Here is a 57,340-nt window from a genome sequence, read left to right on the forward strand (position 1 = left end):
GAACGAATTTGCAGACCTGGTATACTCTATCAATCCTGAGCCATTCACCCCAGATGCGATAATCACTCAGTACAATGAATTTCTTGACAAGCAAAGCTTCAGGAGCATGCAGCTCGGGCATGCGCCAGTGACTCGCAGCAGGAGAAGTCCCGCCGACGTAATAAGCTACCATTTTGCCCATACTATGCCATTCAACCCGCTTTTTGACTGGCCTACCGAAATTTCCAGATTACAATCGACCGAGCTTAGCTCAATCTTGTGGTCTGCACTACAGTCCCGGGTTAAAACCTTGCCTTGGGTTGACCAAGCAGATTTTATAACAACAGCAGGACTACGAAACTCTCCCGGCGCACAAGCGAGGCTCAGGGAAATGACGGTGCAGATTCGCTTAAGAGGATCTTCCAATTCACGGAAAAAAGATTTTACCGAAATTCTGGTTAGATGCGCAGGTGACCGAAATAAGAAAAAAGCACTCGCGGATCTATGCACAAGTGTAGGCTGGTCGGAAGTAGCCCAATCCTTAAGCAAGAAAGAAACCAAGTCTTCCAACCCCACCCGACTTCAAGAAACTAGGGGTATCAACACATTATCAGGGAGCATACCTCAAACTAAGGTAGTATCCTCGGGGTCCCGTCCTTGTGCAGTCGTACTGGTAGGCGAATCTGTTGCAAAAGAGATACTGCGACAGTTTCAATCACTTAAGGATGTCCGTCTCGACCAAGCATCCCGTTTCCTCGCTGAAGAACTGACAATTCACAAGCACTGGAGACTTTACCTGAGTGAGAAAATCCCAGTTAAATGGCGAGGCGGGTCTGGGAATGTCTCCATTATTGACATATCTGTCATCGGAGCAAGCCGCCTCTATGTACAGTTCTTCCAGGCCAACGGAATTGTGCAACTTTCTTCCGGGTCCACTATTGATCAGCTAGGACTTTCCTCGTATAACGATACTGGCGACAGATCCAACAGCAGATTGCGCCTCTTGACAAATATCGCAATACTATATGTTTTTGGCGAAACAGGATCGATATTCAAGACAAGTGTTTCTGAATATTGGCGGCGAGCTGAACAAGTGTCAGGAAATAAGTTCTATCCTACAGATGTGTACCGAATCGAACATCTAATTGAGAATGACAGAGCCCGGGCTATCGCGCCAGAGTTAACAACCATCTCAGTACCACCGGAGCCAACCACACAAAGGAAACCTCATAATACCCGTGGGTATAAGAGACGAGTTCCCAGCGGGGGACATACCCTGGTATCCGCCTATCGGACCGGCGGGAAAAAACGCAAATAACCAATCAGAAGGAGAACAACCATGTCAGACGCACAAACAAGCCCCGTGTCAGAGAACACCACAGGCCAGCCAGAGCCAGCGGTCGAAGCTACTAAAACGTCCACCGGTCACGTCATCCGTGCCCACAAGCGGCGCATGCCCAATGGGAAGGTCGCAGAGGTTTCCGCGCATCGTCGCGGCCAGCGCAAACAGTCATCCCACGACGACTGACGAACCCTCGGACTAGCTGACGACCTCGGAGCTCGTCAGCTGGTCTGCGGCGAGGCCACACCAGCGCTTCATCGAATTACCGATCAAGAAGCACGATTGCTCGGTTCAAGCCGCGAACTTGACGCTCAGGTGTCCGCCTGTGGAACGAGCCACCCGGGCCAGAGTCTTGAGCGTAGGGAGGCTACCTCCGCCTTCGAGGTTGGAAATATAGGACTGCGTAACCCCCATCGCCGCAGCGAGCTGTGCCTGTGTCATTCCCGCTTCATGCCGTGCATCGTAAATGGCCTGAGCAAGGTCGAGGGAAAGCTCCGCAACATCGGAAGCAACATCAAACTCTGCCCGTTCCTCAGGAGGCATGGCCGCGAGACGCTTGGCGTGATATTCAGAGGCTTCGATAGTCATGATTGCTCCTTCTGTGCACGGCGAGCGCGGAGAATCTCCCTACGCTCGTTGTTCTTCTGCTTATAAAAGGTAGTCAGGGTGATAATGCGCTGCTCTGGCTGAAAGGTGTAGGTGATGCGCCGAGCCTTATTCTCCAAGTTGAAGCGGAGTTCGAAGAGCCCCTCACCAAGCGGCTTCGACAGCGGCATGCGAAGCATATTACCCGCCACCTCGAGACGCGCAACCACTCGACGCACCGTAGCGTACTGCCCAGCGGTGAGGCCGTCGAGCCACGCTTGCACTTCGTCGGAGTAGACCACCGTCCATATTTCCACACCCCTACATTACTTCAGATGCATATACATGTCGAATGATATTTTGACCTCGCTTGCGTTGCTAGCCCACGAACTTCTGCAGGGTACTCAGGCCCACCGAGCCCAGGTCCAGGGCGCGGGAGTGGAAGTCCTTGAGGTCGAAAACCCGACCCGCGGCAACGGCGGCACCCTGGGCGTCGGCCCGCAGCTGCTCCCAGATCCGCTGGCCGATCTTGTAACTGGCGGCCTGCCCCGGCCAGGTCAGGTACCGGGTCCATTCGAAGCGCAGGGAGGTGTCGATGGTGGCCAGGTGGGCGCGCAGATAGGTCCAGGCCTTGTCCGCATCCCAGGTCCCTCCACCCACGGACTTCGGCGCAGCCAGTCCCAGGTGCACGCCCAGATCCACAACCACGCGGGTGGCGCGCAGCATCTGCGAGTCCAGGGTGCCCATATAGTCCCCCGGCTCGTCCATAAAGCCCAGTTCGGCCATCAGCGCCTCGGCGTACAGGGCCCAGCCCTCGCCGTGCCCTGACACCCAGCACAGGTTGCGCCGCCAATTGTTCAGCGTGGCCCGGTTGTACGTCGCCCCGCCCATCTGCAGGTGGTGCCCCGGCACCCCCTCGTGGAAGACGGTCGTCTTCTCCTGCCAGGTGGTGAAGTCGGTGACCCCGCGCGGCACCGACCACCACATCCGCCCCGGGCGCGAGAAATCATCGGTCGGCCCCGAATAGTAGACCTCACCCGAGCCATTGGGGATGACCATGCACTCGATGCGCTGCAGCGGTTCGGGAATGTCGAAGTACGTGCCGTTCACCGCACGGATCGATTCGTCGGCCACCCCCTGCATCCAGGCCCGCAGCTCCTCGGCCCCGTGCAGTATCCGCGCCGGTTCCCGGTCCAAACGTTCCATGGCCTCGGCCACGGTGGCGCCGGGGTACAGGGCCTCCGCGGTGGCCTGTTGGGCCGCGCGCAGCCGCTCGACCTCGTCGAGCGCCCAGGCGTAGGTCTCCTCGAAGTCCACTTCGGCGCCCAGGAACTGCCTGCTGTACAGGGCGTAGTCCTCCCGCCCGCAGGCGTCATCGGCCGCGGTGGCCGGCAGGATCTCACGCGTTAAGAACTCCGCCAGTTCCCCGTAGGCGGCCTTGGCGGCGTCGGCCGCGGTGCGCAGCCGCCCGGCCTGCGCCCCGGGGGCGCCTACGATGAAGGCGTCGAAGAAGCCATCGGCCCGGGTCACCTCGTCCGTCTGCTCCACGACCGAGGCGACCTGCCGGCGGGTGGGCGCCTTCCCTGCCGCTACGGCCCGGCGCAGCGACTCGGCATAGCCACGCAGGCTGCCGGCCACGCTGTGCATCCGCGCAGCGTTGGACTCCCAGTCATCGGCGGTGGACTTCGGCAGCAGGTCGAAGGTGTTGCGGATGAACTGCGTGGCCGATTCGATGTTGTTGAGCGGCGCCAGATCCAGGCCGGCGGCATGCATATCGGCGGCCAGCCCCAGGCGTTCGCGCAGGGCGTCGGCGGTGACCGCGTCGACCTCGTCGAAGGCTCCGGGGGCGGCGGAACTCTCGATCTGCTCCAGCCGGGCCCGGGTCTGCGCATTCAGCTCGGCCGCCGCGTCGACCGCGTCCGGGGAGTAGTCGTCCAGCCCTGCCGAGTCCCCCTCGATTCCCAGGTAGACCTGCCAGGAGGGCATCCGGGCGATCACCCGGTCCGCGTATTCATCGGCCAGTGCGTCGATCACGGACGGGACGCGGGCCGGACCGGCGGCATTGCCGGCAGCAACGCCGGCTCCGCGGCCATCAGTACCAGCACCGGAAACGGGCTTCGAAGAGTTCATACCTGCACCCTATCGGGGCCCGCACTCGCGCACAGCAGCAGGCCCCCTGGAACTGAATGGCCATTCAGGATAGGCTGAAATGACGCAAGCCACCTTGAGAGGACACTCCCATGTTCAAGCCCACCATGACGATCTGCGCCCTGTCGGCGACCACGGCCCTGCTGTTGGCCGGGTGCACGCCGAACGCCGCGGACTCACCGGCCCAGGAGGCCGGCGGCGGGAATTCCGAGGTCTCGGTCATGTCCGATCAGGTCTTCTACTCCATGAACGCGGAGACCAACAGCGGCAATGCCGTGACCAATTCGAACGTCACCTACATGATGGATGACGCCTTCTCCTACTACGACAAGGACCTCAAGCTGCAGCCCAATCCCTCCTTCGGCACGGTGGAGAAGGTCTCCGATAAGCCGATGAAGGTCAAGTACTCGATCGCGGATACCGCGAAATGGTCCGACGGCACGCCCTACTCCGCGGCTGACCTGGTACTGGCCTGGGGCGCGCGCAGTGGCAACTTCAACACCAAGGAGGCCGCCGATGCCACCGACGAGGACGGCTACGTGAAGAAGCAGAAGGGCAAGAGCGTCATCTTCAACTCCGCCGACCCCGGGCTGGCGCTGATCAAGGACTTCCCCGAAGTCTCCGCTGACGGGAAGACCGCGACCTTCGCCTACTCCCGGCCCTTCGCCGACTGGAATATCAATATGACGATCCAGGACTCCGGCCTGCCCGCCCACATCGTGGCGAAGAAGGCCCTGGGCATCGACGATCCCACCAAGGCCAACGCCGCCATCCTCAAGGCGTTCAAAGACGACGACAAGGCCGCACTGGCGAAGATCGCCAATGTCTGGAACTCGGGCTTCGACTTCACCACACTGCCCGACGACCCGGACCTGCTCATCGGCACGGGGCCCTATAAGATGACGGAGTTCAAAAAGGACCAGTACGTCACCCTGGAACGCCGCGATGACTACCAGGGCAGCCGCAAACCCAAGCTGGACAAGATCACCATCCGCTACAACGAGGACCCCACCGCCGCGGTCCAGGCCCTGCAGAACGGCGAGGTCGACGTGATCGACCCGCAGCCCACAGCCGATATCCGCAAATCCCTGGATGCACTCGACGGGGTGACCACTCAGAACGGCCTGGACGGCACCTATGAACACCTCGACACGGTATTCGACAACAAGGGCCCCTTCGATCCGGCCAGCTACGGCGGGGACAAGGAGAAGGCAAAGAAGGTCAGGCAGGCGTTCCTCATGTCGGTGCCGCGCCAGAAGATCGTCGACGACATCATCAAGCCGCTGAACCCGGACGCCACCACCCGCGATTCCTTCACCCAGGTCCCCGGCTCGCCCGCGTACGACACAATCGTCGCGCAGAACGGGCTCAAAGACGGCTTCGGCACCCTCGACACGGACAAGGCCAAGTCCCTGCTGCAGGAAGCCGGCGCGGACAAACCGAAGGTCCGCATCCTCTACGCCAAGGACAATCCGCGCCGCGAACAGGTCTTCCAGCTGATCAAGGAGAGCGCGGAAAAGGCCGGCTTCGAGGTCGTCGCCAATGCCGACCCACAGTGGAGCGCACACCTGAACAACACGGAGACCTACGACGCTGGGCTGTTCGGCTGGGCCACGGAGACCACCGCGAAGACGGAGACCGACTCCTACTTCCGCACGGGCGGGACCAACAACGCCGGCAAGTACTCCAACCCCACGGTGGACAAGCTGCTGGACGATCTGCAGACCCAAACCGACGAAACCAAACAGACGACCCTGCTGGGCGACATCGAAAGGCACCTGGTCGACGATGCCTACGGCACGATCCTCTACCAGTTCCCCGCAATCGTGTCCTCCCGCAACAGGGTGCAGGGAGTCGACCCCATCACCGTCATGCCCACCCTGTTCTGGAACTTCCAGGACTGGACCGTGCAGGACTGACGGTGACGCGCAAAACCTCGCAGCAGCGCCGCGCGGAGATCCTGGAGACGACCGCCGACCAGATCGCAGCACACGGCACCGGCGGCGTGCGAGTGGCGGATGTGGCATGCGAACTGGGGGTGAGCCCCGCGCTCATCATGTACCACTTCTCCACCCTCGACGCCCTCATCACCCAGGCCCTGCAGTTCGTGGCCGATCGCGACATCGCCCGGCTCGAGGACCTGGCCGGCGCCGGCGGCAGCGCCTGCGAGCGCCTGCCCGGCATGCTGCGCTGGTATGCGCCCAGCGAGCGGGCAGCCGGTTGGCGCTTCTGGATCGAGGGCTGGGCGTTCGCCGGCCGCGATGAGCGGGCCACCGCGATCACCCGGGAGCTCGACGACCGCTGGAAGGCCGCCTTCTGTGACCTGCTGGCCGAAGGGCGGGCCGCCGGTGAGTTCCGGGTGGCCGATCCGCGCGCGGCCACGCTGCGGGTCCATGCGCTGCTCGACGGGCTGGCCATCCAGCAGGTCGTCTACCGCCGCGACCTGCCCGCCGACACCCTGCGGGCCTGGGCGACCGAGGCGCTGGCCCGGGAACTCGACATTCCCGCCGACCGCCTGATCCCGCAACAATAACTCCACAACGGTAAGGAGCTCCATGCAGAACTTCCTGGAGATCGCCTGGCACGACCGCCACTCCCCTGCGACCGCCCACGTCGTCATCACCGAACTGCTCGGCGGGGCCGCCAGCGGGGGACTGCGGATGCGCCCCGGCTGCACCCTCGACGAGGTCAGGGGCCTGGCGCGGGCCATGTCGCTCAAGGAGGCCCTGCACTTCCGGCCGGGCGCGAACTACCTGCCCTTCGGCGGAGCCAAGGGCGGGATCGACTACGATCCGGACACCCCCGACGCACAGGCGGTGCTCGATCGGTTCATCGCCGATTTGCGCCCGATCCTCGAATCCTATTGGGCCGTCGGCGAGGACCTGGGGATCCGCCAGGAGGGCCTCGACGCGGCCGTCACCGCCGCCGGGCTGCGCAGCGGAGTGCAGGCGGCCTACCAGCGCCTGGGAGCCTCGGCGCAGACGATAACCGCAGCCGAGGCGAAGCTGGCCGCCGCGGCGGCCGTCACCTCGGGCGGGATCGGGCTGGACCTGCTGGTGGGCGGGCGCGGCGTGGCACGGGCGGCTCTGAGCGCCCTGGACACCCTGAGCATCCCGGTCCAGGGCGCGCGCGCCGTGGTCCAGGGCTTCGGCTCGATGGGCGGGGCGAGCGCCCGGTTCCTAGCCGCCGCCGGCCTGCGGATCGTCGCCGTGTCCGATATCGACGCGACAATCGCCAACCCGGCGGGTCTGGACGTCGAGGCCCTGCTGGCCGCGCGAACCACCGCCGGGCGCATCGACCGCTCGGCCCTGGGCCCGGGCGATGCGGTGCTCGAGCGCGACGCCTGGCTGAGCATCGACTGCGAGGTCCTGGTGCCGGCGGCGGTGTCCTACTGCATCACTCCGGACAATCAGGACCGGATCACCGCAGCGCTCATCGTGGAGGCGGCGAACATGCCGGTGCTGCCGGTGGCCGAATCCCTGCTGGCCGCCCGCGGGGTGCCGGTGGTGCCGGACTTCCTGGCCAATTCGGCCACCAACGCCTGGTGGTGGTGGACCCTGTTCGGCGATGTCGAACCCAACGTCGATTCGGCCTTCGCGATGATCGACCGGGAACTGGACCGGCTGACGCGCCTGGCCTTCGAGCTGGCCGGCGACCACACCGTGCGCTCCGGCGCCCTGTGCATCGTGGAGCACAATCGACGGGCGCTGGCCGATCCTACTGCGACCCACACCTCTGGAGGACACAATGACTGAGCACGCCGCCGCATCTAAGAACACCGCGCCACAGGACGCCAGGACCGGCGCCCAGCTGTTGGTCGAGGCCCTGGCGGCCCACGGGGTCGACACCGTCTTCGGCATCCCCGGCACCCATAATCTGGACCTCTTCGCCGCACTGGCCGTCTGCGGCATCCGGACGGTCAATCCGCGGCACGAACAGGGTGCGGGGTTCGCGGCCGACGGCTATGCGCGTCTGTCCGGGCGGCCCGGGGTGTGCATCACCACGACCGGCCCCGGCATCCTCAACGCGGTCACCGCCGTCGCCCAGGCCTACTCCGATTCGATCCCCCTGCTGACCATCTCCCCCGGCCTGCCCCTGGCCCATCCCAGCGGCGGCAACGGCTATCTGCACGAGGTCAAGGACCAGTTGGGCGCGCTGGAGGCCGTCGCGGGTGCGGCCTGGCGGGTCGAGTCCCTGGCCGACATCCCGGCTGCCGTGACTCGGGCCTTCGCACTGCTGACCGGGGGCCGGCCCCGTCCCGTGCACCTGGAGATCCCGCTGGACCTGCTGCCGGCCGCGCTGCCCGCGGACGGTCCCCGGTTGCCCGCTCCGGTGCCCGTACTCGGCGCTCCCCTGCCACCTGACGAGCGGGCGATCGCCTCGGCCGCTGCCCTGTTGCAGGGGGCCGAGCGCCCGGTCATCATCGCCGGCGGCGGGGCCTCGCACGCGGCCGCGCAGGTGCTTGAGCTGGCCCGCGTGCTCGCGGCCCCCGTGCTGACCACCGCGAATGGCAAGGGCATCGTGCCCACCGACGATCCGCTGTTCGCCGGGGCCGGGATCCACGAACCGGCCCTGCTGGAGTACCTGGCGCGGCCCGGAGTGGTCCTCGTGGCGATCGGCACGGAACTGGCACCGGCGGATATGTGGGCCGGCCCCGTCCCGCCTGACACACCGGTGATCCGGATCGACGTCGACCCCCACGGGCTGGGCGCCAATGCCACGGCCACCGTGCCCGTACTCGCCGATGCGGCGGTGGGGACGACCGCTCTGACCGCCGCTCTGCGCACTGCCGGGGCCGAGGCCGCAGCGGGTTCCGCACCCGCGCAACCGACCGTGCAGCAGACCGCGCCGGTGGAGTCGGTCGGGCTGCCGGAGTCGGCCGGGCGGCTGCGCCAGGCGATCCGCGCCCAGGCGCTGCGCACCGCCGGCGGGCACCTGCCCGTGGTCGAGGCGATCGACCGGGCCACCGCCGGCCGGGCCGTGCTGGCCGCGGACAGTAACCAGGCCTCGTACTACGGCGCCTTGGGCCTGCTGCCGGCGCACCGGCCCCGCTCCCTGCTCTACCCCTCGGGCCTGGGGACCCTGGGCTACGGGCTGCCGGCCGGGATCGGCGCGAAACTGGCCGAACCCGAGGCCCCCATCGTGGTGCTCGAGGGCGACGGCGGGATCATGTTCACGGTCTCAGAACTGGCGTGCGCCGCCCACCTGGGCCTGGCCCTGCCCATCGTGGTCGTCGACAACGGCGGCTACGGTGAGATCCGCGATGAGATGGTGGCCCGCCACGATCCCGTGCAGGCGGTGGACCTGCCGGGCGTGGACTTCGTGGCCCTGGCGCGGGCCATGGGCTGTGCCGGCGAAGCGCCCGAGGACGCCGCAGCGCTGCGTGAGGGACTTCAGCGCGCGCTGGCGGCCGATCGCCCCACCGTGCTGCACGTGCGCTGGTGAGCCGGGGCCCCGGTTAGCCGGCCGCCTGCAGGTACTTGACCCCCGAGGGCGATACCGCGCGCAGCAGCCAGGCCAGCAGCTGGTCGAGCAGGATCGCCAGCAGGGCGACCCACAGGGCGCCGGCGACCACGCCGGCCATCCCGTAGGCGACCTGGTTGAGGATGATATCGCCCAGCCCGCCGGAGCCGGCGATCGTGGCGACCGTCGCCGATGACACCGTGAGCACCACGGAGGTCCGGATGCCGCTGATGATCATCGGCAGGCCCAAGGGCAGTTCCACCCTGGTCAGCACCTGCAGGGGCGTCATGCCCATTCCCCTGGCGGCTCTGCTCAGGTCCCGGTCGACCGAGTCGACCGCCTGGAAGGCGTAGCTGAGGATCGGCGGGAAGGCCAGCAGGAACAGCGCGATGACGGCGTTGAGCATTCCGATGCCCACCAGGCCGATGAGGATCGCGACGAGTGCCAGGCTGGGCAGTGCGCGCCCGATGTTCGTCACGCTCACCGCCAGGAACTCGCCGCGGTGGATGTGGCCCAGCCACACGCCCAGCGGCACGCCCACGATGATCGCGGCGGCGATCGGGATGAGGCTGATGACCAGGTGCTCGCCGGTCTTCTCCAGCAGCAGGCCCAGATTGTTCGCGATGAAGGGGAAGGCCCCGAATACGGATTCCATGGCTCAGGCCCTCGCTTTCGTCCAGGGGGTCACGATCCGGCCCAGGATGACCAGCAGGCCGTCCAGTGCGAAGGCCAGCAGCACGGCGAGCGCGCCGGCGGCGATGAACTGCGTGTTGAACGGCGATGACACGGCCTTGATGATCGGCGAGCCCAGGCCCGCATCGACGACGAAGGCCGCGACTGTCGCGATGCTCACGGTCAGCACCGTGGCGATCCGCACCCCGGAGATGATCGCGGGCAGTGCCAGCGGCAGCTCGACCTGGCGCAGCAGTTGGCCGGAGTCCAGTCCCATCCCGGTCGCAGCCCGTTTGACTTCGGCCGGCACCCCGGCCAGACCGGAGAGCACTGCCTGGAAGATGATGAGCAGGGTGAAGCAGACCAGCGCGATCTCCACCGTCCACATGCTCAGGCCAGTGAAGGGGACCAGCAGCTGGAACAGCGCCAGCGGCGGCAGGGTGTAGAGGATCGTCGCGACCCAGTTCAGCGGCCCGGCCAGCCACTTCTTCCGGTACGCCAGCAGGGCGGCGGCGAAGGCGATGATGAAGCCCACGACCACCGCGATGACGACCATGTAGATATGGGAGACCAGGGCGGGCCAGAACACGCTGGGCCACTGCTGGACGAACCAGCCGGTGCAGAACAGCCCATCATTGGCCACACAGTCGGTCGCGGTGCCGTAGTCGGGGATGACGGGATCGCCCGCCGGCGCGAACTCACTCATCGCTGCCCTCGGCGACCCCGGTGCCCGGTGCGCACACCAGCTCATGCAGGCTCACCGTGCCCAGCGCCCGGCCTGCTTCGACGACCCTGGCACCCCCGGCTCCTGCCGCCGACACCAGCGACAGGGCCTCGCGCAGAGTCAGGGCGGGTGCGGCCTCGGGCCAGGAAGCCGTTTCGGCCGAAGCTGCAGCGCCCTGGCGCGCGGCCAGGACCTCGCCCACGGTGGCCAGGGCCAGGCGTTTGAGGCCGCGTTCGGCGCCCAGGAACTCGGCGACGAAGTCATCGGCCGGGTGGCTCAGCAGCTCCTGCGGGGTGCCGTACTGGGCCAGCCTGCCGCCGGGCTTGAGCAGGGCGATCTTATCGCCCATCTTGATCGCCTCGTCGATGTCGTGGGTCACGAACAGCGTCGTCTTGCCCACGGCCCGCTGGATCCGCAGGAACTCGTCCTGCACGGACACCCGGGTGATCGGGTCCAGGGCCCCGAAGGGCTCGTCCATCAGCATCACCGGCGGATCGGCCGCAAGGGCGCGGGCGATCCCCACGCGCTGCTGCTGCCCTCCGGAGAGCTGGCCGGGATAGCGCTTGAGCCAGGTGTCCACAGGGGTCAGGCCCACCAGTTCCAGCAGTTCGACGGTGCGGTCCTTGATCCGCTGCTTGTCCCAGCCCAGGATCTTCGGCACCGTGGCGATGTTCTCCGCGACCGTGTAGTGCGGGAACAGGCCGGATGCCTGTATCGCATAGCCGATCGTGCGGCGCAGTTCGATGGGCGAGATGTCCATAATGGATTTCCCGTCGATCAGGATCTTCCCCGAGCTCAGGTCGATCAGCCGGTTGACCAGCTGCAGGGCGGTGGTCTTGCCACCGCCCGATGGCCCCACCAGGCACACCAGCTCGCCCGCGCCCACGCTCAGGTTCAGCCCGGCCAGGGCCGGTTCGCTCTGGCCGGGATAGACCTTGGTGACGTCGACGAATTCGATCATCGTGTTCTCAACTCGCATTCGTATCGGATCGGGTCCGCTCAAATCAGCCGGTTGGCCTGCAGGAAGGTCTTGGCCACCTGCGCCGGGTCCAGCCGGTTGATCGCCTGCGCCTCGTTGAGCGCCTGGATCGCGGTGGTGGTGAGCAGGGAGTGCAGGGTGTCGAGGAACTCTGTGAGGTCATCGTCGACGGTATCCATCACATCCTGGCGGATCAGCGGCACCACGTTCTGGAAGCCGTAGATCTTCTTATCGTCCTCGAGCACCACCAGGTCCGAGCGCAACAGCTGCGGATCGGTGGTGAACACATCGGCCGCCTGGATCTCTCCGCGTTCGATCGCCCGATAGTTCAGGCCGATGCTCAGGGTCTTCAGCTTCATATTGTCCAGCCCGTAGGCCTTCACAATGCCCTCATAGCCCTGGGCGCCCGTGACATTGTCCGGGTAGGTCGAATAGGTGAAGTCGCCGATCCCCTTGAGGTCCGACATGGTCTTCAGGCCGTGTTCGTGCGCGAACTCCCGGCGCACCGCGATCGCGTTCTTGTTCTCGAACGGGGTGGCCTTGAGCATGCTCAGATGCTCGCCGGCGGCCCATTTCGCCGCCAGATCGTAGGTCTCGCGCGCCGAATCCATCAGCCGGTCCTCGTGTATGAAGTTCACCAGGATCACGCCCGTGTATTCGGGGTAGATGTCGATCTGCCCGGACTGCAGAGCCGAATAGATGATGTCGCTGGAGCCCACATTGGTCTTCAAATCGACCCGGTAGCCGCGCTCCCGCAGGCCCTGGGCATAGAGCTCGCCCATCACCCAGCTTTCGGCGAAGCCCTTGGAGCCGACCGTCAGACTCCGCTTCCCGCCCTTCCTCCCCGAGGCCTCGGCCCCTGCCGGGCCCGCGCACCCGGCCAGGGACGCCAGCCCCAGCCCGGCGCCCAGGCCCGCGCCCAGCAGTCCCAGGGCGCCGCGCCGGGTCAGGGGCCCGCGGCTGCGCGACTTATGTGTTCTGGGTCCGTCGTTTCCAATTCCGTCGTTTCCGGGTCCATTCATCCGCATGCACCTCAGTTCAGATCGCGGGGCACCGTGGTGTTGGTCCTCCGCCGGTGGAAGGGCACCCCATCGTGGTAGGCGACGAGCTCGTTCGTCACGGTGAAGCTCGTGGCGTCCCCGGTCATCCGGCTGCGCGTGCGCAGTTCGACGTCCCAGCCGTGATCAGCCGCCGCCGGGGCGTCCGCCTGCGCGGTGTGGGCCCGGCCGGGGGCCTCCTGCACATCGGGCAGTCCAGGGCGCCGGTAGCGGATGCTGCGCTCGCACACGGCCTCGGGAGAGGAGGAGTCCCCGGCCGTCCGGAAGTAGGAGTCGCGTTCGGAGGAGTAGTAGAACAGTCCATCGGCGAGGTCCGTCTGCCAGGATTCGGTGAAGGTCTCCACCTTGGTCCGGCCCGTCACCAGGTCGGTCTCCAGGGTCCGCGTCATCGGCGCATAGTCCGCGTCGATCGTGTTCTCCGGTGGCTCCGGCGGCGTGCCCAGGGCCGCAGTGACCCGTGCGCTCAGCGCCGAATCCGCCACCGGGTCCGCAGCCGTGCGCACGGGGGCGAGCAGGTTCGCATCGTGCACGGTGATGAGGGTTTCCTCGGGCGAGGGCCACAGATTCGGCCAATAGCTTGCGGAGATGCTCAGGCGCAGGCTGTGACCCGGAGCCAGCCGAGCCGCGGTCGCCAGCAGCGGGAAGTCCAGCTCGACCGGGGTTCCCGGCGTCAGTGGTTCGGGGAACTCGTGGCCGGTGTGGTGGGTCAGATTGAACAGGCCCAGGGTCAGCAGGCGGGATTGCCCGGCAGGGTCCACATCACACAGGCGCGCTGCGATCACGCCGCGGTCGGCACTCGAGGACACGGTGGCCCGCACTCGCGGGGTGCCCAGAATCTCCAGACCCTCGGCGGCCGTCCAGCTCAGGGTGAAGGACTGGGCGTCGTCCCTGGCCTGATCTCCCGGGATGCCGGCGGCCTCGCCGAACTGCAGCCAGCTGCCGCCGTCGAAGCCCAACAGCACCGACGAGGACAGGGTCCGGGGACCTGAGGGGGTTGCGGTGAGTGCAGCAGGGGTTGCGGAGCCGGCGGGGGTTGCGGTGCCGTATTCGACCTCGGCCACCTGCGGGCTGGGCCAGACCTGTTCGGCCACCCAGCGGCCGGGCCGGGTCTCCCGATCGGAGCCGATCGGGGCACTGTCGGGGACGAAGGCGCGCAACTGCGGATCGTCCTGCACCCCGTTGTCCACGCCCTTCATCCACTTGTCCCACCAGCGGATCGCCTCGCCGATGAAGTCGTAGCCGGGCCCGGGCGCGGCCTGATGCGGATAGTTGTGCGCATGCCCGCCCAGCAGGGCGTGGATGGGCGGGTAGTCCGGATTGGTCCGGCGCTGTTCGGCGGCGTTCTCCATCAGCCGGAACAGGGTCGTGCGGTATTCGTCCTGCAGGCCGCCGACGGCCAGCACGGGGACCTCGATGGCCTCGGGGGTCTCGCACACCGACGCGTGTTTCCAGTAGGCGTCGCGACGCTGGTGCCCCAGCCATTCGGCGATGTTGTTCGGCGATTCGTCGATCCGGTGCTTCCAGTCCTCGAGCCAGCCGGCGCCGGCCACGGCCGGGTCCTGTGGGCGGGCGTTGTAGGCCCACATGGTCGAGGCCCAGGACACCATCTGGTCGCCCACGATGGCCCCTCCGTTGTAGTGGACGTCGTCGGCGTAGCGGTCGTCCGTCGAGCACACGGTGATGACGGCGGCCAGTTCCGGCGGGCGCAGGGCCGCCAGCTGCAGGCCGTTGAACCCACCCCAGGACTTGCCGATGATGCCGACCTTGCCGTTGCACCACGGCTGGGCGGCGATCCAGGCCAGTGTCTGCAGGCCGTCGTCCAGTTCCGTGGCCGAGTACTCGTCGGTCATCACGCCTGTGGAATCGCCACAGCCGCGCAGGTCGACACGCACGCTGGCGTAGCCGGCGCGGGCGAACTCCGGGTGGATCGTCTGGTCGCGCGCGGCGGTCATGTCGTTCTTACGGTAGGGGATGTACTCCAGCACCGCCGGGACGGGCTCGAATCCCTGTTCTCCCGTAGTTCCCGGTTCGCCCGAGGTCTGGGTCGCGTCGAGCTGCGTGTGCCGATCGGCGGGCAGCCAGACGCGGGCGGACAGCTCGACGCCGTCGGCCAGGGGGATGCGGGCGTTCTCGATGACGTGCACGGGCAGGGGATCGCTGCGGTAGCGGAAGGAGTCCGTGGAGGTCTGTTGTGCGGGCGTCATCGGTTCAGGCGTCGGTTCAGTCATGATGGGCCGAGGCTATCAAGGAGGACTGTGGGAAATCGGGGCATCTCACCAGGTGACATGGGGTGCGGGGTCCGATTGGAGGGTGTTCGGCAGCGCCGTTCCCAGGGGACGCGGCGAGTTCTGCCAAGTCCCCACGTTATCCACATATACACAGGTCTAATCCACAGATGTGTATCTAGATGTGACCGTGCGTCAACAGTCTGTGGATAGAAAAATATCTCTATGACAATCTTCGATTAGCTCTACCCAAGGCGTTCACAATGTAATAGAATATGGATATCGGTAGATCATCGGCGATCCACCGCAGTCCGGCTCCTTCAGACTACGAATCAGCACGGACACGACACCTGTCAAGGAGGTGAATGATGACCGCTCTCACCAGTCTCCGCGCGGTCCAAGACGACTACCAACACATCCAATCCGGACGCTGGTCCACCATCATCGACTACCTCCTCACCGCCACCGGCACCACCGTGAAGGAAATCGAACACGCCGGTAACTCTGATGATGCCCCGAACGCCCGCAACCCACAGGCCATCATCGAAGCCCTCAAAGACCTACTCACCGCCGTACCCGCCACCACCTGGATGGAACTGGCCACCACCCTTGGGAAAACCCGCGGACAGACCCGCGCGCTGGCCACCCGCATCCTCAAAGGCCGATTCCTCCTCCCCCGGCTGACCACAGCCATGCAATCCGGGAATCTATCCTTCGACCTCTACGACCACACCACCACCCGCGCCCAAGACATCGAAGCCAGCTCCTACGACTACCTCGACCAAGCACTCACCCTGCTCGCACCCACCACAGACGCCACCCACTACCGCGCCACCCTCACAGCCGCCATCACACTGCTCAAAACCCCCGAACACTCCGCAGAACACGCCTTCGAAGAACGCGGTGTTCACCTCACCGACCTGGGCAATGGACTCGGCCTCCTCGAACTCACCGGACCCATCCACACCCTCACCGCCCTGGAGGCACGTCTCAGGGCCTTCGCGCGGCTTATCCGCACGGGTGATCCCGTCCTCCTCGAAGAAGCGGATTCCCACACCATCACGGATGACCGCAACCTTGGCCAACTCATGTTCGACATCCTCATCAACACCCCGCACAGCCTGGACATCACGGTGACGGAAGTTGCCACGGCGGCTTCCTCGGAAGCACCCGCAGGTGACACGCAGGAGTCTGACGCCACCAACAACGCGGACGGCCAAGCGCCTGCCCAGCTGGTCGACGCTATCCATCAGGTCACCGTGACCATCCCGCGCAATGACTCCTGGCTCGCCTCCCAAGCCCAAGTCGCCACCACAGTCCCCTTCCTCACCCTCACCGGCGACGAACCACTCCCCGGACAACTCGCAGGTAAAGCACCCATCCCCGCCGACATCGCCAGCCACCTCGCCTCACAAGCACCCTCACTACGCCGCCTTCTCACCGACCCGGCAACCGGGGCCGTGCTCGACGAACACGCCCGCAGCTACCACATCCCCACAGCCCTGCGCACCACCCTGCAAAACAAATGGGCCTGGTGCACAGCCCCCGGCTGCACCCGACCAGCCCAAACCTGCGACCTCGACCACATCGAACCCTTCAACCACGCAGACCCAGCCGCGGGCGGACCCACCACCACGGCAAACCTCCACCCCCTGTGCCGCGGACACCACCTCCTCAAAACCAACCGCAACATCACCATCACCACCGGCAAAGACGATTCACTGACCTATACGTGGACCTCCACCACAGCACCCACGGGGTTCACCCACACCATCGACCCACCACCGGACCTGATCAACGCCGCCCAGGCCCGCCACATCATCGACCAACTCACCGGCACCACTTCTTACCCGCCGAATCCACCACCCGAACCCCAGGGGACCACTGTGCCCACCGACCCAGCGGCCTCAGAACCCGCGCCCCCAGACCCCGGCCTCTACCCACTCGAACGCAACCTACGTGCATTGTCCGCTGCCGAACGTGCAATCCCCGCCATCGCCGACCTCGAACACCTCTTGGCACAGGACCACCTCCTGCCACCACGCCCCGAACGCAAACTCACCACCTGGGAAGAACTCGACATCCTCTACCGGATCGCCCACCCAGACCACACCACACCCAGACCCAAAACCTGGCGCCCCACAGACTGGACCCCCTGGGCCCACCACCGCACCCGCACCCAAATCATCACCGACCCCTGGCGCCACACCACCCCACCGATCGACCACCAAACCGAATACGAAACCGACCTCCCACCCTTCTAAGGGCAGGAGGCCGGTATGCAGAAGCCGGGGTCGCGGCGTCAATGCGCTGAAATCGTGAAAGCCTCGTCCGCGAACTCCGCCTCACCGGTCAGCGCGAGCTCGGCCATCACCTCACCCCAGACGGGGGCGAACTTGAACCCGTTGCCGGAGAATCCGGTGCCGATGACGATGCGCCCATCGGCCATCGTGTCGATGATCGGCACATGCGATTCGGTCACGGCATCGGGATGGGCGGACCACCTCACCGGGCCGCCCACCAGATCGGGAATCATCATATGGGCGATCTGGGTGGCCCGCTCCAAGGATTCCGGGCTCACCGTCATGAACCGCTCCGCGTAGTCTCCGACATCGGGCAGATCCAAATGTGCACTGACCTTGATCGACGCCCCGTCCAATGTCGGCACCCCGAAGACGTGCTCTCCGTTCAGATCGCGCATGAACCCAGGCAATTTGTCAGGAGTGAACATCTCCGGATGCCGGGGCAGGAACCAGGTCAGCGTGAAGTTCCCGACCCTCACCTTCCTGCGCAGGGCCGGCAGGAGCCGGGTGCTCCAGGGCCCGGTTGTGACGATCACCCGATCTGCTTGGACGACACCACGCGTGGTGTGGACCAGAACTCCGTCGCCTGCGTCCTCGAGGTCCAGGACTTCGGTATCGAACCATGCCTGGGCTCCCAATGCCAGCGCCTGCTGGGTTGCCGTGGCAACCGCGGCCTCGGGACGCATGGCCCCGCCCAGGGTATCGAGCACACCTGTGTCATCGTCCTCGATGTGGAACTGCGGATACGACCGACGCAGCTCGGCGGCGTCGAGCACCCGGTGGGGCAGCTGATAGTCGGAAATCGACTTCAGCGTCTGCTCCAGATCCGGGAAACCCTCCGGGGCGATGCTCAGCGCACCGGCCTTGACGAGCAGCTCCCGACCGGATTCCGCTTCGAGCTCCGTCCACAGCTGACGCGAGCGCAGCAGCGCCGGAGTGTAGAGCGCGCCCTCCTTCGCCGCGACCCGGAACAGTCTGGACTCGCCCGGATACGCACCGTTCCCATGGACCTGGCCGAACTGTTCGATCCCCAGAATGGGACGCCCATCGTTTTCCCCCGCCAGCCGCCACAGGGCCATCGATCCGACACTGCCCAGGCCGATGACCACTACCCCGGCACGCGCCACCACATGTTCACTCATGACTCACGCTCCCTGGAGTTCGGCGAAGAAGGTCTGTGCACGTTCGTTTCGGGTTCCGGTGATCACCTCGGCCGGTGTGCCGTCCTCGACGATCACCCCGCCGTCCATGAACACCACGCGATCGGCCACGTCCATGGCGAACTGCACCTGATGGGTCACGACGATCATCGTCATGCCCTCCGCTGCCAGCTGCTTCATCACGGTGAGCACCTCGCCCACCAGTTCCGGGTCCAGCGCGGATGTCGGCTCGTCGAACAGCATGACCCTGGGCTTCATCGCCAGAGCCCTGGCGATGGCCACTCGCTGTTGCTGACCGCCGGACAACTGGGCCGGATAGGCATCGCCGCGATCCCCCAGGCCGACCCGCTCGAGTTGTCTCCGCCCCTCGGCCAGCGCCTCGACCCTGGGCATCCGCTTGACGTGGATGGGGGCCTCGATGACATTCTCCAACGCCGTCATATGCGGGAACAGGTTGAAGCGCTGGAAGACCATGCCGATGTTCTGCCTGCTCCTGGCCAGGGCGTCTGATTTGGCGATGCGCAGAACGCCGGGGCCCTCCTCCACATAGCCCACCCGCTCGCCGAAGACGAAGATGTCGCCGCCGGAGACGATCTCCAGCCTGTTGATGCATCGCAGGAGCGTCGATTTGCCCGAACCGGAAGGACCCAGCAGGCACACCACCTGGCCTTCGCCCACCTGGAAGGTGATGTCCTTGAGAACCTCGTTGTCGCCGAAGCTCTTGGACACGTGCGAGAGTTCTACCGCAGGGCCGGTAGCGGTTGTTGTGTCGACCATTGCGAGTCCCTACTTTCCGGTGATGACGTGGGTGCTGCGGTTGAAGTGCCGTTCGATCCGGTTCTGCACCAGGGTCAGGAGCGACACGATGATCAGGTACCAGATCGACGCGACGAGCAGCAGCGGAATGACCTGGAAGTTCGTCGAGTAGATGATCTGGGAGGAGTACAGCAGGTCGTTCAAAGCGATCACACTGACAATCGACGTGGTCTTGAGCATGGAGATGACCTGGTTCCCCGTGGGCGGGATGATCACGCGCATCGCCTGCGGCAGAATGATGCGGAACATGACCTGCGAGGGTCGCATCGCCACCGCCTCGGCCGCCTCGGTCTGCCCCTTGTCGATCGACATGATGCCCGACCGGATGATCTCGGCCATATAGGCGGCCTCGTGCAGGGCCAGGGCGAGGAAACCGGCCATGAAGGGACTGATGAGCTCATTGGCGTTGAATCCGACGAATACATCCGTGCCGGGAATCCCGATGCCGATCTTGGGGAAGAGCGCAGCCATATTGAACCAGAACAGCAACTGCACCAGCAGGGGTATTCCGCGGAAGATCCAGATGTAACCCTCGGCCAGAATCTGCAGTTGAGTGGCATTGGACAGCTTCATCAGCGCCAGCACCGCACCCAGGACGATGCCCGCGGCCATCGCGCAAACGGTCAGGAGCAGGGTATTGACGATGCCGACCAGGATGTTCGGGTCGAACATGAAGGAGCCGACGGTGCCCCATTTGAAGTTGGGGTTGACCGCGATGACGATGACCAGCGCGATCACCAGGACCAGCACGATGTATCCGAAGACCCGGGTCCCCGTCTTCTTCGGCGCCAGGATCGTGCTGCTCGGGGTGCGGGAGCCCGCCCCTGGAATGGTGGGAGTGGGAGAACTCATTTCACGACCTTCGCTTCCTTCACGGCCAAATGGTCCATGCCGTACGACTTGAGAATCCGTTCATATGTGCCGTTGTCGATCAGTTCCTGCAGCGCAGCCGACAGCGCTTCGATCAGCCCGTCGCCCTTGGGCGCGCCGACGCCCACATTGGAGCCCTTGACCTCGCCGGCGCGTTCGATCCGCGGTTCCTTGGAGGACGCATAGGCCAGTACCGGACCGTCCGTCACGGTGGCGTCGACCCGGCCGCTGAGCAGCGCCAGAGCCGCTTTCTGCTGATCGGGGAAGGCTGCGATGTCGATCTTGGGTTCGCCCTTGTCCACGCACGACTGTGAGTACTCGGGCAGGGTGTCGGTCATCTGGAACGAACCGTTCGACACCCCGATCCTCCGCCCACACATATGGTCCAGGTCGATGCCCTGCGGATTGCCCGCCTGGACTCCCAACCCGGATGCGGAGAAGTAGTATTCGGCGAAGTCCAGGACCTTCAAACGGGCATCGGTGATGCTGAAGTTGGAGAACACCGCGTCGTAGCGCCCGGCCTCGATTCCGGGAATGATCTGGTCGATCGGCACACCGGTGATCTCTACTTTCACGCCCAGCACCGCGCCCACCTGGCGGGCCAGGTCCGGGTTGAACCCCTCGACCTCGCCCGTGGCGGTATCCGGTACGTTCAAGGGAGCGGTGCCGTCGCTCATGACGATCCGCAGTTTGCCCGCCTGTTTGAACTTCTCCGGTAGCTTGTCGGCAGCCGCCTGGACCTTCTGCGCTGCGGGGATCGGTGCTCCTTCCCTCATCGCACCCGTGGTCTGCGTCTTCACGGGGGCGCACGCCGTGGCCGAGGCGATGGCCAGGGCCGCACAGGCGATGGCCGCCCAGCGCCTCATCTTCATCGTCTTCCGCCTTTCTGCCGGATGACCGTCCAGTGCAGACGGGCATCCTCATCGCTTCGGTTGGAGAATTCGTGTTCGACCTCGGAGGGGAAGGTGATGCTGTCCCCCGAGTCGAGGACCGCCGTCGACTGGTCGAGCCTGACGGTGACGTGCCCGGCGATCACATAGATGACCTCGGTGCACCCGGGGTGCCGATTCGCGCCGCCGGTCGCTCCACCCGGTTTGAGATCCACTTCGTACACGTCGAAGCCGGACCCCTTCTCCTTGATCAGGGCCTTCTTGACGATCCTGGCGTCGGCTCGGAGGACTTCGCGGTCCGCCGCGCGGATGGGGTCCAGCTGCGGCGCCGACTCTGCGAACAGGTCCGCGATCGTCATATCCAGGGCCTGACACAGGCGGCTGATGATCGAGACCGAGGCATGCGACCGACCGCTCTCGATCGCACTGACATGGCTGACACTGATGTCGACGGCAGCGGCCAGGGCACGCATGGACTTCCCGCTCATCAAGCGTGCGGTCTTCAGGCGCGCACCGAGCAGTTCAAGGTCTGCGTCCACTGCCTCGTTCATGCCCTCACCCGTGTCTGCCTCAGCGAACACCTATGGAAAAGTGTTCTGTGTCACGGACAGCATATATGTGATGTACAGCATATTCAATGGATGTGCACTACAGCCCCGCGGCGAACTCCAGCAGTTGCAGGTCCCACCCGGGGCGCGCGGCGATCTGCACACTCATCGGGCCACCCCGACCGTCCGTCAGCAACCCGCCCGCAGCATCGCGCAGGGGCACCATGATCGCAGGCCAGCCCAGAATGTTGAATGGCACCGTATAGGCGATCATCCTGGCGCTGATGTCAGGATCGGCCGCAGCCTCGAACCAGGTGGGAACTTGGCAGGTGAAGGCGGGGGTGAGCAGGAAGTCGGCCCCCGCCGAACCCTCCCCGTCCAGCAGCGCGAGCGCGCGCACCCGCAGGTCCGCGGCCTCGGCGCAGGCGGCATCGTAGGCATCCTGGCCGATGTCCGCTCCCCGGGCCAGGCGCTCGGCCACCCGCGGCAGCATCCGCTCACGCTGCTTCGACAACAACTCGCGGGTCACCAAATAGGACTCGTGCCGGCGGATCGGTTCGTAGAGTTCGGCTGCCTTGGCGAAGACATCCTGCCAGGCCCGCGCCCGCTCATCGTCGTCCATCCACGCTTCCATGGATACGCCTTCAACGGCCGCCAGCACCGAGGCGTCAACGCGCGGCTCGACAGCCACCTCGTCAGCATCAGCACCGGCGCGGGCCCCACCGACCAAACCCGTGAAGGCCCGGGCGACGATCTCGACGTCGGCGCCCAGCAGTCCCACCGTGTCGCAACTGGGCGCCAGCGGGAACACCCCGGCCGCGGGCAGGGCCCCATGCGTCGGCTTGAACCCGACGACACCGCAGCAGGCTGCGGGCGCCCGCACCGAACCAGCGGTATCGGTCCCGACGGCCAGGGGCACCGCGCCGGCCGCAACCAGCACCGCCGAACCGTTGCTGGATCCGCCGGTCACCAGGTCCTCGCCCCGGGGATTGATCGAGCGACCATTCGCCGACTCGCCGCCGACGATGTTATAGGAGAACTCCTGGCAGTTGGCCTTCGCCACGGTGACGGCGCCCAACCCTTCCAGAGCCTCGACGATCGGTGCGGTCCGCGTGGCGGGATCTGGCCCCACTTCCACCCGACTGCCCACCCCGGTGCGGTATCCGGCCACGTCCACAATGTCCTTGACCGCCAATGGCACGCCCGCCAACGGGCCCGCGAAAGCCGAACCCTCCGGACCGCCGGCCCCCGCCACCAGGCGCTCCGCCCGCTCACCGGTCACCGTGGCCACCGCGTTGTAACGGTGACCTGCGGCCACGACCCGCTCCATCACCGATGCCAGTTCGCTTGGGTTCATACGCGCCATCCTAAGTGACGACTCGGAGACATATAAGACAGAAATTCGGACAGATAAACATCCCCTAATGGGAGTAAGCTCATAACCAATGCACGATCATTGATCGATCGTTCCGTATGTTGTTTTAGGAGGACAGGCACACATCATGGCCTATGCATCAACGAATCCCTTCACAAACGAAGTCGTCAAAACCTTCCCCTCCGCCACCGACGCCGAAGTCGATGCAGCTCTGGACCGGGCCCAGGCGGCATTCCCGGCCTGGCGTGACACCCCGCTGGCCGAACGCGCGGCGATCTTCCACCGCGCAGCGGACCTGATGCGCGACCGCGCGGATGAACTGGGCAAGCTCGCCACCCTGGAAATGGGCAAGCTGCTGGCCGAGGGCATCACCGAGGCGAAGAAAACCGTGCCGGCGATCATCGACTGGCTGGCGGACACCGCAGATGAGGCGCTGCGCCCCGATGTCCGCGGACAGAACGCCCAGGGCAATGGCGGCGCCGTCGTGACCTACGCGGCCGAGGGCATCGTGTTCTCCATCGAACCGTGGAACGTCCCCTTCTACCAGGCCGTGCGCGGCTTCGCACCGGCTGCCATCGCTGGCAATGTCGTGCTCCTCAAGCACGCCTCGATCGTCCCGCAGTGCGCCCAGGCGATCGTCGATCTGTTCCACGAGGCGGGCCTGCCGGAAGGGGTCTGGCAGAACCTCTACGCCACCCACGAACAGGCCGACCGCATCATCGCCGACCCCCGCATCCGCGCCGTCACGCTCACCGGCAGCGACACCGCCGGGCGCCACGTTGCCGCCCGTGCCGGGCAGGCGGCCCGTCGGACCGTGCTGGAACTCGGCGGCCAGGACGCCTTCATCGTGCTCGACGACGCAGAACCGGCCGCCGCTGCCCAGGCCGGCGTGGGCGGCCGTTGCTTCAATGGCGGTCAGATCTGCATCTCGCCCAAGCGCATGATCGTCCTGGACTCCGTGGCCGATGAGTTCGAAGCGACTCTGCGCGCCACGGCGGATGCCTACACCGTCCCCGGCGACCCCATGGATCCCACGACCACTCTCGCCCCGATGTCCTCGCAGTCCCAGGCGGACACGGTCAAGGAGCAGATCGCACGGGCCGTTGCGGCCGGCGCAACCGCCACCGAACTCGGCGGTGCCGTCCCGGACACCGGTGCCTTCGTGCCCTTCACCCTGCTGACCGGCGTCACCGCGGACAACCCGCTGTTCCACGAGGAGATCTTCGGCCCCGTCATCATGCTCTTCCGCGTTCCCGACGAGGCCGCGGCAATCGACTTGGCCAATGACTCGCCCTTCGGCCTGTCCGGCTCCGTGTGGAGCACCGATCCCGCACACGCCTTCGCGGTCGCCTGCAAGGTCGACTCCGGCCAGCTGGGCATCAACATGCCGATCGGCTCCGGTGGCCCCGCCATCCCCTTCGGCGGTGTCAAGGACTCCGGTTACGGTATCGAACTGGGCATCGAGGGCATCCGCGGCTTCTGCAATATCAAGCCCGTCGACATCCCCGCCGACTATCGTGCCGAGGTCTCCTCCGACGGCGCGGTCTCCATCGTCCCGGCCCCCTGAGGGTCCGGACTCTCATCCACCCCTGTAAAACAGAAAGCGAAAACTACATGAAGGCAGCAGTCCTGACCGAAGTCGGTCAGAAGTTCCAGATCCTCGACGTCGAGATCGCCAATCCAATCGGCCACGAAGTCCTGGTGGACGTCAAGGCCTCTGGCCTGTGCCACTCCGACCTGCACGTCGCCGACCACGGCTACGGCTACTCGTTCCCGATGGTCCTGGGCCATGAGGCCACCGGCGTCGTCGCCGCGGTCGGCCCCGATGTCGAGGACTTCAAGGTCGGCGACCACGTCGTCGGTTCACTCATCGCCCCCTGTGGCAACTGCCGGAAGTGCCGTGCCGGCCAGGGCTACCGCTGCACCCGCCCCACCGCTCTGCTGCGCGGCGCGGATGAAGAGCCGCGCCTGAGCATCGACGGCAAGCCGGTCAACCAGATGTTCGGCATCGGCGGCTTCGCCGAGCAGGTCCTGGCACACGAGAACCAGCTGGCCAAGATCCCCGACGCGATCCCATTCCCGCAGGCCGCTGTCCTGGGCTGTGGCGTGCTCACCGGCGCCGGCACCGTGATCAATACTGCGCGGGTCCGGCCCGGCGAGACCGTCGCCGTGGTCGGCCTGGGCGGTGTGGGCCTCAACGCGATCAACGGTGCCCGCCTGGCAGGCGCCTCGCAGATCATCGGCGTCGACATCCAGCCGGCCAAGGAGGACGTCGCCAAGAAGTTCGGCGCCACGCACTTCGTCAACTCCGGCGATGCCGATGCGGTCGACCAGGTCAAGGCCCTGACCGGCGGGGGTGCCGACCATGTGCTCGAGGTCGTGGGGGCGCCCGTGACCCAGCGCCTGGCCGTGCAGCTGGCCGGGCAGGGCGGTGGCGTGTACTTCATCGGCATGTCCTCACCGGACAATGAACTGCCCGTGAACACCATGGCCGAGTTCGTGCTGGGCCAGAAGTCCCTGGTGGGCGTGTACATGGGGTCGTCGGAGATCAAGCACGACATCCCGATGTACGCCCAGTACTACCAGGACGGTCGCTTCAACCTGGATGATCTGATCTCCCAGGAGGTCGCCCTGTCCGACATCAACGACGTCTACGAGGAGCTCAAGGCCGGCAAGCTGGCCCGCAGCATCATCACCTCCTTCTGAGACCGCCCTGGGTTTCTGAAGCAGTCCTAGCAGCAGCCATCCGGGTCCCCGCACGGACCCGGGTGGCTGCTTTCTCTGTGCGCCCCTTTCGATACGGAACGCTCCGTTGCATAAACGGGGTGATATATGACACCCGTGATCATGACCGCTGCCACAACAGACGGACGCCCGCGCGATGCGGAACTCACCGCCCGGCTCCTGCAGATCACCCGCGACGCCATCGAGGCCGAGGGCTTTGCGAGCCTGCGCATCGAGAAGATCGCCAGGGAGGCAGGCTGTTCGAAGAACGCGATCTACCGCAGGTGGGGCAGCAAGGAGGAACTGACGGCCGCCGCACTGCTCGACGGGATCGACCTCGGCAGCGTCCCCAACACCGGGTCCACCGTCGAGGACCTGCTGGATCACGCCTGGCACCACCTGCACGGCTTCGCGCGGGCAGGGCGGAACCCGGGGCTGTTCAACGCCATGGTCGATCCGGGGGTCACCCCACTGATCGCCCAGCACTACATGCGGCCCAGGCACGCCCTGGGACTCGAGATCCTGCAGCGGGCCATCGCCCGCGGCGAACTCCCGGCGGACACCGACACCGACCTGATCCTCGACACGATCGCGGGTCTGACCCTGTTCCGGGTGTCCGTCAAACCCGAACACCATGCAGACGGCATAGTCGCCCACCGACGATCGCATCGCGCGATCATCACCGCCCTGCTCGCAACACCGCCGCGGCGCACAGCCGCCACGGCATCCGACCGACACTGAGAAAGACCCTCAACAGGTGACAAACGCAGGGGCACAAACCCCACAGACAACGGACTCCAGAAGCGGCAAACGCGTATTGGCAGTCGTCGGATTCCTGGTATTCGTGGAATTCTCCTCCGGCTTCCTCCAGGGCTTCTACCTGCCGGTGATCAATGAGATCAAGGAGCACCTGAACGCGACCGATGCCAGCATCGCCTGGTTCATCACCGTCCAATCCCTGGCCGCCGGCGTCTGCGTTCCCGTCCTGGCCAAGCTCGGCGACATCTTCGGACACCGCAGAATACTGCGCATTGCAATCCTCGCCGTCCTCGTGGGCACCGCACTCGTCGCCTTCGCGCCCAACCTGCCCCTGGTCCTGTTCGGCCGGGTGCTGTGCGGACCCCTGGCGGTCTGGCTGCCCCTGGAATTGGCGATCGTGCACAATCAGATCCACGGCGAGACCGCGCGCAGGGCGATCGGCATGCTGATCTCGGCCCTGACGATCGGCGCCCTGATCGGCTCCCTGGCCGCCGGCGCGGCCTCGGCCCTGATCGGCTCCCTGGTGGTCCGCCTGGCGATCCCCGTCATCATCGTCGCGATCTCCGCCGTCTTCGTCTTCACCCTAGTGCCCGAGTCCACGGTCCGCGCCAATCCCCGGATCGACTGGCCCGGCTTCATCCTGCTGGCCGTCTTCATGCTGGTCCTGCTCTGGGGCATCAACATGCTCAAGGCCTCCCCCGGCCTGGGCGTCGTGCTCGTCGTCGTGGCCCTGGTCCTGATGGCCTGCTTCGTCTGGTTCGAACTGCGCGCCGACGCCCCCGCCATCAACCTGCGGGTCCTGTTCTCGAACCGGCTGTGGCCGGTCTACGCGACCTCGTTCCTGTTCGGCATCGTGCTCTTCGGCACCCAGTCGATCACCACCACCTTCCTGGCCGGCAAGCCGGAGCTCGCGGGCTACGGCTTCGGCCTGACCGCGGGCCAGATCTCGCTGTTCACCGGGTTAAACACCCTGCTGGGCGCGGTCGGCGCGGCCGTCTACGCCTTCATCGCCCAGAAGATCACCCTGCGCGGCGTGCTGATGACTGGCACCGGCGCGATCGCGGTGGCCCAGCTGCTGCTCATCTTCGGCCACGCAGCCTTCCCCGTGGTCATCGTCTCGGTGGCCCTGGCCGGCCTGGGCGGCGGCTTCCTGCTCGGCGGCCTGCCCGCTGCCACGGCCGAGGTCGCACCGGCCGACGAGACCGGTATCGCCACCGGCATCTACAATTCCGTCAAGACCCTGGGCGGCGCCGTGGCCGGCGCAATCTTCGCCAGCGTGCTCGCAGCCTTCGTGATCCCCGAAGCCCACGCGGCCTCGGCCACGGGCTATGTCACCGTGTGGATCATCTGCGCGGTGGCCACCGGGGTGTGCCCCTTCATCCTGCTGCTTCTGCGCAGCAGCCACTCGCGCACGCCTGTAGCGTGAGACAGACCACCCGAAGAATAAAAGGAGCGACAATGCAAACCGCACTTCTCCCGCAGGTGCCCGCCAGCGATACCCATCTTCTGCTGACAGGCGCCCGGCTGATCGACGGCACCGGTGACGCGCCGCTGGACAATGCCGAAATCGAGATCGCCGACGGCCGCATCGTCTACGCCGGTCCGTCCCGCGACGCGGCGTCGGCCGGTGCCACCGTAGTGGACCTGGCCGGCAAGACGATCATGCCCGGCTTCATCGACGCCCACGTCCACCTGGCCATGTCGATCGAGGACCGCGCGGCCGACACCGCCCGGTTCATGTCCGAACGCGTCTTCCGCGGGGCCCTCAACGCCCGCAAGACGCTCATGGCGGGTGTCACCACCGCCCGCGACCTGGGCGGGATCGACCCCGGCTTCCGCGCCGCGATCGCCGCCGGACTGGTCCAGGGCCCCCGCCTCCACCTGGCGCTGACACCCCTGTCACCCACCGGCGGGCACTCGGACCACCACCTGCCCAATGGAACGCAGACCGGGGACCTGTCCCCGATCGACCCGATCATCGACACCGACGACGACGTCCGCCGGACCGTGCGGACCCTGGTGCGCACAGGCGCCGACGTCATCAAGGTCTGCACCACCGGCGGCGTTTCCAGCCCCTCGGACACCCCGGACGACGTGGGCGTGCCGGCCGAACACGTGGCCCTGATCAACCACGAGACCGCCAAGCGCGCGGGACAGCCGGTGGCCGCCCACGCACAGGGCGCAGAGGGCATCAAGGAGGCCATCCGCGGCGGCGTCCGCTCGGTCGAGCACGGCTACGACATCGACGACGAGGGCATCGCCCTGATGCTCGAGCACGACACCTTCCTGGTGCCGACGCTCTCCAGCGCGCTGCGCGTGCCGGACCCCGCCCTGGTGCCGGACTACCTGTACCAGAAGAAGGTGAAGTGGTCGGCGATCGCACGCGAGCGCGTGGCCGCGGCCTTCGCCGCGGGCGTCAAGGTCGCCCTGGGCACCGATGCCGGCATCTGCCCCCACGGTGTGAACCTGCGCGAGGCCGCGCACGCGGTCGAACTGGGTCTGAGCCCCATGCAGGCGATCGTGGCCGGGACGAAGAACGCGGCGGAGCTCATGCGCCTCGACGCCGATCTGGGCACCGTGGAGGCCGGCAAGCTGGCCGACCTGATCGTGGTCGACTTCGACCCGCTGGCCGATATCGACCCGCTGGCGAAGCCGGAGAACGTCCGTGGGGTGGTCCAGGGCGGGCACATCGTCAAGGACGCCTCCGGCTGGTTCGCCTCCGCCGGGGTGCCGACGACGGGAACCGCACTGGGCTAACGGCTCAGCCGCTCCCAGGCCAGGGTCGCCAGGGCCGCCGCCTGATCCGGCAGATAGGAGTCGTCGAACTGCACCAGCGGAGAGTGGTTCGCCGGCCCCGTCTCCGGGTCGACGTCGGCGGGCGCGATCTGGCCTGGACTTACTGCATCAGTCGGCGTCTTGGGGATCGGCGGGTCCCGGTCCCTTCTGAGTCCTCGGATCAGTCCACTGGTCAACGCCGGAATCCGAGACGCGCTCAGGATTGTCGTGCGAGACGGAGTGCTCGTTGATGATCAGGTGGGTGCCGTCAGACTGGACGATGGCTTCATCGCCATAGCGTGCGGCTTCCTCCTGGGTCAGGTCCTGAGTCGCTTCGAAATCGGCTTCGGTGCCGCGGGCGATCGGCTGCTGCTTGGTCATGACATGTACCTCCTGCAGATTGCACGTACTCATGAAACGCCCCCGGCCCGGATCTCATTCCCCCTGCATCGCATTCCCCCTGCCTAGACTCGATACATGAGTATTCCAAGCAGCCTTGCCCCATTCCTGCACCCGGCCGACCGCTATCCCGGTATCGTCACGCACACCGGAATACTGCACCTCGACGGAATCGACCTCTACGTCGAACATCACCTGGGCGCGGCGGCCGATCCGCATGCCATCCCCCTGTTGGCCCTACACGGTGTGGGTGGCAGCAGTGCTCAGCTGTGGCCGGAGATCACCCGGATCGGCCAGGACCGGCCGGTCATCGCCCTCGACTTCCGGGGCCATGGCCGCTCCACGCGCCCCGCCGCATACACCTTGGACGATCACGTGGCCGATGCTCTGGCGGTCGTCGCCGCCTTCGAACTCTCCCGGTTCGCCGTACTCGGCTACTCGATGGGCTCCTATGTGGCCCCAGGGGTCGCCCGGGCGACCCGTCCCGGATCCGCTGCCGCGGAGGCGGTGGGCCTCATCGCAGCCGTCAGCCGCCTCGACGGTAAAGTCTCTGGAACCGTCGCCCTGATGCAGCGCCGCGCCGCGGACTTCGCAGGGGTCGAGCCCGAACGGGTCAGGGAGGTGCTTGCCGGATTCCTGCATTCGCCCAGTGCGTCCGCCGCCGCGCTGCAGCGGGTCCGGGAATTCACCGATATCCCCGGACATCCGGAGTTGGAGTTGTCGCCGGAGCAGTACGAGTTGGCCAACGCCGCGCTGGCCGGATTCGACAATTCCGGGGTCTATGCGGACCTGGACCTGCCCGTTCTGGTCATCAGCGGAGCCGACGACGAACTCAACCCGCCGGCCGAGGGGGCCAGGGTCGCGCGGGCGGCCGAGGGAGCACAGTTCGTCACCGTGCCCGGTGCCGGGCACCTGATGAGTGTCGAGAGGCCCGATGAGTACACCGAGCCGATCCGCAGGTTCCTCAACGGCCTCGGACACCCATAACGGGCCAGAAGACGAGCAGGCGGTTGTGTGTGGTTTTAGACCACACACAACCGCCTGCTTCATTCGGCTACCGGACCGATCGCGGCCCGGGCGGAACGCATCACTCAGTTGTAGAGCATGCCACCGTCGACCAGCAGGGTCTGGCCGGTGACGTAGTCCGCATTGTCCGAGGCGAAGAACGACACCACGCCGGCGACGTCGTCCGGGGTCTCAATACGACCCAGGGCGATGCCCTCGACGTTGTCCTTGAGGTTCTCGCCCTTGGCCTTGCCGTTGAGCTTGCCCATCTCCTCATCGATCAGGTCCCACATGCCGGTGCCCACGATGCCGGGGGCCCAGGCGTTGACGGTGATGTTGCGCGGGGCCAGCTCCTGTGCGGCCACCTGCGTGATGCCGCGCACGGCGAACTTGCTGGCGGAGTAGGCGCCCAGGATCGGGAAGCCCTTGATGCCGGCGATCGAGGAGGCCGAGATGATCTTGCCCTTCTCCTTGCCCAGTTCCTTGAACTTCGCAGATGCCGCCTGGATGCCGTAGATGACGGAGAAGACGTTGATGTTGAAGATCTTCTCCAGGTCCTCGGTCGTGATGTCGTCGATCGGCTTGACCTGGGCGATGCCGGCGTTGTTCGCGATGACATCGAAGCTGCCCAGCTGTTCGGCGGCCGCGTCGACTGCGGCGAAGACCTGATCGCGCTTCGAGACATCGGCGGCGACCCAGATCGCCTTACGGCCCAGATCCTCGATTTCCTTGACGACAGCGCGGCCCTTCTCCTCCTGGAAGGGGAGGTCGGCGACGGCGATGTCGAAGCCGTCGGCGGCCAGCTTCAGTGCGATGCCGCGGCCAATGCCCTGGCCTGCGCCGGTGACGAGTGCAACCTTGTTTTCAGCCATGATGTTCTCAGACCTTTCAATCTGCTTCGTGCCTTGTGAGTACATGTTCTAAGACAAATCCGAACCGAAGAACATTCCCGCCGAGCACTGGCCACACGTCCCTCTTTCGCACCCCGGCAGTGCGGATCCGCGCCGGGATTAGCCCTTCCGTCGGCTACACTCACAGGGACCCGGAAAGTGACACAGGAGACACCGCATGAGCGAACAGGATTTCGCCCGCACCTTCCCGCAGACGGGACGGCTCGACCTCGCCGCCGAAGCCCTGGCCCGGGCCGCCACACGCATTATGGAACGCTGCGATCAACTGGCCCTGGTCACCTCAACCCCGGGATCGATCACCCGCGTCTACCTGTCCCCCGAGCACGCCAGGGTCAACGCCCTGGCCGCAGACTGGATGCGCCAGGTCGGGATGACCACCTGGCAGGACGCCGCGGGCAACCAGCTGGGTCGGCTGCCTGCCCGCGACCCCGAGGCCCCCGCCCTGATGCTGGGCTCTCACCTGGACTCGGTCAAGGACGCCGGGCGCTACGACGGCATCATCGGAGTCCTCATGGCCATCGAAACAGTCGCCCTGCTGGCCGAACGAGACGGCGGGCGCATGGTCTCCCCCTTCCCCTTCGCCATCGAGGTCGCGGCCTTCAACGACGAGGAAGGCACCCGGTTCGGGCGCGCCATGATGGGTTCCTCGGCCGTGGCAGGCATCTTCGAGGAGTCCTGGCTCGACGCCACGGACGAACAGGGCGTGAGCCTACGGCAGGCCTATCTGGACTTCGGCCTGGACCCCACAGAGATCAGCAGGGCCGCGCACCCCGCCGATGGGCTGGTCGGCTACCTCGAAGCCCATATCGAACAGGGTCCGTACCTGGACCGGCGCGGCGAACCACTGGCGGTCGTATCCTCGATCGCCTCGGGCCAGCGTTTCGAGATCACCATCGACGGGCAGGCCCAGCACGCCGGCGGCACGCCGTACGACGCCAGACACGACGCCCTGCTGGGTGCGGCCGAGGCGGCCCTGGCGGTGGAGCGGATCTGCTCCACCGGGCACCACCTCATCGGCACCGTGGGACAGATCCAGCTGGCGCCGGGGGCGGCCAATGTGGTGCCGGGCCAGGCCACGTTCAGCCTGGACCTCCGCGGCGAATTCGACGGCTCACGGGGGACCACACGTGGGAACTACTGCAGCGGGAGTTCGACGCCATCTGCGGCAGGCGTGGGCTGCGCTGGAGCGCCCGCGAGTTCTACACAGCCGCAGCACTGGAGTGCACGCCGGGCTTCCAAGACATAATCCGGGAGGGAATCCGCTCGACCGTCAACGATTTCGTCGATGTGGACGGACCGCCCCAGCTGTTCAGCCCGGCCGGCCACGACGGCATGAAGATCGGTGAGCTGACGGATGTGGCCATGCTGTTCCTGCGCAATCCAGACGGGATCAGCCATGCCCCCGCCGAGGACGTCTCCGCCCCAGACGTGGCGTTGGGCCTGCGAGCCTTCGCCGAGGCGGTGGCCCACCTGGGCGCTGAGTCCGGCGCGGTCTAGCGTGCGGGTGCATGTCCAGGTATGAGCCACACCGCCGCAATCCACCCCGATCTGTATTATGATTTATTCGCTCTGGATCGCCGGCGAAACCTCATCCCAGACCCGGTCCAACTCGGACCCGAACTCCAGGCGCGGATTGTCCGCGTCCCCACCCAGATGGGGTTGGACCTCGGGCCGGCGGCGTTGCCATCCGGCTTGCACAGCGGCAGCGGCCGAATCGAACTCGAACAGCTCGGCGCACATCAGGATCTGCGGCGGCAGCATCGCGTGGGCCTTCCCCGCCCCACGCAGGGCATCGGCCACCGTGACCCAGCCGCCGGAGACCGATTCGCCACTGGCGTTGCGCGGCGCCTGGCCGGCAGGGGCCTCGGCGATAAGGAAATGGGCGCGGAACCGTTTGGGTTCGAACACCGGGGTGGTCCAGATCCGCCAGGGGGCCAGCAGATCCGAGCGCAACACCAGGTCACGATCCAGCAAGAACTCGCCCATCGAGGTCCGACGCGTCTCAAGCGCACGGCGATCGGACTCCCAAGCCGGATCGGACAGCTCCTGCAGGTCCGCACGACCAGCACCGCCGGCCAGCAGCACGCCGGCCTCCTCGAACAGCTCCCGGGCGGCCGCACAGACGATGGCCGCGGCCTCGTCCGCCGTGCAGCCCAGCCACTGTGCCCAGTCCGGTGGGAGCGCTGCGAGCGCCAGCGCATCCGAGGCGTCGACTCCCCCGCCGGGGAAGACCAACATATCGGGGGCGAAGGCCATGCTGGCCGGGCGCCGCTGCAGGAAGACCTCGAGGGAACCGGGCACCCCCGGACGCCCGCCGCGCACCAGCACAGTGGTCGCGGCGGCCCGCGGCTCCACGGGTTCAACACCCGCGCGCTCCCGGATGTGCGCCGCGAACCCCACGGGCAGCGCGTGTGGATCGATCATCCCCGCTCCACCCGGTCCCGCAGACGGTGCTTGAGCAGTTTGCCCGAGGGATTGCGCGGCAGGTCCTCCATCGTCTCAACGAAGCGGGGGATCTTGTAACGGGCGATTCGATCGGCCAGGAAGTCGCGCAGCTCCTCCACGCTCAACTCCTGCCCGTCGGTGGTCGTCACCACGGCCACGACCTGCTGGCCCCAGTCCGGGTCGGACTTCGCCACGACCGCCACATCCGCCACCCTTGGGTGTTCGGAGACCGCCTCCTCGACCTCCAGGGAGTACACGTTCTCCCCGCCGACGATGATGATGTCCTTGAGTCGGTCGACCACATAGTAGTAGCCGTCCTCATCCATCCGCGCGATGTCCCCGGTCTTGTACCAGGGGCCCTCGAACGCCGCAGCGGTCGCCTCGGGGTTCTTGAGGTATTCGAGCATCGCGGTGTCCGTATGGATCCAGATCTCCCCGGTCTCCCCCGGCCCGGCCTCGGACCCGTCGGCGCGCATCAGCTTCATATGCCCGCCGTACATCGCCGTCTTGCCGACGGAGCCGGCCTTGACGATCTGCTCCTCGGGCCACAGCAGGCTGCCGGCCGGGCCCAGTTCGCTCATCCCGTAGAGCTGCCGGTGCTCGCCCGGCTGGTAGTGCTCCAGGATGATCCGCGTGGTGGGCGCGTCGATGGGCGATCCGCCGAACATCCAGTGCCGCATCGTGGAGAAGTCCAGATCGGCGAAGTCGAGGCCGGCCGCCGGCAGGGCGCGCACGGGCGCCAGGAAGGCGATGTTCGGCCCGAAGAAGGCCGTGATCCGGTGCTGCCCGATCAGCTGAAAGGTCTCAACGGGGTTGAATTCGCGCTGCAGGAAGACGCTTCCGCCCATGAACAAGACCGGGGTGATGCACACGTTCAACGGCGCAGAGTGCCACACCGGCATGGCCACCAGCATCCGCTCATCGCGATCGTAGCCCTGGTTCGTCGACATCAGGAGCATCAGCGTGGACAGCCGCGCATGGCTGTGCACACAACCCTTGGGCGCACTGGTAGTCCCCGAGGTGTAGAGGATCAGCGCCGGCGCCTGATCGTCGGTGTGGGTCTCCCTGGCCCGAGGCGCGGCGGCGATGAGTGCGGCCAGTCCCGTTTCCGCGTCCTCGGCGCCGTTGTGCCCGCCGCCGGCGTGCGCGGTCGTGATCCACTCGATCCCACCCGCCCCGACCCGCGCGGTGTCCGCCAGATCGGGGCTGACCACGCCCAGCTTCGCCTCGGAGTGCCCGATGATGTAGGCGACCTCGCGGGCCGGCATCTTGTGGTTGACCGGGACGAACACTGCGCCCAGCTGCCAGACGGCGTAGGCGGTGAGGACGAACTCGGGCTCGTTGAAGGTCATGGCCGCGACCACGTCGCCCGGCCCGATCCCGCGCGCGGCCAACAGGCCGGCGGTGCGTTCGACGTCGGCGACCAGCTGTTCATAGGTCCAGGTGCGCGCAGCCGGGGCCTGGGCCCCGACCTCGGCCAGGGCGATGCGCTCAGGGGTGCGGGCCAGGCCCGCGTGCAGCATGGCGGTAAGCTTCATTGCTCGTCCTTCAGTGATTGAGAGTGCCGTGTTTCACACATTCAATCACCCGCGGTACCGTTTAAACAATCGTTCGACAAACTCCTGAGGGGAACCAGCAGTGGCGTCCACGCACACCGTCATCAACCAGTCCGCTCCGCGCACCGAGATCGACGAATACGACCTCAACCCGGCCCTGCGCGAGGTCGTCGCAGCCTTCGCACCGGATGCCGACCAGGAGCTGCTCCACGAGCTGGGCCGCACGGTCGGCACGGCCGAATTCCAACACAATGCGGACCTGGTCAACACCTACACCCCGGTCTTCACCGCCCACGACCGCTGGGGCAACCGGGTGGACCAGGTCGAATTCCACCCCGCCTACCACGCGATCATGGCCGCCGACCTGGGCGCCGGCGGTCACTCGCACGCCTGGGCCCACCCAGGGACAGGGGCCAATGTGGAACGCGCCGCGCGCTTCCACCTGTTCGCCCAGGTGGAGCCGGGCCACACCTGCCCCGTGTCGATGACCCATGCTGCCGCGGCCTCGCTCGCCGGCACCCCGCACGCCGAATTCTGGCTGCCCCGCCTGTATTCGACCGACTACGATCCGCGCCTGGCCGACGCGACCGAGAAGACAGCGGTGACCTTCGGCATGGCGATGACGGAGAAGCAGGGCGGCTCGGACGTGCGCGCCAATACGACGTGCGCGGTCCCGGTGAACGCGGCGGCCGATGACGGCACGGGCTTCGGTGCGGTGAGCGCCGGGCACTACCTGCTGACCGGGCACAAGTGGTTCTGCTCGGCCCCGCAGTCCGATGCCTTCCTGATGCTCGCGCAGACCGAGGAGGGCATCAGTTGCTTCTTGGTCCCGCGCTTCCTGCCGCGGCGGGCCGACGGCACCCCCGGCGGGCGCAACACCTTCAACATCCAGAAGCTCAAGGACAAACTGGGCAACAAGTCCAATGCCTCCTCGGAGATCGAGCTCGACTCCACCCACGGCTGGCTGGTCGGTGAACCCGGCCGCGGTGTGCGCACCATCATCGAGATGGTCTCGCGCACCCGGCTGGACTGCATCATCGGCTCGGTCTCCGGGATGCGCCAGGGCGTGGCCGAGGCCGCCTGGCACGCCCGCCACCGCGCCGCCTTCGGTGCGCAGTTGGTCGACCAGCCGCTGATGCGCGCGGTCCTGGCGGACCTGCAGCTGGAGTACGAGGCGGCCGTATGGACCCTGGGGGAAGTCGCAGCGGCCTACGATTCCGCGGACCCCGAGGCCGTCGAGTTCCGCCGCCTGGCGGTCGCGGTGGCCAAGTACTGGATCTGCAAGCGCGGCCCCGAACACGCCTATGAATCGCTCGAGTGCCTGGGCGGCAATGGCTATACGGAGGTCTGGCCGCTGGCGCGGCGCTACCGCGAACAGCCGGTGCTGGCGGTCTGGGAGGGTTCCGGAAACGTCATCGCGCTCGACGTGCTGCGGGCCCTGACCCGCGACCCGGCCTCGGCCAAGGCGTTCCTGGCCGTGCTCGAGGCCGCGCGCGGGCGCTCCGGCGAGACGGGCAGGGTCTACGACGCCCGGTTCGAACAGCTGGCCGGTGACATCACGGACGCGGTGGCGACTATGGCATCGGGCGAGGCCCAGGCGATCGCGGCCTGGCAGGCACGCGGGCGCACCCTGGTCGAGCACATGGCACTGCTGCTACAGGCCGCGGTGCTGCTGACCCGGGCGCCGGCCGGGATCGGCGAGGCCTTCGTCGCAGCCCGCCTGAGTGCTGAGCGCGGGCGCGAATACGGGGCGTTCCCGGCAGCGGTGGAGCCGGAGTGGATCGACTTGTTGGTGGAGCGGGCATAGTACCCGTGTGAAATTCCGGACAAACGTTCAATAAGCCTACTCAGGGTGCCCTAAAACATGCGAGGCTGTTAATACAAGAACCCGAGCATGAAGGAGCACGCCCATGAAGGCAGTCCGCTATTACGGCAAAGAAGACCTGCGCGTCGAAGACATCCCGGAGATGGAGATGCGCGCCGATGCCATCAAGATCGCCCCGAAGTTCGTCGGCCTGTGCGGTTCCGATCTGCACCTGTACTACGACGGCGGCGAGGGCAACGGTGGGAACTCCGCCACGACTCCGCACCCTCTGTCCGGTGAGACCCTGCCCGTGACCTTCGGCCACGAGTTCTCCGGCGTCGTCGAGGAGATCGGCGCCGACGTCACGACCGACATCAAGGTGGGCGATTCCGTTGTCGTCGAACCGCTCATGGTGTGCGGCGAATGCCCCGCTTGCAAGGCCGGGGACTACAACATCTGCGAGAAGATGGGCTTCATCGGCATCAACGGCCGCGGCGGCGGCATGAGCGAACACCTGGTCGTCGAGCCCCGCTGGGTCCACCCGGTGGGCGATCTGCCCCTGGACCAGGCCGCACTCATCGAGCCGCTGTCGGTGGCCTACCACGCGGTGCGCAACACCGGCGCCCAGGCCGGACAGACCGCCGTGGTCGGCGGCGCGGGCCCGATCGGCCTGCTGGTCGCCACGGTGCTCAAGGCCGAGGGCCTCAAGGTCATCGTCTCCGAGCTCTCCGAGGCCCGCAAGCAGAAGGCGCTGGACGCCGGCGTCGACGTCGTCGTCGACCCGTCCAAGGAGGACCTGGCGACCCGCGTACGCGAGGAGACGAACGGCGTGGGCGCCGATGTCGCCTTCGACGCCGCCGGTGTGGGCGTCGTCGTCCACCAGCTGCTCGCCTCCCTCAAGGCCAAGGGCCTGCTGGAGATCGTCGCAATCCACGTCCGCCCGCTGGAGATCGACGTGACCGGCGAGCTGACCTTCTCCGAGAAGTCGGTCCAGGCATCCCTGGGCTACGCCAACGACCACGCCAAGGTCATCGAACTGGTCAGGAACAAGGGCATCGACCTCTCGCAGTTCATCACCGGCAAGATCGCCCCGGAGGACATCGTGGACAAGGGCTTCAAGCAGCTCCACGACGATGCCGAACACCAGGTGAAGATCCTCGTCCAGATGTGACCCTGCAGGACATTTAAGCGATCCCTCCAGATTCCACCGGAGTTCCGGTGAAATCTGGAGGGATCGCTTCATTCTTGCGCAGGGGCCCTACTTCACGATGTGCAGATCGATGCCCTTGCGCTCGGGCAGGCGCCACACCGCCCACAGGGCAAGCAGTTCGGCGAATACGATCCACGCATTCGACGCCCACGGCGCGCCGATGTACACGGCGAACTGGTTGACGTACGGGGTGGTCCCGCCGAACACCGCGGTCGCCAGCGAATACGCGAAGCCGATATAGGCGGTGCGCGCGGCCGTCGGGAAGGTCTCGGCCATCACCGAGGTCAGCAGGCCGGCGCCCGCTGCCAGGAAGAACAGTGCGATCGAGGTCGTCACGAACAGCGTCCACGGGCGCTGGTCGATCAGCGCCATGAGCGGGTACTGGGTCACGGCCACGCCTATCGCGAAGATGTAGAGCACCGGCTTGCGCCCCCACCTATCCGAGGCCCAGCCCCAGAACAGCAGGGAGAGGATGCCGACGGCCAGGGCCGCGGTGAGCGCCCAGTAGGCGCCGTTGGCCTCCATCTTCCGCTGGGTCACGGCAAAGGTCGACACGTACGAGGTCCACGTGTAGTTGCTGGCCGCGACCCCGGAGACCAGGAAGAAGATCGCGACGATCGACACCGCCTTGGGCAGGGGCCGCAGAGCCGCGGCCGGGAAGTGCGAGGCGTCGAGCCCGTTGATCTTGCCGGTGACCCGGCTGTTCTCCACCAGGTCCTTGGACTCGATCATGCCGGCGCGCAGGTACAGCGCGACCAGGGCCAGCACCGCACCCAACAGGAACGGGATGCGCCAGCCCCAGGCTGCGACCTCGGGCTTGGAGAGCACACCGGTGATGGCCCCGCCGAGCACGAAGGCGATGAAGGACCCGCCGAAGATCGTCATGAACACGGTCGAACCCCACAGGCCGCGCCGGCCGGCCGGGGCGATCTCGGCGATATAGGAGTTCGCCGCCGCCGACTCCCCGCCGTGGGCGAAGCCCTGGACCACGCGCGCCAGCAGCAACAGGCCGGACGCCGCGATGCCGATCGCGCCATAGGTCGGGACCAGGCCGATGAGCACGGAGCCGCCTGCCATCATGAGCATGGTCGTCACCAGCACGAACTTGCGTCCCCGGCGGTCGGCGATCCGGCCGAACACAATCCCGCCCAGGGGGCGGAACAGGAAGCCGATCGCGAACACCCCGAAGGTCGACAGCAGGGCCGACACCTGGTTCTGCGTGTGGAACAGGGCGGCTGCGATCTGCGGGGCGAACACCGCGTAGACGCCCCATTCGTACCATTCGAGCAGCTGGCCGATGGTGCTGGCGACGAAGGATTTGCGCTGCTTGCGCTTGTCCAGCGGCACCACTGCCACGGGCGCCTGGGATTCCGCGGTGCTCGCGGCGGTAGTCGAAGTCATAGCCCATAGACTCACACGCCACGCCCGGGCGCGTGGGGCGGTTCGACACACCGTGTCATAAATCCGCGGCCCATTCGTCGATCGCCACCGCACCCGCCACATGGGCCTCGCGCGGGATCAGGTGGCCCACCCCCGGCAGCACCCGCAGGACGGCACCGGGGATCCGGTCCACCAGTTCCACCTGCCTGCCCACCGGGGCCAGCGCATCGTGCTCCCCGCCGAGGACCAGCACGGGACGGGCGAAGTCCGCACCAGAGTCCCCCACGCAGTGGCGCACCGAGGTGTGGAAGGTCTCCAGCAGTGCCGCGCCGCTGTTGAACGAGTGGGAGTCGCGCATATGCTCCAGCACGATGCCCCCGCGCCGGCGCAGGCCGGTGCCGCTGGCCATCACGATCCCGCTCAACCCCGCCAGGGCGCGCCCGGCCAGCAGCACATCGCCGAACGGGCCCAGCCGGGCGGCCAGTCCGTAGTAGGCCCGCAGCCCGGTGATCGCCAGCCGGTGCGGATTGTCCCTGGGCGCAGTGACGATCGGATTGACCAGCACCGCACCGCGGTGCGCGGCGCCCTGGGCGATCGCCTCGGCGACGATGACCGAGCCCAGCGAATGCCCCAGCAGCAGCGCGGGCGCCGGCTCCCGGTCGAGCAGCCCGCGCAGCCAGGCGCCGAGGTCCTCGATCCCGTGGCCTTCCGGCAGCGGATCGGACTCCCCACAGCCGGGCAGGTCGGGGGCCAGCACCCGGAAGCCGCGGGCCGCCAGGTCCTGGGCCAGCGGTTCGAGGGCGTGGTGGGAGCTGCGGAACCCGTGGATGGCCCAGATCACCGGCGCCTCGGGGTCCCCGTAGGCGAACACCGCGGTCCCGCGGCCGACCGGGGTGGGACTCGTGGCCAGCCACACCGCGAGAACCAGCAGGCACACGGCCAGCAGAGTGGTTCCGGTGCCTCCCAGGCCGCCCAGCAGGGCGATGACGACTCCGCCGATGGCCGCCACGGCCGAAGCCGCCACGCGCAGCGCGGGCCGGCAGGTCAGGGGCCGCAGGGGCAGGCGCGGCTCCCAGCGTTCGAGTCGGGAGAGCCAAACGGCCGCCGGGATCACGGCGCCGGCGACCAGGGCCAGCCACAGCGGACGGCTCAGCCACCAGGCCGGGCTGTGCAGGGCGGGCAGGGGCGCGCCGGCGGCCCACAGGGCCGCCACCAGGGCCAGGGCGATGGGCATATGCCACAGGTAGACGGTCATCGCCAGGCCACCGGCCCGTTTGATCGGCCCGGCCAGGGCGGGCCCGGTCACCAGGCGTTCCAGCCGGGGGCGGACCAGCCGCAGCAGGCACAGCTCGGCGAGCGCGCCCAGGGCGAACAGCGCGGTGGGCGGGTTGAGCGAGGCGATGAGATCGGGCGACCAGCCGCAGGCCAGCAGCACGAGGATCCCACTCACGGCGGCCAGCAGGCCGGCCCACAGGCCAGAGCGATTCCGGCCGCGGGTATCGGCCAGAACGAAGCCCAATTGCTGGCAGAACAGCCAGACGAAAGCGAGGTTGAGATAGGCCAGTCCCGTGCTCCAGGGCCCGGCCAGTGAGAACTGCCGGACCAGGTCGACGGCCAGCACCGCACCCAGGCCGACCGCCGGCACGCGCGCCCCGAACCGCTCGTGTGCTGCGGCCAGAACGGGCACCAGGGCGGTGGCGCCCAGGTAGACGGCCAGGAACCACAGGGGCTGTGCGGACCGGTAGGCGGCCTCGGCAGCCAGGTCGGCGGGCAGCCCGGCGACTCGGGCGCAGGCCAGCACGGTGCCGACCACGGCGATCATCACTCCGGCCGGCACCGCCAGGCGCTTGATCCGCAGCTCCACGAAACCGGCCGCCGTCACGCCGCGGGCGCGCAGACGCCGCCACTGGCTGATGGTCGCGAAGCCGCCGGCGATGAAGAACAGGGGCATCACCTGGGCCAGCCAGGTGATGGGGATGAACCAGGCGTGACCGGCCAGGGCCATGCCGGTGGCCAGGGAGCCATCGGGGTCGCGCCAGGCGCCGACCAATAGGGCGTGCAGGGCTACGACCACCAGCAGGCAGCCGGCGCGGACCGCGTCGATCACGGGATCGCGGCGGGATCTGGGTCGGGGCACGGCCACCGGGCGCGGCGGTAGGAGCGAAGTCATCGGTCATTCCTCACAGTTCGTTTGCTTGACTGCAAGGAATGTATGAAGCCGCTCGGGGTGTCCGCGTCACCCTGCGGAGCGAAAGAGCCGGGCTACTTCCGGGGGAACCGGGCCCGCGCAGGTCAGTGGCTCAGCGCCCGGCGTTCACCAGACCGGACTCATAGGCGGCGACCACGATCTGGGCGCGGTCGCGCAGGCCCAGTTTGCGCAGGATCCGCGAGACGTGCGTTTTGACGGTCTGTTCGCCCAGGAACAGTTCGGCGGCGGCCTCGGCATTGGATTTGCCCGCTGCCACCAGGCGCATCACGTCGAGTTCGCGTTCGGTCAGTTCTGCCAGCAGGGTCTTCCCCGGGCCCCGCGGTTCCGGACGGGCGGCGTAGTCGGCGATGAGCTTCGAGGTGATGGCCGGCGCCAGCAGGGCCTCGCCGGCGGCCACCACGTGGACCGCGGTGATGAGCTCCTCGGGGGTGGAGTCCTTGAGTAGGAAGCCGCTGGCGCCGGCGCGCAGGGCCGCGAAGACGTATTCATCGGCGTCGAAGGTGGTCAGGATGATGACCCTGGGCTGTTTGAGCCCCGGCATCGCCATGACCTGCCGGGTCGCGTCCAGGCCGTTGAGGCGGGGCATCCGGATGTCCATCAGCACGACGTCGGGTTGGCTGCGGCGCACCAGCTCGGTCACCTCGGCGCCGTCTGCGGCCGTGCCGACCACCGTGATGTCCGGCTGCGAACCCAGCAGGGCGGCGAAGCCCTCGCGCACCATCGCCTGGTCGTCGACGACGATCACGCGGATCGGGGAATCTTCGGGGTGGGGAGTCTGTGCTGTCATGCCCACGATCCTAGACGCACCCGGCCCCCGGCCCCTCCCCCTGCGGTAGGGTCCGCGCCTCACCCTCCCGGGTGACGCACGGGTGCCGCACGTGGCCCTATCGTCGAGGTCATGGACACGCCACACACGTCACTGCGCAGCTACTTCGATCCGGTCCGGGTGGGCCGCGATCTGGGGTTCGTGCTGCCCGGCTTCTTCCTGTCCCTGCCCGCCTTCATCATCCTGGTGCCGCTGACCGCGCTGTCCGCCGGCACCATCGTGATCTGGATCGGCGCTCTGCTGTTCGCCGTGGCGCTGTCCGTCGCCTCGGCCTTCGCACAGGTGTCGCGGGCCCGGCTGCACTGGTGGACAGGCACGCCCGGCGCACCCGTGCGCTACCGCGCCGCAGCCCCCGGCCGAGCCCGCTGGATCACCGGGCGACTGGCCGACGGACGCCGCTGGCTCGATCTGCTGTTCGAAACGCTCATCGCCTTCCCACTGCACATCTTCACCTTCGTCGTGGCAGTCTCCTGGCTCGGCGGGGCGGCCGGCGGGCTGAGCTATTTCATCTGGGGCTTCTTCCTGCCACACGAGGATTCGACCCTGCCGGGCTATCTGCTGCAGGCCGCATCCCAGGGCACGGTGCCGGTGTCCGTGGCCCATTCGCACGCGATCGACGTGGTGTTCAGCGAGGTGGCGGGCCTGGTCCTGCTGCTCACCCTGCCGATCGTGTTGCGCGGCCTGGCGAACCTGGACGCCCTGGTGATGCGCATGGGCCTGGAGGGCGTGGTCGCGGGGCCGGCAGTCCCGACGAAGCCGGCGGAGCAGGCGAGTGCTGTTCTCCCTGCGAACACCGCCTTCACCCTGCCCGGCCCCGAGGCCTGGACCTGGATCTTCGCGGGGCTGGGGGCCGTGGCCTGCCTGGCGATCGGCTGGCCGCTGTACGCGGTGATCGACGGGCTCGACCCCGTCTACGCCATGCTGGTGGCCGCCGGACAGGCCGTGGCCCTGTTGTGCTGCGCCCGCCTGCCCGCCCTGGTTCCCGTGCTGAGCACGGTGACGGCCCTGGCCCTGGCCTGGCTGAGCGCTGACCAGCAGGGCGCGCCGTGGCCCTGGCCGGTCTTCGCCCTCATCGTCCAGTCCCTGCTGCTGGTGCTGGTGGGTCTGCGCGGTCGCTGGTGGCGCGCCACGCTGACCTGGGCCGTGCCCCTGCTGGGCACTGCCGTGCTCGTCCGGACCCTCGACTGGACCACGGGCGCCCAGATCAACCTCATCGTCGCGGTCTCGGTCACGGCGGCGGCCAATGCGATCGGCCTGGCCGTGCGCACCTGGCTGAACGGGCGGGAGAAACTGCGCGCCGAACGTGAGGCCGCGGCCCGCACCAGCGCCGAACGCGAGGAGCTGGCCGAACGCAATCGCATCGCCCGCGAGCTCCACGACGTGGTGGCCCACAGCATGTCGGTCATCGGGGTGCAGGCCACCACCGCGCCCTACCGGCTGCCGGGGCTCGAGGAGCCGGTCCGCCGCGAGTTCGCCTCGATCGCGGAATCCGCCAGGACCGCGCTGACCGAGATGCGCGGGCTGCTGACCATCCTGCGGGCGGGAGAGGCCCCCACCGCACCCCAGCCCACCCTGGGCGATGTGCCGGAACTGGTCGAGGCGACGCGGCGCTCCGGAGTGGACATCACACTGCACGGGCCGGGCGGCGAGGCCGCGCGGGCGCTGCCGGCCGCGACCTCGCTGACGGCCTACCGGATCGTGCAGGAGGGGCTGAGCAATGCGGTGCGGCACTCTCCGGGCGCGGCCATCACCGTGACCGTCTCCTGCGGCGAGCTCCTGACGATTGATGTGGTCAACGGTCCGGCGGCGCCCCTGGCCGAATCCGTGCCGGCGCCGGGCGCGGGCCTGGGCCTGCGCGGCATCCGGGAGCGGGTGACGGCCCTGGGCGGGCTGATGCACGCCGAGCCGGATGCCGCAGGAGGTTTTGCCCTGCACGCGGAACTGCCGGTGTGAGTGGGGCACGGCCCACTCCGTGGGGAACCGATGGTTTTTCGGTTACTTTGCAGTTGACCGAATAATATGCGGTGGACAGCCGCTGTGACTACATCGGTACCGCCACCGGGTCCGAGTGAGCGGAATGTGACGCAGAACCCAGGCGCCACCGCACTAGACTGGCCCGCGGTCCACATCCCAACCGATCGATCCCACCGAGGTCCCGCATGCCCACAGACACATCCACCCCCGTCACGACCTCGGGCCCGGTGAAGAAACGCAGATTCGCCTTCCCCCACACCTACGCGATCATCTTCGGGATGATCTTCCTGATCGGCCTGGCGACCTACCTCATCCCCTCGGGCTCCTTAGACCGCGCCGAGCAGGACGGGCGCGAGGTCGTGCTGGCCGGCACCTACCACGGCACTGAGAAGACGCCACTGTCCTTCTTCGACTTCTTCACCTCGGTGCCCACCGGCCTGGCCGAGGCCGCGGACATCATCTTCTACATCTTCCTCCTCGGCGGGGCCTTCGGGGTCATCCGTGCCACCGGCGCAATCGACGCCGGCATCAACGCCCTGGTCAAACTGCTGCACGGCCACGGCGCGATCCTGCTGCCGCTGCTCATGGTGGTGTTCTCCGTCCTGGGCTTCACCACCGGCATGGCCGAGGAGACGATCATCTTCGCGCCGATCGGCGTCGGCATCGCGCTGGCCCTGGGTTATGACGCACTGGTGGGCGCCGCCGTCATCTGCCTGGGTGCCGCCGCCGGGTTCACCGGCGGCATGATGAACCCGTTCACGGTGGGCGTGGCCCAGGGCATCGCGCAGCTGCCGCTGTTCTCCGGGATGGGCTTCCGCGCGATCCTCTACGTGTTCATCCTGGCAGCCGGCATCTGGTGGGTCATGCGCTACGCCTCCCGGGTCAAGGCCGACCCGACGAAGTCCCTGCTCTACGACAAGCCGGGCGCTCCCGAGGTCGGTGCCGCGGCCTCGGCGGCAGCCGACACCGAGGCCGAAGCCGAGGATGCCGCTCCCAGACTGGACTGGCGCCGGTCCCTGGTACTCATCATCTTCGTCGCAGGGATCGTGACGAACATGTACGGCATCCTCAAGCACGGCTGGTTCCTCAACGAGATGGCCGCGATGTTCGTCCTCATCGCCATCGTCACGGGCCTGATCGGCCGGCTGGGCGTCAACGGGCTGTTCTCGAATATGGTCTCCGGAATGCAGGACGTGGCCTTCGGCGCGCTCATCGTGGGCTTCGCCCGCGCGATCCTGGTCGTGCTGGAGCATGCGAATGTGCTCGACACCGTCATCAACGCGGTCGCCACCTGGATCGGGGACTCGCCGAACTTCCTCGTCGTCATCCTCATGTTCCTGTTCCAGTCGGTACTCAACCTGGTCATCCCCTCCGGTTCCGGAATGGCCGCGACGACCATGCCGATCATGGTTCCCCTGTCGGATGTGCTGGGCATCGACCGGCAGCTGACCGTGCTGGCCTATCAGTACGGGGATGCGATCGCGAACTCGATCATGCCCACTTCCGCATCGGTCATGGGCCTGCTGGCCGTGTGCCGGATCCCGTACGAGACCTGGTGTAAGTTCCTGTGGCCGCTCATCGTGTTCTGGTCCCTCATCGCCATCGTGGCGCTGATCTTCGGATCCCTGGTGGGCGTCGGCTTCTGAACGGAGGCGGGGTTGCGCACGGTGCGCAACTGCGGTAGCCGAGACCACTCCGGGGTGACACATATGCTCACACTGCGCAATTAGTGTGAGACTTAGCGCGCATTCATCGGGTTTATCGCGCATTGACGCACGCCTCGAGCCTATAGTTCTTCGCAGACTGCGCATTTCGCGCATGTGTAAGAACCCTTGACTTGAAGAGGAGCCTCCATGGACGTGCAGTTGCTGATTGCACTGGTGCTCGGCATCGCCACGATCGTGATCCTTGTCCTGCGCACCCGGCTGGACGCATTCGTCGCCTTGCTGATCGCAGCCATCGTCACCGGCGTGGTGGCCGGACAGCCCGTCGTCGAGCTGATCAAATCGATCACCTCCGGCTTCGGATCCACTCTGGCCAGCACCGGCATCGTGATCGGCCTGGGCGTGGGGATCGGCAAGATCCTCGAGGTCTCCGGCGGCGCGGATGCCCTGGCCCGCGCCTTCCTCAAGGCCTTCGGCAAGGGCCGTGAGCCCTGGGCCATGGGCACCGTGGGCTCCCTGGTGTCGATCCCGGTGTTCTGCGACTCCGGCTTCGTCATCATGAACCCGCTGGCCCGCTCGATCGCCCGCGTCAAGCGCGGCGGCTACGTCACCCTGGCACTGGCGCTGGGGTGTGGCATGACGCTGACCCACCACATGGTCCCACCGACCCCCGGCCCGCTGGCCGTGGCCGGTCTGCTGGGCACCGACTTGGGATCGCTGATCCTGACCGGCCTCATCTTCACGGTGATCCTGCTGCCCGTGGTGGTGTCCTATGCGAAGTTCATCGGCCCCAAGCTGGAACCGCGCCTGAACAAGGAGGTCGCACTCGACGTCTACGGCCCCGACTACGCCCAGACGATCGACGCCTACGTGGTGCGTTCCGGCAAGTCGACCAAGTCGCGCAAGGCGGCCGGGACCTCGACCCCGGCGACCGGCGAAGGCGATGCCACCGCAGCGGTCGTCACCTACGATCCCGAGCAATTCCTGGGCACGACGCCGGCCGGTAGGAAACCACACAAGACCAATGCATGGCTGGGCGCGCTGCCACTGTTCGTGCCCCTGCTGCTCATCGTCGTCAACACGGTCACCGCCGCGATTGACAAGTCCCAGCAGAACGCCCTATCCGGCGACGACTACACGCCCAGCGCCTGGGTCCAGCCCTTCACGTTCCTGGGCGACCCGGTGGTCGCGCTCATCATCGGCATGATCCTGGCCGTCTACGTCCTGCTGCCCCGCTGGACGCCGCGCACCAAGGTCCATGGCTGGCTGTCCGAGGGCGCCGCGAGCGCGGGACTGATCCTGCTCATCACCGGAGCAGGCGGCGGTCTGGGCCAGGTACTGCGCGATTCCGGGGTCGGCGATGCGCTGGCCCAGGCCGTCGCTGCCACCCCACTGCCGGCCTTCCTGGTGCCCTTCATCATCGCCACCGTCGTGCGTGTGGCACAGGGTTCCGGCACCGTCGCGATGATCACCGCGGCCTCCGTCACCGCCCCGCTGGTCGGCACCCTGGGCGTCTCCCCGCTGATCGCCGCGATGGCGTGCGTGTGCGGTTCGATGGTCTTCAGCTACTTCAACGACTCCTATTTCTGGGTCGTGACCCGTTTCACCGGACTGGACGGGATCGACGCGATGAAGGGCTGGTCGGGCATCACCACCTGCGTGTGGGCCGCCTCCATCCCGTTGCTCATCGTGGCGAATCTGCTGGTCGGTTGATCATGACCGATGTCCTCATCGCCGCGGACGACCTGACCGGGGCCAATGCCGCCGCGGTCGGCCTACGCCGGCTGGGCGCGGTGACCCTACACGCCACGGTGGACCCGGAGCGGATCGCCCAGTTCGCCGCCGACTACCGGGTGGTCTCCGTGACCACCGACTCCCGCCACCTGCCGGCAGCGGATGCGGCCGCCGCTACCTCGGCCGTGGTGGAGGCCGGTTGGCCGGCCCAGCTACTGTCCTCACGCTGCGATTCGACCCTGCGGGGCAATGTGGGCGCCGAGGCCGCGGCCGTCCTGGCGAGCGCCCGCCGGCTGCTCATGGCTCGGGACATTGGGGAATCGGCGGCCCCGCGACCGGTGATCGGCCTGTGCATGCCGGCCTTCCCCGGCGCCGATCGGCAGACCATCCACGGCTTGCAGACCATGGGCGGGGTGCCCCTGGAGGACACCGAGCTGGCCCACGACGTCCGCTCCCCCATCACCGATTCCTCCGTGGACACGGCGCTGCGTTCCGGCGCGGCCGAAGTTCTGGGTCATGAACCGCGCATCGTCCACGTCGACGTTGACGATATCGACGCCGGACCCGAGGCCCTGGCCCAGCGCCTGCGCGATCTGCTCACACCGGGTGCCCTACCCGATTTCATCGTCGCCGATGCGCGGACAGACGCGGACCTGCTGGCCGTGGCGCGCGCTGCCGTGGCGGCCGCTCCCGAGGCCCTGTTCGTCGGCATCGACCCCGGACCGGGCACCCGGGCGCTGGCCCAGGCGCTGGGACTGCTGCAGACCTCGGGCACCGTGCTGGCGGTTTCCGGGTCCGCCACCGAACTCACCCGCACCCAGCTGGCCCGGCTGAGAGAACACCGCTCGACCACGGCGGTGCGGCCGGTCTACCTGCCCGACCGGCCCTCCCACGACCCGCGGATCGACGTGGCGGCCACCGCCGCGGCCGTCCTGGAGGCATGGCGGGAGCGTCCGGAGGTCCTCCTACTGGCCACCGTGCTCGAGGAATCCGATCTGCTCGAAGGCCTGGACCCACGGGCCTCCGACGCGCTGACCGAATCCCTTGGCGCGGTGACCGCGCAGGTCCTGGCGCGGGCACAGGACTCCATCGGCCTCTACACCACCGGAGGAGACGTGACCACAGCCGTGCTCGGCGCGCTGACGGCAGCCGGGATCGCCGTGGACTTCGAGGTCCTGCCCCTGGCCACGGCCGGGCGGATCGTGGGCGGACCGCACGCCGGCCTGCCGATCGTCACCAAGGGAGGGCTGGTGGGCGATGAGTCCGCCGCGGGCATGTGCATCGACGCCCTCTATTCTTTGAACACACACCGATGAAGGGAACCATCATGAGCGCACCCATCCTCGCCCTGACCCCAGGAGATCCGAACGGCATCGGCCCGGAGATCACCGCCCAGGTCCTCAGCGAATACGCCGGCGACGATTCGCAGCACGGCATCGCCGTCGCGGACGCCGCCGCGATGCGCCGGGCCGTGAGCGCCCTTGGCCTGGACGTCGAAGTCCGCACCGTGGACTCCTGGGACGTGCCGAAGGCCGGTGCCGGGGTCATCGACGTCTACGACATCGGCGTGCTCGGCGACGACCTGCCCGAATGGGGCACCGTCGACGCGCGCGCCGGCCGGGCCGCCGTGACCGCGATCGAGGTCGCCACGAAGGCCGCCATGGACCAGCGGGTGGCCGGCATCGTGACGGGGCCGATCAACAAGGAGGCCATCTGGGCCGCCGGCTCCGAACACCTGGGCCACACGGAGATGCTGGGCGCGCTGACCGGGGTGAGCAAGCAGGACACGATGTTCGTCGTGGAGCGCTCTCTGCAGCCCGGCCACCATGCACACATCTTCTTCGCCACCCGCCACATGTCCCTGCGCAATGCCCTGGACAGCATCGATGTGGACAATCAGGCCGATTCGATCCGCCGGGCCCATCGCGCGCTGCAGGTCTACGGGATCGATCAGCCGCGCCTGGCCACCGCCGCGATCAACCCCCACGGCGGGGAGAACGGTCACTTCGGCGATGAGGAGATCGAGATCCTGCGCCCGGCCGTCGAACGGGTGAACGCCGAGGGCCTGCAGGTCGCCGGTCCCATCCCATCGGACTCCGTGTTCCACCAGGCGCTGCAGGGCCGCTACGACGGTGTGCTCTCGCAGTACCACGATCAGGGCCATATCGCGGCGAAGACCTTCGACTTCGACGGCACGATCAGCGTCACGGTGGGCCTACCGATCCTGCGCACCAGCGTGGACCACGGCACGGCCTTCGACATCGCCGGCCAGGGAATCGCCGATGCCGGCACCATGCGCTCGGCCTACCGGGCCGCGCTGGACTACGCGCCCTTCGCCGATCGGATCCGCGCGGAGTACCTGCCCAGGTGACGTCCGCCCCGCGCACCACCCATCAGGGCACCAGGCTGCGCAGGCAGGACCTGGTGCGCCTGGTGGGTGCCGGCACCACACGCGTGGACCGGCTGGCCCAGGTCCTGCACGTCTCCGAATCCACGATCCGGCGGGATCTGGCCGCCCTGGCCGCATCCGGCGATCTGGCCCGGACCTACGGCGGGGCGATCACCGCCGTGCCCTTCACCGAACGTTCCCTGGCGGAGCGGGTGGCGACGAATACCGAGTCGAAGAACGGAATCGGTCGCGTGGCGGCGGGCCTGATCCATCAGGGGGCGACGGTCTTCGTAGACGCGGGGTCCACCACCCTGGCGCTGATCGATGCGCTGACCGAACAGGCGGATCTGCACGACGGCGCCCCCACGGGAATCACCGTGGTCACCCGTGGGCTGGAGACCGCATTGCTGCTGAGCACCATCCCCCAGGTCACCGTCGAGGTCATCGGCGGGACCCTGACCACCGGGTCCCACGGCACCGTCGGGCCACTGGCGATCGACGGGCTCTCGCGTTTCAGGTTCGATCTGTGCTTCCTGGGCTGCGACGGGGTCGATGCGCAGGCGGGGCTGGGCGAACCCACCCTGGACGAGGCCTATGTCAAGGAGTATGTGGCGCGCAGGTCGGGCCGCTCCGTGGTGCTGGCCGACCGCTCGAAGTTCCGCTCCGAGGGCATCCCCGCCTGGGCCCATCTGCCCGCGGGGTGGACCCTGATAACGGACTGCCCCGATGACGACCCCGCCACCGCTCCCTTCGAAGCGGTGGGGGTGGACGTCATCGGGGCAGGCTGAGCCGCTCCGAGCCGGGCGATCAGGGCAGGAAGATGCCGTTGCCCGGGCCCAGGGGCAGGTCCGCGAAGAACCAGATGGCCAGCAGGATCAGCCAGACGATCCAGAACACGATCGTGAACGGCAGCATGCGCGCCATCAGGGTGCCCAGGCCGGCGCTGGGCTCATAGCGGCGCAGCATGCCCAGCAGGACCACCATGTAGGGGTTCATGGGCGTCATCACCTGGGTCGCGGAGTCGCCCACGCGGAAGGCCGCCTGGGTGAAGGCCGGCTCGTAGCCGATCAGCGCGAACAGGGGCACGAACACCGCGGCCATGATCGACCACATGGACGAGCCAGACGTGATGAACAGGTTGAGCACGCTGGCCAGCAGGATGAAGCCCACGATGGCGGCGAAGCCGGTCAGGTGAATGCTCTCGAGGAAGTTCGCGCCGGTCACGGCGATCCAGGCACCGATGCCCGACCAGTTGAACAGGGCGATGAACTGGCCCAGGATGAAGGCCAGGATCAGGAAGCCCAGCATCTCCTTGATGGATTCGCCCATCATCTTCGTCGCATCGTTGATATTGCGGATCTTCCCGACGGTCCAGCCGTAAACCAGGCCGGGCACGATGAAGAACAGGAAGACCAGGAAGACGATCGAATCCAGCAGCGGGGACTTCGGCAGGAAGCCGCCGCCCTCATTGCGCCACGGGGAGTTCGGGATGAGAACAGCCCACAGCACGACCGCAGCGACGACCACGGTGACCAGGCCGGCGTAAAACAGCCCCTTCTTCTCCTTGGGCTCCAGCTTGGCGTTCATGGTCTCAGCGTCGTCTTCGGTGCTGACATTGCCATCGGGGTCCATCTCATCGCGGCTCACGCCCAGGCGCACGATGCGTGGTTCGATGATCTTGTCGATCAGCAGACCGGCCAGCAGACCCAGGATGATCGAGGCGACTATGTTGAAGAACCAGTTCGACACGGGGTTGACCGGGGCGAAGTCGGTACCCGGCAGGGTGCCCATGACCGAGGTGGTGATGCCGGCGAACAGGGCGTCCAGGCTGGTCGGCACGAAGTTCGTGGAGTAACCGGCACCGGCCGCGGCGAAGCCGCCCAGCAGACCGGCCACCGGGTGGCGCCCTGCGGCCTTGAACACCAGGGCCGCCAGCGGCGGGATGACGATGTTCGAGGTGTCGGCCATGATCGAGGAGAACACGCCGACGATGCCCACGACGTAGGGCAGCAGCCAGCGCGGGGCAGCGCCGAACATCGAACGCATCAGGGCGGCCAACATGCCCGAGTGCAGGGCGATGCCGATCGCCAGCAGGATCGGCAGCACCGTCTTCAGGGGCGGGAAGCCCACATAGTTCTCGCCGATGTTCTGCGTCAGCCAGGACAGGCCCTCACCGGTCAGCAGGCCCTTGATGACGGTGGGCTTGTCGGTGCCGGGCACCGTGACCTCGACATTGCCCATGGCCATGAAGGTGGTGACCAGAGCAGTAACCGCGAACAGGATGAGGAACAGCATGAACGGTTCGGGCAGTTTATTGCCCACGCGTTCGATCCAGTTGAGGATCTTGTCCGACTTGGGTGCCTTGGGCGGCTTCGGTGATTTGGGCACGGCTGTGCTCATGGCGTCTTCCTTGTCTTCGGGGCGTTGTGTCAGCGTCCCGCATATACGGCGGGCGATGATCAAGGGATCCTGGAAGCCACCCGGCTCACAGGGAGCCTCATAGATCACACAGTGTTCGGGCCAACATTACACAAGGTTTCTCCAGCTACGAAAGTTCCCATAACACAGTTCTATATACCAGTGGCGCAGGCCACTCAGGCGGGGCGGGCAGGGCGCTCACCGCCTTATATATGCATCGATCCAGGCGATCAGGCCCTCGATTACTTCGGCACGATTGGTCTCGTTGAGGATTTCGTGGCGGGCCCCGGCGTAGATCCGCAGCTCCACGTCCCGGACCCCACGGGCGCGGTAGGCGGCTGCCAGCCGTTCCAGCCCGTCGCCCCGGCTCAGAGGGTCGTCGGAGCCGGCGGCGATGAGGATCGGAACCTCGGTGGCCAGCCCCGCCCGCGGCCTGCCCAGCAGCCGCAGGGTGTCCAACGTGCCCAGCAGCTTAGGCGTCTTCGCATCGAAGCACAGTGGATCGGCTGCGAAGGCCAGGGCAGCGGCCGGGTCACGGCTGAGCCATTCGAAGCCCGAGGCCGGGGCACCATCGGCACGGGTCCCAGACCACTGCTTATTGAGTTCGCCGGATTCCATATGCCGCAGGGTCCGGTAGGCGGTGCCGGATAACACCAGCGCATCCCATATGCGCGGCGTCCGGTTCAGGATGCGCTGGGCCATCAGCGATCCCCAGGAGTGCGCGAACATGATTACCGGCAGGCCCGGATTAGCACGGCGGGCGATGCCGGTCAGCTGACAGATCGCGTCCTCGGCCGCCAGGAGCCCGCCGGGACCGGGGCGGCCCAGGCGCGCGGGGTCCTGCGCGTATTGCTCCAGGCCGGTGGCCCCGTGGCCGCGGTGGTCATCGGCGTAGACCGTGTAGCCGTGCGCGGCCAGAGCCCGGGCGAAGGCGTCATAGCGCAGGGCGTGCTCGCCGATCCCATGGGAGATCTGCACGACGGCCCGGGGCTCCTGCGCAGCCCAGCGGTAGGCATGGATCGTGACACCGCGACGGTCGGCATAGGTGAAGGATTTCGGCTCCATGCTTCAGTTTCCCACTCGATGTGGTGCCCCAGCATCGAGAGTCCGGTTCGTGCAGATCTGAGGGCTCAGATCTGCACGAACCGGACTCTCGATGACTCACCCGCTCAGCGAGTGTGCCCGGCCCGCACGGCCGCAATCAGCTCATCCACTGCCTCGGCCGGGGTGTCGAAGGCACACATGAGGCGCGCCGGCGATTCGTGCGTACCCTCCCCGTGGAAGTCGAAGCGCTCGCGCAGCGCCTCCACTTCGCCGGGGAGAACCGCGAACACCGCATTCGCCTCAACGGGATAGGCGAAGTCCACGCCCGGAATCCCGGACAGCCCCGTGTGCAGGCGCGCGGCCATAGCATTCGCGTGCGCCGCGTTGTCCCGCCACAGCTCGCCTTCGTACATGGCCAGCAGCTGGGCGGACACGAAGCGCAGTTTCGAGGCCAGCTGCAGGTGGCCCTTGCGCGACATCAGCACAGCGCGCGCCAACCAGTCCGGGGCGCCCGGCAGGACGACGACCGCCTCGGCGAACAAGGCGCCGTTCTTCGTCGCGCCCAGGCTCAACACATCCACTCCCACCTCGCTGGTCAACGCCGACAGGGACGCATCGAGGGCGGCGGCCGCATTGGCCAGGCGGGAGCCGTCCAGGTGCAGCAGCATCCCGTGGGCGTGCGCGGCGTCGGCCAGCGCGGCGAGCTCGTCAGCCGTATACAGAGTGCCGCGCTCGGTGACATCGGCAATCGAGATGGTGGTGGGCTGGGCGTGATGCTGATTGCCCAGGTCCGCGGCGGCCGCGGCGATATCACCCGGGTGCAGCTTCCCATCGGCCGTATCGACGGGGATGAGTTTGAGGCCCGCCGCGTGCTCGGGCGCACCGGCCTCGTCGGTCATGGTGTGGGCTTCGGCGGGAACGACCACGGCACCCCACCGCGGCGTCGCCGAGGCCAGGGCCAGGACGTTCGCACCCGTGCCGGAAAGCACGGGGAAAGCATGGGTGCCCGCACCGAACAGGCGGGTCGCCACTGCGGAGAACTCTGCGGTATAGGGGTCCTCACCGTAGGCGCCCACATGGCCGCCTGCGGCCATGCTCAGCGCGGCGAGGACGTCCGGATGGGCCCCTGCGATGTTGTCGGAGGCGAATGAGATGCGATGCTGATCGTGAAGTGTGCGCACGACCGCAACTGTAGCGAACCCCGCGTATCCTGTGGCGCATGAGCGATGAAGCCCGTATCCATGCCCACTCCTTCGTCTACGCCCTCGACTGCCCCGATGCCGCCGCGCTGGCCCAGTTCTACGCCGGACTGTTGGGCTGGGAGGTCGACGCCGGCGACGAGGACTACCCCGCGTGGGTGTCCGTGCTCCCGCCCACCGGTCACGCGGCCATGTTCTCGATCGGCTGCCAGCAGATCCCGGACTACCAGCGCCCCACCTGGCCCTCCGGCCCCATCCCGCAGCAGGCGCATCTGGACTTCTACGTCCCCTCCGTGGCCGAGGCCGTGCCCCGCGCCGTGGCCGCCGGCGCCGTGCCCCATGAGTTCCAGCCCAGCAGGGACGGTCAATTCGTCGTCCTGCTCGACCCAGCCGGCCATCCCTTCTGCCTGTGCGAGGAGTGACGAGCGGATTAATCCATCGGCCTCAGCCGACCTCGCGCTGGATCCGGTTCAAAATCATGTCCATCGCCACCAGGTTGTAGCCGCCGTCGGGGATGATGAGGTCCGCCTTGCGCTTGGAGGGCTCCACATAGAGTTCGTGCATCGGTTTGACGGTCTCCAGGTACTGTTTCTCCACCGACTTCAGGGACCGGCCACGTTCGACCACATCACGCTTGATCCGGCGCATGATGCGGACATCGGCGTCCGTGTCGACGAACAGTTTGATGTCCAGCTGCCGGCAGATCTCCGGTTCGGCGAAGATCAGGATGCCCTCGACGATGAGCACCCTGGCCGGTTCGACGAACACCGTCTTATCCGAGCGGTTGTGCTGGGCGAAGTCGTAGACGGGGCAGTCCACCGCCATGCCGTCCTTCAGCGCGCACAGGTGTTCGACGAACAGGTCGTTGTCGAAGGCCTCCGGTGCGTCGTAGTTGACCAGCGCCCGCTGGTCCATCGGCACGCCGTCCTGCCGTTTGTAGTAATTGTCGTGGTAGAGCACGGCGGGCGAACCCCCGCACTTGTCCACCAGCGCATTCGTCAATGTGGTCTTCCCACTCCCGGTGCCGCCGGCCACACCCACCACAAGAGTCTTCATAGGAGTCAATTCTATGAGTTCCCGCGCCTGGACCCTCCAAAGGTCCGCCGATTCAACCAAAAAACCTTGACACGTACTCTTGTGCCAAGGTAGTGACATAGGCCATAATTGATGGTGAAACCAACACGTAGATCTGGGACAGCGTTGTGCCCACGGATACTCACCGATGGGACGGTAACGCGATGAGACTCGAATCGGAGGACTGGCCGGGCAACCCGGAGCTCGCCTGGCTGATGGCCGCCCAGGACGTGGACTCCGCGCAGAACGACGCGCTGGCTTCCTGCACCCGCCCAGGCACGGCCTCGGCCCGGTGCAACGGCACGGACTGTGGGGACACGGCCACCGCCACCCTGCACGGTCCGGGCCTGCCGGAACCGGCCGAACTGACCCACGACGACCTCGAAGAACCGCTGGTACTGCGCCGCCTGGCCCGCGCGGCCTCCCTGCCCCTGTTGAACGGACTGGTCCGCGTGGCCACTTCCGGGCCCCGCGAACGCCGGCTGCAGGCGGCGCGTTCGGGAATCCTGTGCAGCGTCCACCCCAGCGATCTGGGCATCGGCGATGCGGACGGCTACTACACGCGCAGCACCCACGTGCTCATCGCCACGGACATCCCGGTCCCGCGCGCGCTGCGACTACTGGCCGCCTTCGACCGCTGGATCGGTGGAATGGACGCCGATGCCCGCGTCTACGCCAGCTCGGTGTGGAACTGGTCGGGGCCC

General features: G+C 67.1%; 49 protein-coding genes (2 of these 49 only partly in view). 24 read left to right on the forward strand and 25 right to left on the reverse strand.

The genetic code is table 11. The features are described from left to right. Positions 1 to 1,297 carry the 3' portion of a hypothetical protein gene (locus tag NQ036_RS02615; RefSeq protein ID WP_257056983.1) on the forward strand. It extends 461 nt beyond the left edge of the window, so only the last 1,297 of its 1,758 coding nucleotides appear in the window; the start codon falls outside the window, past its left edge; the stop codon is at positions 1,295 to 1,297. Between the two features lie 315 nt (positions 1,298 to 1,612). On the opposite strand, the gene NQ036_RS02620 is transcribed toward NQ036_RS02615, so the two are convergent. The 3 genes from NQ036_RS02620 to NQ036_RS02630 all read right to left on the reverse strand — a co-directional run bounded on the left by NQ036_RS02620 (position 1,613) and on the right by NQ036_RS02630 (position 4,036). Next, positions 1,613 to 1,909: a helix-turn-helix domain-containing protein gene (locus tag NQ036_RS02620; protein ID WP_257048057.1), complete on the reverse strand. Its 297-nt coding sequence runs from the start codon at positions 1,907 to 1,909 to the stop codon at positions 1,613 to 1,615. Continuing rightward, entirely contained in the window at positions 1,906 to 2,223 is a 318-nt protein-coding gene (locus NQ036_RS02625; RefSeq protein WP_257048056.1) for a type II toxin-antitoxin system RelE/ParE family toxin, read from the reverse strand. Before NQ036_RS02625 ends, NQ036_RS02620 begins: the two co-directional genes overlap by 4 nt. A 61-nt stretch (positions 2,224 to 2,284) precedes the next feature. Beyond that, on the reverse strand, positions 2,285 to 4,036 hold the full coding sequence (locus NQ036_RS02630) for a DUF885 domain-containing protein (RefSeq protein WP_257056984.1): 1,752 nt from the start codon (positions 4,034 to 4,036) through the stop codon (positions 2,285 to 2,287). Between the two features lie 110 nt (positions 4,037 to 4,146). Between NQ036_RS02630 and NQ036_RS02635 the strand changes: the two genes are divergently transcribed. From NQ036_RS02635 to NQ036_RS02650, 4 genes are read left to right on the forward strand one after another with little or no spacing between them, the layout of a single operon-like run. Next, the gene (locus NQ036_RS02635; protein ID WP_257056985.1) at positions 4,147 to 5,973 is read left to right on the forward strand and encodes an ABC transporter family substrate-binding protein; all 1,827 of its coding nucleotides are present in this window, start codon (positions 4,147 to 4,149) and stop codon (positions 5,971 to 5,973) included. Positions 5,974 to 5,975: 2 nt separating this feature from the next. Beyond that, entirely contained in the window at positions 5,976 to 6,587 is a 612-nt protein-coding gene (locus NQ036_RS02640) for a TetR family transcriptional regulator C-terminal domain-containing protein (RefSeq protein ID WP_257056986.1), read from the forward strand. 22 nt (positions 6,588 to 6,609) lie between these two features. Then, complete coding sequence (locus NQ036_RS02645; protein WP_257056987.1) at positions 6,610 to 7,809, forward strand: Glu/Leu/Phe/Val dehydrogenase dimerization domain-containing protein; 1,200 nt, start codon at positions 6,610 to 6,612, stop codon at positions 7,807 to 7,809. Then, a complete protein-coding gene (locus NQ036_RS02650; RefSeq protein WP_257056988.1) occupies positions 7,802 to 9,499 on the forward strand; it encodes a thiamine pyrophosphate-binding protein in 1,698 nt (565 codons plus the stop codon). The genes NQ036_RS02645 and NQ036_RS02650 overlap by 8 nt, the downstream gene beginning before the upstream one ends. A 13-nt stretch (positions 9,500 to 9,512) precedes the next feature. On the opposite strand, the gene NQ036_RS02655 is transcribed toward NQ036_RS02650, so the two are convergent. From NQ036_RS02655 to NQ036_RS02675, 5 genes are read right to left on the reverse strand one after another with little or no spacing between them, the layout of a single operon-like run. Further along, positions 9,513 to 10,172, reverse strand: a complete 660-nt coding sequence (locus tag NQ036_RS02655; RefSeq protein ID WP_257048047.1) for an ABC transporter permease — start codon at positions 10,170 to 10,172, stop codon at positions 9,513 to 9,515. 3 nt (positions 10,173 to 10,175) lie between these two features. Next, on the reverse strand, positions 10,176 to 10,895 hold the full coding sequence (locus NQ036_RS02660; RefSeq protein WP_257048045.1) for an ABC transporter permease: 720 nt from the start codon (positions 10,893 to 10,895) through the stop codon (positions 10,176 to 10,178). Then, positions 10,888 to 11,892, reverse strand: coding sequence for an ABC transporter ATP-binding protein (locus tag NQ036_RS02665; RefSeq protein ID WP_257048044.1), 1,005 nt, complete (start codon positions 11,890 to 11,892; stop codon positions 10,888 to 10,890). Before NQ036_RS02665 ends, NQ036_RS02660 begins: the two co-directional genes overlap by 8 nt. Before the next feature lie 20 nt (positions 11,893 to 11,912). Beyond that, a complete protein-coding gene (locus NQ036_RS02670; protein ID WP_257048043.1) occupies positions 11,913 to 12,914 on the reverse strand; it encodes a glycine betaine ABC transporter substrate-binding protein in 1,002 nt (333 codons plus the stop codon). An 11-nt stretch (positions 12,915 to 12,925) separates the two neighbouring features. Continuing rightward, positions 12,926 to 15,178: a CocE/NonD family hydrolase gene (locus NQ036_RS02675; protein ID WP_257056990.1), complete on the reverse strand. Its 2,253-nt coding sequence runs from the start codon at positions 15,176 to 15,178 to the stop codon at positions 12,926 to 12,928. Between the two features lie 365 nt (positions 15,179 to 15,543). Here NQ036_RS02675 and NQ036_RS02680 point away from each other — a divergent pair, with 365 nt between their 5' ends. Continuing rightward, positions 15,544 to 17,439: an HNH endonuclease signature motif containing protein gene (locus tag NQ036_RS02680; protein ID WP_257056991.1), complete on the forward strand. Its 1,896-nt coding sequence runs from the start codon at positions 15,544 to 15,546 to the stop codon at positions 17,437 to 17,439. Between the two features lie 38 nt (positions 17,440 to 17,477). Here NQ036_RS02680 and solA read toward each other — a convergent pair whose 3' ends face one another. The 6 genes from solA to NQ036_RS02710 form a co-directional block, all read right to left on the reverse strand. After that, complete coding sequence (solA, locus tag NQ036_RS02685) at positions 17,478 to 18,620, reverse strand: N-methyl-L-tryptophan oxidase (RefSeq protein ID WP_257056992.1); 1,143 nt, start codon at positions 18,618 to 18,620, stop codon at positions 17,478 to 17,480. A 3-nt stretch (positions 18,621 to 18,623) separates the two neighbouring features. Then, the gene (locus NQ036_RS02690) at positions 18,624 to 19,415 is read right to left on the reverse strand and encodes an amino acid ABC transporter ATP-binding protein (RefSeq protein WP_257056993.1); all 792 of its coding nucleotides are present in this window, start codon (positions 19,413 to 19,415) and stop codon (positions 18,624 to 18,626) included. A gap of 9 nt (positions 19,416 to 19,424) precedes the next feature. Beyond that, positions 19,425 to 20,306: an amino acid ABC transporter permease gene (locus tag NQ036_RS02695; RefSeq protein WP_257056994.1), complete on the reverse strand. Its 882-nt coding sequence runs from the start codon at positions 20,304 to 20,306 to the stop codon at positions 19,425 to 19,427. Beyond that, positions 20,303 to 21,196, reverse strand: coding sequence for an ABC transporter substrate-binding protein (locus NQ036_RS02700; RefSeq protein ID WP_257056995.1), 894 nt, complete (start codon positions 21,194 to 21,196; stop codon positions 20,303 to 20,305). Before NQ036_RS02700 ends, NQ036_RS02695 begins: the two co-directional genes overlap by 4 nt. Continuing rightward, positions 21,193 to 21,765 carry a helix-turn-helix domain-containing protein gene (locus tag NQ036_RS02705; RefSeq protein WP_257056996.1) on the reverse strand — a complete coding sequence of 191 codons (573 nt, stop codon included), beginning with the start codon at positions 21,763 to 21,765 and terminating at the stop codon, positions 21,193 to 21,195. The genes NQ036_RS02700 and NQ036_RS02705 overlap by 4 nt, the downstream gene beginning before the upstream one ends. A 97-nt stretch (positions 21,766 to 21,862) precedes the next feature. After that, positions 21,863 to 23,119 carry an amidase gene (locus NQ036_RS02710; protein ID WP_257056997.1) on the reverse strand — a complete coding sequence of 419 codons (1,257 nt, stop codon included), beginning with the start codon at positions 23,117 to 23,119 and terminating at the stop codon, positions 21,863 to 21,865. A gap of 145 nt (positions 23,120 to 23,264) precedes the next feature. Between NQ036_RS02710 and NQ036_RS02715 the strand changes: the two genes are divergently transcribed. From NQ036_RS02715 to NQ036_RS02735, 5 genes are all read left to right on the forward strand, one after another. Beyond that, on the forward strand, positions 23,265 to 24,704 hold the full coding sequence (locus NQ036_RS02715; protein WP_257056998.1) for an aldehyde dehydrogenase family protein: 1,440 nt from the start codon (positions 23,265 to 23,267) through the stop codon (positions 24,702 to 24,704). Positions 24,705 to 24,751: 47 nt separating this feature from the next. After that, positions 24,752 to 25,843 (forward strand): Zn-dependent alcohol dehydrogenase, encoded by a 1,092-nt coding sequence (locus NQ036_RS02720; protein ID WP_257048426.1) that lies wholly within the window; start codon positions 24,752 to 24,754, stop codon positions 25,841 to 25,843. A gap of 141 nt (positions 25,844 to 25,984) precedes the next feature. Continuing rightward, on the forward strand, positions 25,985 to 26,602 hold the full coding sequence (locus NQ036_RS02725; RefSeq protein WP_257048425.1) for a TetR/AcrR family transcriptional regulator: 618 nt from the start codon (positions 25,985 to 25,987) through the stop codon (positions 26,600 to 26,602). A gap of 16 nt (positions 26,603 to 26,618) precedes the next feature. Further along, positions 26,619 to 28,046, forward strand: coding sequence for an MFS transporter (locus tag NQ036_RS02730; protein WP_257057000.1), 1,428 nt, complete (start codon positions 26,619 to 26,621; stop codon positions 28,044 to 28,046). A gap of 32 nt (positions 28,047 to 28,078) precedes the next feature. Further along, positions 28,079 to 29,377 carry an amidohydrolase family protein gene (locus NQ036_RS02735; RefSeq protein WP_257048423.1) on the forward strand — a complete coding sequence of 433 codons (1,299 nt, stop codon included), beginning with the start codon at positions 28,079 to 28,081 and terminating at the stop codon, positions 29,375 to 29,377. A 147-nt stretch (positions 29,378 to 29,524) separates the two neighbouring features. On the opposite strand, the gene NQ036_RS02740 is transcribed toward NQ036_RS02735, so the two are convergent. Beyond that, positions 29,525 to 29,776: a hypothetical protein gene (locus tag NQ036_RS02740; protein WP_257048422.1), complete on the reverse strand. Its 252-nt coding sequence runs from the start codon at positions 29,774 to 29,776 to the stop codon at positions 29,525 to 29,527. Positions 29,777 to 29,872: 96 nt separating this feature from the next. Here NQ036_RS02740 and NQ036_RS02745 point away from each other — a divergent pair, with 96 nt between their 5' ends. After that, positions 29,873 to 30,781: an alpha/beta fold hydrolase gene (locus NQ036_RS02745; protein WP_257048421.1), complete on the forward strand. Its 909-nt coding sequence runs from the start codon at positions 29,873 to 29,875 to the stop codon at positions 30,779 to 30,781. Positions 30,782 to 30,885: 104 nt separating this feature from the next. Here the strand turns inward: NQ036_RS02745 and NQ036_RS02750 are convergent, their stop codons facing one another. Continuing rightward, on the reverse strand, positions 30,886 to 31,671 hold the full coding sequence (locus NQ036_RS02750; RefSeq protein WP_257048419.1) for an acetoin reductase: 786 nt from the start codon (positions 31,669 to 31,671) through the stop codon (positions 30,886 to 30,888). Between the two features lie 196 nt (positions 31,672 to 31,867). Here NQ036_RS02750 and NQ036_RS02755 point away from each other — a divergent pair, with 196 nt between their 5' ends. Further along, on the forward strand, positions 31,868 to 32,956 hold the full coding sequence (locus NQ036_RS02755) for a hydantoinase/carbamoylase family amidase (protein WP_257057002.1): 1,089 nt from the start codon (positions 31,868 to 31,870) through the stop codon (positions 32,954 to 32,956). A gap of 41 nt (positions 32,957 to 32,997) precedes the next feature. Further along, the gene (locus NQ036_RS02760; protein ID WP_257057004.1) at positions 32,998 to 33,207 is read left to right on the forward strand and encodes a hypothetical protein; all 210 of its coding nucleotides are present in this window, start codon (positions 32,998 to 33,000) and stop codon (positions 33,205 to 33,207) included. A 63-nt stretch (positions 33,208 to 33,270) separates the two neighbouring features. On the opposite strand, the gene NQ036_RS02765 is transcribed toward NQ036_RS02760, so the two are convergent. Beyond that, positions 33,271 to 34,134 carry an NUDIX domain-containing protein gene (locus tag NQ036_RS02765; RefSeq protein ID WP_257057006.1) on the reverse strand — a complete coding sequence of 288 codons (864 nt, stop codon included), beginning with the start codon at positions 34,132 to 34,134 and terminating at the stop codon, positions 33,271 to 33,273. Then, complete coding sequence (locus tag NQ036_RS02770) at positions 34,131 to 35,693, reverse strand: class I adenylate-forming enzyme family protein (protein ID WP_257057007.1); 1,563 nt, start codon at positions 35,691 to 35,693, stop codon at positions 34,131 to 34,133. Before NQ036_RS02770 ends, NQ036_RS02765 begins: the two co-directional genes overlap by 4 nt. A gap of 100 nt (positions 35,694 to 35,793) precedes the next feature. On the opposite strand from NQ036_RS02770, the gene NQ036_RS02775 reads away from it, so the two are divergent. Both NQ036_RS02775 and NQ036_RS02780 read left to right on the forward strand, forming a co-directional pair. After that, a complete protein-coding gene (locus tag NQ036_RS02775; RefSeq protein ID WP_257057008.1) occupies positions 35,794 to 37,518 on the forward strand; it encodes an acyl-CoA dehydrogenase family protein in 1,725 nt (574 codons plus the stop codon). Between the two features lie 103 nt (positions 37,519 to 37,621). Next, on the forward strand, positions 37,622 to 38,686 hold the full coding sequence (locus tag NQ036_RS02780) for a 2,3-butanediol dehydrogenase (RefSeq protein ID WP_257057010.1): 1,065 nt from the start codon (positions 37,622 to 37,624) through the stop codon (positions 38,684 to 38,686). An 87-nt stretch (positions 38,687 to 38,773) separates the two neighbouring features. On the opposite strand, the gene NQ036_RS02785 is transcribed toward NQ036_RS02780, so the two are convergent. From NQ036_RS02785 to NQ036_RS02795, 3 genes are all read right to left on the reverse strand, one after another. After that, the gene (locus NQ036_RS02785; protein WP_257057012.1) at positions 38,774 to 40,126 is read right to left on the reverse strand and encodes an MFS transporter; all 1,353 of its coding nucleotides are present in this window, start codon (positions 40,124 to 40,126) and stop codon (positions 38,774 to 38,776) included. Between the two features lie 55 nt (positions 40,127 to 40,181). Continuing rightward, positions 40,182 to 42,275, reverse strand: coding sequence for an alpha/beta fold hydrolase (locus NQ036_RS02790; RefSeq protein WP_306439899.1), 2,094 nt, complete (start codon positions 42,273 to 42,275; stop codon positions 40,182 to 40,184). 130 nt (positions 42,276 to 42,405) lie between these two features. Beyond that, positions 42,406 to 43,101, reverse strand: coding sequence for a response regulator transcription factor (locus NQ036_RS02795; RefSeq protein ID WP_257057013.1), 696 nt, complete (start codon positions 43,099 to 43,101; stop codon positions 42,406 to 42,408). A gap of 111 nt (positions 43,102 to 43,212) precedes the next feature. Between NQ036_RS02795 and NQ036_RS02800 the strand changes: the two genes are divergently transcribed. From NQ036_RS02800 to NQ036_RS02825, 6 genes are all read left to right on the forward strand, one after another. Then, on the forward strand, positions 43,213 to 45,093 hold the full coding sequence (locus NQ036_RS02800) for a sensor histidine kinase (RefSeq protein ID WP_257057014.1): 1,881 nt from the start codon (positions 43,213 to 43,215) through the stop codon (positions 45,091 to 45,093). 206 nt (positions 45,094 to 45,299) lie between these two features. Next, on the forward strand, positions 45,300 to 46,760 hold the full coding sequence (locus tag NQ036_RS02805; RefSeq protein WP_257057016.1) for a YfcC family protein: 1,461 nt from the start codon (positions 45,300 to 45,302) through the stop codon (positions 46,758 to 46,760). Positions 46,761 to 46,967: 207 nt separating this feature from the next. Beyond that, on the forward strand, positions 46,968 to 48,491 hold the full coding sequence (locus NQ036_RS02810) for a GntP family permease (protein WP_257057017.1): 1,524 nt from the start codon (positions 46,968 to 46,970) through the stop codon (positions 48,489 to 48,491). Between the two features lie 2 nt (positions 48,492 to 48,493). Further along, positions 48,494 to 49,828 carry a four-carbon acid sugar kinase family protein gene (locus NQ036_RS02815; protein WP_257057018.1) on the forward strand — a complete coding sequence of 445 codons (1,335 nt, stop codon included), beginning with the start codon at positions 48,494 to 48,496 and terminating at the stop codon, positions 49,826 to 49,828. A gap of 11 nt (positions 49,829 to 49,839) precedes the next feature. Then, positions 49,840 to 50,883: a 4-hydroxythreonine-4-phosphate dehydrogenase PdxA gene (gene pdxA / locus NQ036_RS02820; protein ID WP_257057019.1), complete on the forward strand. Its 1,044-nt coding sequence runs from the start codon at positions 49,840 to 49,842 to the stop codon at positions 50,881 to 50,883. Then, positions 50,880 to 51,689 carry a DeoR/GlpR family DNA-binding transcription regulator gene (locus NQ036_RS02825; protein WP_257057021.1) on the forward strand — a complete coding sequence of 270 codons (810 nt, stop codon included), beginning with the start codon at positions 50,880 to 50,882 and terminating at the stop codon, positions 51,687 to 51,689. The genes pdxA and NQ036_RS02825 overlap by 4 nt, the downstream gene beginning before the upstream one ends. Before the next feature lie 19 nt (positions 51,690 to 51,708). Here NQ036_RS02825 and NQ036_RS02830 read toward each other — a convergent pair whose 3' ends face one another. From NQ036_RS02830 to NQ036_RS02840, 3 genes are all read right to left on the reverse strand, one after another. Further along, complete coding sequence (locus tag NQ036_RS02830; protein ID WP_257057023.1) at positions 51,709 to 53,301, reverse strand: AbgT family transporter; 1,593 nt, start codon at positions 53,299 to 53,301, stop codon at positions 51,709 to 51,711. A gap of 216 nt (positions 53,302 to 53,517) precedes the next feature. After that, positions 53,518 to 54,384, reverse strand: coding sequence for an alpha/beta hydrolase (locus NQ036_RS02835; protein ID WP_257048399.1), 867 nt, complete (start codon positions 54,382 to 54,384; stop codon positions 53,518 to 53,520). A gap of 104 nt (positions 54,385 to 54,488) precedes the next feature. Continuing rightward, positions 54,489 to 55,544, reverse strand: coding sequence for a beta-eliminating lyase-related protein (locus tag NQ036_RS02840; RefSeq protein ID WP_257057025.1), 1,056 nt, complete (start codon positions 55,542 to 55,544; stop codon positions 54,489 to 54,491). A 38-nt stretch (positions 55,545 to 55,582) separates the two neighbouring features. On the opposite strand from NQ036_RS02840, the gene NQ036_RS02845 reads away from it, so the two are divergent. Next, positions 55,583 to 55,984, forward strand: coding sequence for a VOC family protein (locus tag NQ036_RS02845; RefSeq protein WP_257048397.1), 402 nt, complete (start codon positions 55,583 to 55,585; stop codon positions 55,982 to 55,984). 22 nt (positions 55,985 to 56,006) lie between these two features. Here the strand turns inward: NQ036_RS02845 and udk are convergent, their stop codons facing one another. Beyond that, entirely contained in the window at positions 56,007 to 56,618 is a 612-nt protein-coding gene (gene udk / locus NQ036_RS02850; protein ID WP_257057026.1) for a uridine kinase, read from the reverse strand. Between the two features lie 182 nt (positions 56,619 to 56,800). On the opposite strand from udk, the gene NQ036_RS02855 reads away from it, so the two are divergent. Further along, positions 56,801 to 57,340 carry the 5' portion of a hypothetical protein gene (locus NQ036_RS02855; RefSeq protein WP_257048393.1) on the forward strand. Its footprint extends 180 nt past the window's final position, so the window shows 540 of its 720 coding nt (coding positions 1-540); its start codon is at positions 56,801 to 56,803; its stop codon lies off the right edge, out of view.

Source organism: Brevibacterium sp. 91QC2O2, from assembly GCF_024580695.1.
In the GTDB taxonomy this organism is placed as follows: domain Bacteria; phylum Actinomycetota; class Actinomycetes; order Actinomycetales; family Brevibacteriaceae; genus Brevibacterium; species Brevibacterium moorei.

What these genes read in the sequence shown, in the direction of transcription:
- NQ036_RS02630 (WP_257056984.1), bottom strand. Translation starts at nt 4,036, where the DNA reads ATGAACTCTTCGAAGCCCGTTTCCGGTGCTGGTACTGATGGCCGCGGA.
- NQ036_RS02830 (WP_257057023.1), bottom strand. Translation starts at nt 53,301, where the DNA reads ATGAGCACAGCCGTGCCCAAATCACCGAAGCCGCCCAAGGCACCCAAG.
- solA (WP_257056992.1), bottom strand. Translation starts at nt 18,620, where the DNA reads ATGAGTGAACATGTGGTGGCGCGTGCCGGGGTAGTGGTCATCGGCCTG.
- NQ036_RS02645 (WP_257056987.1), top strand. Translation starts at nt 6,610, where the DNA reads ATGCAGAACTTCCTGGAGATCGCCTGGCACGACCGCCACTCCCCTGCG.
- NQ036_RS02810 (WP_257057017.1), top strand. Translation starts at nt 46,968, where the DNA reads ATGGACGTGCAGTTGCTGATTGCACTGGTGCTCGGCATCGCCACGATC.
- NQ036_RS02815 (WP_257057018.1), top strand. Translation starts at nt 48,494, where the DNA reads ATGACCGATGTCCTCATCGCCGCGGACGACCTGACCGGGGCCAATGCC.
- NQ036_RS02720 (WP_257048426.1), top strand. Translation starts at nt 24,752, where the DNA reads ATGAAGGCAGCAGTCCTGACCGAAGTCGGTCAGAAGTTCCAGATCCTC.
- NQ036_RS02740 (WP_257048422.1), bottom strand. Translation starts at nt 29,776, where the DNA reads ATGACCAAGCAGCAGCCGATCGCCCGCGGCACCGAAGCCGATTTCGAA.
- NQ036_RS02785 (WP_257057012.1), bottom strand. Translation starts at nt 40,126, where the DNA reads ATGACTTCGACTACCGCCGCGAGCACCGCGGAATCCCAGGCGCCCGTG.
- NQ036_RS02745 (WP_257048421.1), top strand. Translation starts at nt 29,873, where the DNA reads ATGAGTATTCCAAGCAGCCTTGCCCCATTCCTGCACCCGGCCGACCGC.
- NQ036_RS02795 (WP_257057013.1), bottom strand. Translation starts at nt 43,101, where the DNA reads ATGACAGCACAGACTCCCCACCCCGAAGATTCCCCGATCCGCGTGATC.
- NQ036_RS02655 (WP_257048047.1), bottom strand. Translation starts at nt 10,172, where the DNA reads ATGGAATCCGTATTCGGGGCCTTCCCCTTCATCGCGAACAATCTGGGC.
- pdxA (WP_257057019.1), top strand. Translation starts at nt 49,840, where the DNA reads ATGAGCGCACCCATCCTCGCCCTGACCCCAGGAGATCCGAACGGCATC.
- NQ036_RS02790 (WP_306439899.1), bottom strand. Translation starts at nt 42,275, where the DNA reads ATGACTTCGCTCCTACCGCCGCGCCCGGTGGCCGTGCCCCGACCCAGA.
- NQ036_RS02805 (WP_257057016.1), top strand. Translation starts at nt 45,300, where the DNA reads ATGCCCACAGACACATCCACCCCCGTCACGACCTCGGGCCCGGTGAAG.
- NQ036_RS02690 (WP_257056993.1), bottom strand. Translation starts at nt 19,415, where the DNA reads ATGGTCGACACAACAACCGCTACCGGCCCTGCGGTAGAACTCTCGCAC.
- NQ036_RS02650 (WP_257056988.1), top strand. Translation starts at nt 7,802, where the DNA reads ATGACTGAGCACGCCGCCGCATCTAAGAACACCGCGCCACAGGACGCC.
- NQ036_RS02835 (WP_257048399.1), bottom strand. Translation starts at nt 54,384, where the DNA reads ATGGAGCCGAAATCCTTCACCTATGCCGACCGTCGCGGTGTCACGATC.
- NQ036_RS02675 (WP_257056990.1), bottom strand. Translation starts at nt 15,178, where the DNA reads ATGACTGAACCGACGCCTGAACCGATGACGCCCGCACAACAGACCTCC.
- udk (WP_257057026.1), bottom strand. Translation starts at nt 56,618, where the DNA reads ATGAAGACTCTTGTGGTGGGTGTGGCCGGCGGCACCGGGAGTGGGAAG.
- NQ036_RS02700 (WP_257056995.1), bottom strand. Translation starts at nt 21,196, where the DNA reads ATGAAGATGAGGCGCTGGGCGGCCATCGCCTGTGCGGCCCTGGCCATC.
- NQ036_RS02665 (WP_257048044.1), bottom strand. Translation starts at nt 11,892, where the DNA reads ATGCGAGTTGAGAACACGATGATCGAATTCGTCGACGTCACCAAGGTC.
- NQ036_RS02735 (WP_257048423.1), top strand. Translation starts at nt 28,079, where the DNA reads ATGCAAACCGCACTTCTCCCGCAGGTGCCCGCCAGCGATACCCATCTT.
- NQ036_RS02635 (WP_257056985.1), top strand. Translation starts at nt 4,147, where the DNA reads ATGTTCAAGCCCACCATGACGATCTGCGCCCTGTCGGCGACCACGGCC.
- NQ036_RS02800 (WP_257057014.1), top strand. Translation starts at nt 43,213, where the DNA reads ATGGACACGCCACACACGTCACTGCGCAGCTACTTCGATCCGGTCCGG.
- NQ036_RS02725 (WP_257048425.1), top strand. Translation starts at nt 25,985, where the DNA reads ATGACCGCTGCCACAACAGACGGACGCCCGCGCGATGCGGAACTCACC.
- NQ036_RS02660 (WP_257048045.1), bottom strand. Translation starts at nt 10,895, where the DNA reads ATGAGTGAGTTCGCGCCGGCGGGCGATCCCGTCATCCCCGACTACGGC.
- NQ036_RS02670 (WP_257048043.1), bottom strand. Translation starts at nt 12,914, where the DNA reads ATGAATGGACCCGGAAACGACGGAATTGGAAACGACGGACCCAGAACA.
- NQ036_RS02715 (WP_257056998.1), top strand. Translation starts at nt 23,265, where the DNA reads ATGGCCTATGCATCAACGAATCCCTTCACAAACGAAGTCGTCAAAACC.
- NQ036_RS02845 (WP_257048397.1), top strand. Translation starts at nt 55,583, where the DNA reads ATGAGCGATGAAGCCCGTATCCATGCCCACTCCTTCGTCTACGCCCTC.
- NQ036_RS02680 (WP_257056991.1), top strand. Translation starts at nt 15,544, where the DNA reads ATGACCGCTCTCACCAGTCTCCGCGCGGTCCAAGACGACTACCAACAC.
- NQ036_RS02705 (WP_257056996.1), bottom strand. Translation starts at nt 21,765, where the DNA reads ATGAACGAGGCAGTGGACGCAGACCTTGAACTGCTCGGTGCGCGCCTG.
- NQ036_RS02770 (WP_257057007.1), bottom strand. Translation starts at nt 35,693, where the DNA reads ATGAAGCTTACCGCCATGCTGCACGCGGGCCTGGCCCGCACCCCTGAG.
- NQ036_RS02780 (WP_257057010.1), top strand. Translation starts at nt 37,622, where the DNA reads ATGAAGGCAGTCCGCTATTACGGCAAAGAAGACCTGCGCGTCGAAGAC.
- NQ036_RS02765 (WP_257057006.1), bottom strand. Translation starts at nt 34,134, where the DNA reads ATGATCGATCCACACGCGCTGCCCGTGGGGTTCGCGGCGCACATCCGG.
- NQ036_RS02755 (WP_257057002.1), top strand. Translation starts at nt 31,868, where the DNA reads ATGAGCGAACAGGATTTCGCCCGCACCTTCCCGCAGACGGGACGGCTC.
- NQ036_RS02750 (WP_257048419.1), bottom strand. Translation starts at nt 31,671, where the DNA reads ATGGCTGAAAACAAGGTTGCACTCGTCACCGGCGCAGGCCAGGGCATT.
- NQ036_RS02695 (WP_257056994.1), bottom strand. Translation starts at nt 20,306, where the DNA reads ATGAGTTCTCCCACTCCCACCATTCCAGGGGCGGGCTCCCGCACCCCG.
- NQ036_RS02620 (WP_257048057.1), bottom strand. Translation starts at nt 1,909, where the DNA reads ATGACTATCGAAGCCTCTGAATATCACGCCAAGCGTCTCGCGGCCATG.
- NQ036_RS02710 (WP_257056997.1), bottom strand. Translation starts at nt 23,119, where the DNA reads ATGAACCCAAGCGAACTGGCATCGGTGATGGAGCGGGTCGTGGCCGCA.